Genomic DNA, 57142 nt, shown 5'->3' on the forward strand with positions numbered 1-57142 from the left:
CCAGGGCGAGCCATTCCGGCACGCCGTTGTCGACGTTCAGCACGGCGAAGACCGCCGCCGCGAGACCGCTGATCGTGCCGACCGACAGATCGAGTTCACCGAGCAGCAGTACGAAGACGATGCCGACCGCGATCAGCCCCGTACCCACGATGTCCACGCTGAGGTTGGACAGGTTCCGGGGGGAGAGGAAGTTCTGGTCGAGGCTCTGGAACGCGATCCACACCACGGCGAGGACGAGGACGACGGGGAACTGGGCGAGTTCACCGGCGCGCAGCCTGTGCCGGAAGGCGGTGGCCGCATCCCGTGCCGCGCGGGCCACGGCGCGCCCGGGGTGCGGCCGCCGCCCGCCGGTGACGGCCTCGGCGGATTCCTCCCGCGTGTTGTCCACCATGTCGTCGTCTCTTCCGCCTGGTCGGGAGCCGGCCGGTCAGATCACCCCGGCCTTTTCGCAGTCGGCGCGGAGCCTGGGGATGCAGATCTGCCGGACCGTGTACATGCCGTCCTTGACCAGGGTGTTCTTGATGTCGGCGGCGGTCACGGAGACCGGGGTGAGCATCACGGCCGGGACAAACTTCCCGTCGCTCGTCCGCACCTTGCCCTTGGTGACCTTGCCGAGGCCGTCACCGCGGGCCGCGGCCACGGCCATCGCGCCGCCGGCGGAGGCCTCGGGGCCGAAGGGCTTGTACACCGTCATGTACTGGTCGCCGGCGACGATGCGCCGTACGGCCGCGAGTTCGGCGTCCTGCCCGGTGACGGGGGGCAGCGGGCTGACCTTGTTCGCCTTCAGCGCGGAGATGCTGCCGGCGGCGAGGCCGTCGTTGGCGGCGTAGACCCCGTCGATGTTGCCGGCGCCGACGGCGGAGATGGCGCCGTTCATGTTCATGTGCGCCGTCTCCGGCCGCCACTCGTGGGTGTCGTAGGCCTTGGCGATCTTCACCTTCCCGTTGAGCACGGACAATGCGCCCTGCTGGAACGACACCGCGTTGGGGTCGCTGGGATCGCCGTTCATCATCACGATCCGGCCGCCGGGCACCCGGTCGCCCATCGCCCTGAGCAGTGCCCTGCCCTGGAGCCTGCCGATCTCGTGGCCGTCGAAGGAGACGTAGCCCGAGATCGGGCCCTCGGCGAGGCGGTCGTAGGCGATGACGGGGATGCCCGCCGCATGGGCCTTCGCGACGGTGGCGCCCATCGACCGGGCGTCCACGGCCACCAGGACGATGGCGTCGACCCCCCTGGTGATCAACGAGTCCATCTGTTCCTGCTGGAGGGCCACATCACCCTTGGCGTTGACGTGCTCGACCTTGCAGTCGGCACACAGCTCCTTGATCTTCTTCTCGAGCAGGGGGCTGTCCTGTGTCTCCCAACGGGCCGTGGTGGCGTCCGGCAGCAGGATGCCGATCGTCCGCGCGTTCCCCCTGCCGGGGTCGTTCCCGGCCCCCGGCCCGCAGGCCGCGAGAGTGACGGCCACGCAGGCCGCGGCCGTGATCCTGGCCGCGTTCCAGATGAAGGCCTTCATGCCGGGGACCTTCCCGAGGGAGACCGGGGCGCGCGCTTCGCGGCACGCAGATCGTCTGCGAGTCGGCCGGGCCGTGCGGGTCGCGTGTCACAGCCACGACGACCACACGGTCAGTGTGGCACCGGCCTCGGTGATCTGCGAACCCATGGCATATACCCGATCTGTCCGGTTAGCTCACATATGCGATTCTGGTACGGGGTGCCCGGATCTCAGCCTGCCGGTGCCCCGGCCCGCACGGGAGGTGGGTTGCGGACATGCCTCATGACGGCGGTGCGCGGGCCGCGGTCGCGCGCCTGCGGGCGTATGATGCCGGCCTCGCGGACACCGGCTCACCGCATCCGGTGCCGGAGGCCGCCGCGAGCGCGCGCGCTCTGACGTTCGCCGGAGCGGCGCTGGCCGCGGTCTACGCCCCCGACTCCGGGCAGGAGCTCCGGCTGGTCGAAGTCGCCGGATCCGCAGGTTCCGCTTACCGGCTCCCCGAGCGACTGACCTTGTCCGGTGGTTCACCCGCGGCACACGCCCTGCGCACCGGCCGCCCGCTGTGGCTGACTCCCGCGGCACTGGCCGGCTTCTCCGAGGGCGGCCCCGCGCCGCCGCCGGGAGAGGTCTCGCTCGGCGCGCTGCCCCTGGGGACGGGGGACAGGAGGCTGGGCTGCCTCGTCGTCGTGAGCGCCGGCGTGGCCGGCTTTGAACCCGAGCAGCAGCGCTTCCTGGAACGCTACGCCGACGCGGTCGCCGGCCAGCTGCATGCCCGGACCGGCGAACAGGCGCCGCCGCGGTTGCTGGACCCCGCCCTGCGCAGCCTGCGCGTCGGCTCCTTTGTCCTGGTGCCGGACACGGGTCTGATCGAGGCGGACGAGACCCTCCTCGACCTGGTCGGCATCACCCCGGAGGGCTTCGACGGCAAGGCGGACACCTTGCTCGCCCACGCCCTCCCCGAGGACATGCACGCGCTCATGTCGGTTCTGGAACCCTCGGCCCAGGCGGTCGGACGCCGGGAGCTGGAGTTCCGGGTCCGGCGTCCCACCGGCGAGATGCGCTGGCTGAGCCTGATCTGCCGGGTGGCGGCCAGCACCGACGTCCGGCCGGACCAGGTGCTGGGAGTGGTGACGGCGACCTCGGTCCTGCCCCGCAGCACCGACGACGTCTCCCGGATCCAGTGGCTGACCGCGGCACTCGACGACGCCGCGAGCGTCCCCGATGTCAGCCGGGTGGTGGTCACCGCACTGCGTGAGCCGCTGTGCGCCGACCGGGTGGCGCTCGCCGAGTTGCAGGACGACCGGCTCACGGTCACCGTGCTGGATCCCCCGCAGGCCGTGGCCTGGCCAGAGGCGTGGCGTCCCGACTGGCCCGACACTCCGGTCAGCGCCCTGCCCACCCTTCAGACGGTCCTGCGGGAGGGACGGATAGGTCTGTGTCCGGCCGGTACGGCTGTCGAACCCGGACTCGCCGGGATCGGCCCCGGCGGACTGGCCGTCCTGCCGCTGCCCGCCAGGGGCCGGGCCGCCGGTGTGTGCCTGATCGGCTGGGACGCGTCGCACGAGTTCGTCCCCGAGGAGCGGTCCCTGCTGACCGCCACAGCGGCGCTTGTCGGGCAGGCCCTCAAACGCGCGCACGCGCACGACGCCGAACAGGAGCTCGCGACGATGCTCCAGCGCAGCCTGCTGCCCCGGCGCCTGCCCGAACTGCCCGGCGGAACGGCCGTCGCCCGCTACCTGCCCGCCCGGCGGGGGTTGGAGGTGGGCGGCGACTGGTACGACGTCATCGCCCTCTCCGAGGACCGGGTGGCGCTGGTCATCGGCGACGTGCAGGGGCACAGCGCCGGAGCCGCCACGATCATGGGTCAGATGCGTACCGCGGTTAGGGCGTACGCGGTGGAGGGACACCCGCCCGACGTGGTCGTCTCGCACGCCAACCGGCTCCTCGTCGGCATGGAGACCGACCTCTTCGCCACCTGCTGCTACGCCGAACTGGACATGGAGGAGGGCAACACCCTGTTCGTCCGGGCCGGACACCTCGCACCGCTGATCCGCCATCCCGACGGCAGCACCGAGGAGGTGCAGGTCGAGGGCGCGCTCCCGCTGGGCATCTCGGCGGACGCGGAGTTCCCCATGACCTCGGTCGCGCTCGCCCCCGGCACGATGCTCGCCCTGGTCACCGACGGTCTGGTCGAGGCCACCGACCTGCCCCTGGACGAGGGCATGCACCGGACGCGCACCGCGCTCGCCGCGGCCGATCCGTCGGATCCGGGGCGGGTCGCCGACCAGCTGCTGGGCGACGCGGGCCGGCGTGAGGACGACGTGGCGCTGCTGCTGCTGCGCTACGACGGCATGAAGACCCGGCCGATACGCGCCGGATGGGCGGTGTGGCGGCTGCCCGACGCGGTCATGCACGCCCGGCGCTTCACCGCGCGCACCCTGCGCCGCTGGAAGGTCGAGGACGTCGCCGACGCGGTGCTGCTGGTCGTCTCCGAACTCGTCACCAACGCCCTGGTGCACACCCAGGGGCCGGTCCGCGTCGACCTGATCCTGCGCGGGGACCGGGTGCGGGTCTGCGTCAGCGACTCGTCCCCGCGCGCGCCCGCCAAACCGGTCATCGTGGACTGGGAGTCGACCGGCGGCCGGGGGCTGCTCCTGGTCGAGGCCATGTCGGAGGCCTTCGGCACGATGCCGGTGGCCCACGGCAAGCAGGTGTGGAGCGAACTCCACGTGCCGGGGCGCGAACCGGCCGGCGCGGGCCCGGCGCCCGGCACGGACCGAGGGGGCTGGTCATGAGGGCCCGGACGCGGCAGGTGGTCGCGGCGCTCGTCGCCGGGCTCGTGGCGATGCCCCTGGCCGCCTGCGGCCGCGACGACGAGGCGGGCGGCGACCGCCGCTTCACCGTCGGCCTGCTGCTCCCGAGCCGGGAACTGCCCCGCTGGGAGCGCTACGACAAGCCGCTGATCGAGAAGCGGGTGAAGAGCCTGTGCCCCGGCTGTTCCGTGACGTACGCCAACGCCGAGAACGACGCCACACGGCAGAGCCAGCAGATGATCTCCATGATCACCAAGGGGGCCAGGGTCCTGATCGTCGACGCCGCCGACACCAGGGCGGTCCGCTCCTCGGTCCAGGAGGCACGCAGGGCGGGTGTGCACGTCGTCGCCTACGACCGGCTCGCCGAGGGCCCGGTCTCGGGCTATGTCAGTTTCGACGGCGCGCAGGTCGGCAGGCTCCAGGGCGAGGCACTCCTGAGCGCCATGGGCGACCACGCGCGGCGCGGGAGCGTCGTCATGATGAACGGCGACCCGGTCAGCCCCAACGCCGCGTGGTACAGGCGGGGCGCGCTGTCCGTCCTCGAGGGCAAGGTGCGGATCGGCAGGTCGTACGACACCCCCGGCTGGAGCACGGAGAACGCCCACGCCAACATGGCCGCCGCCATCGCGGCCCTGGGCCCGGACCGGATCGGCGGCGTCCTGGCCGCCAACGACGCCATGGCCGCGGGCGTCATCTCCGCCCTCAAGGGCGCCCGGGTCCGCAGCCTTCCCCCCGTCACCGGCCAGGACGCCGAACTCGACGCCGTGCGGCGCATCGTCAAGGGCGAGCAGTACATGACGGTGTACAAACCCTTCAAGGCGGAGGCGGCCGCGGCCGCCGCCATGGCCGTCACCCTGGGACGCGGCGGGGATCCGCGGGACGTCGCCACGACGACCGCGGACAGCCCCACCACCCGGGGCATCCCGGCCGTCCTGCTCACCCCGAGGGCCGTGACGGCCCGCGACATCGACCGGATGCTCGTCAAGGACCGCGTCTACACCGTCGAGCAGATCTGCACCCGGCAGCTGCGGCCCGCCTGCGACAAGGCCGGACTGCTCCCCTGAGCCCGCCGCTCATCCCGCCGGCGAGCTCATCCCGCCGGCGCGCTGATCTCCCGCTTGAGGATCTTGCCGCTGGGTCCGGTCGGCAGCGCGTCCACGAGCCACACCGCGCGCGGGTACTTGTACGCCGCCACCCGGTCCTTGACGAACTGCTGGAGTTCCCCGGGGGTGGCCCGGGCGGTCGGCCGCAGCACGACCGCGGCGGCGATCTCCTCGCCGAGCCGCTCGTGCGGCACGCCCACCACGGCCGCCAGCGCGACCGCGGGGTGCTCGTGCAGCACCTCCTCGATCTCGCGGGGGTAGACGTTGTAGCCACCGCGGATGATCATGTCCTTCTTGCGGTCGACGATGTACAGGTAACCGTCCTCGTCCTGCCGGGCGAGGTCCCCGCTGCGCAGCCAGCCGTCGGGCATGGCGGCCGCGGTCTCCTCGGGCAGGTTCCAGTAGCCCTTCATGAGGTTCGGGCCGCGCACGGCCAGTTCACCGATCTCCCCCTGAGCCACCTCCTCGCCCCGGTCGTCCAGCAGCCGGACCTCCACGTCCCGGATCGGCGTGCCGACCGACCCCGGCTTGCGCGGCCGGTCGGAGTGGTTGAAGGAGACCACCGGGCTCGTCTCGGACATGCCGAAACCCTCCAGCACCATGCAGCCGAAGCGCCGCTCGAACCCGTGCAGCACCTCCACCGGCAGCGAGGCACCGCCGGAGACGCAGGTGCGCAGCGTCGACACGTCCGCCTCCCCCGGATGCTGCAACAACGCCGCGTACATCGTCGGCACCCCTTCGAACACCGTGGCCCGGTCCCGGGCGATGGCCTCCAGGACGGTCCCCGCATCGAAGCGGGGGACGAGGGTGAGCGAGGCGCCGCTGTGCACGGTCACGCTCATGGCGCAGACCTGACCGAAGATGTGGAACAGCGGAAGACAGCCGACCACCACGTCCTGCGGCGTCATGCGCTGCACATGGACGGTGTTGACCTCGGTGTTGTGCCGCAGCCCGGCATGGGTGAGCGCGGCGCCCTTGGGCCGCCCGGTGGTGCCGGAGGTGTAGAGCAGGACGGCCACGTCGTCACCGGCCGTGTCCGTCACCTCGGTCAGCGGCTCGTGCCCGGCCAGCAGCGCGGCGAAGGCGGCGGGCTCCACGGAGAGGTGCGGCACCCCGGCGGCGGCCGCCCCCTGGGCACCCTCGCCGGGGGCCTGATGCCATTCGAACAGCAGTACGGCCCCGGAGTCCCTCAGGTGGAACTCGGTCTCGCGCGTCTTCAGCAGCGGGTTCATCGGTACGACGATCGCCCCGGCCCGCAGCACGCCGTAGTACAGCACGACGAACTCGGGGACGTTCGGCAGCATCAGCGCCACCCGGTCGCCCGGCCGCACCCCCTCGGCCCGCAGCAGCGCGGCGGCGCGGGCGGTGCGCTCGTCCAGCTCGGCGTAGGTGGTGACCTGTGTCCCCAGCCGCAGCGCGGGGCGCTCCGGCTGCCGCGCCGCCGTCCGTACCAGGAACTCCGCCAGATTGGGCATGACCCGCCTCCACGCATGTCACCGTCGAAATCCGCCGTTCACGTTCACGACATGGTGCTGGCGCCGGCCGCGGCGACCTATGGGAGGACCGACAGCGTCACCCGCCCCCGGTTGTTCCGGGGAACAAACACACGCCGCTAGACTGCGGCGATGGACTTCTCGGGCGTGGTCGCGGCGATCCACGCCCGGCTTGACGAACTCGGCGAACGGCTCGCGGAGCGCATCCGCTCGGACGTCGAGGCCTACCAGGACGAGACGCTCATCCCCTTCGACTCCCTGCGCCGCTCGTGCACCGCCAACGCCGACCTCGTCCTCAGGCACTTCCATCCCGCCGAGGCCCCGGACCCCGGCCCGGCCCGGGAGACCGGACGCATCCGCGCCGAGTACGGCATGCCGCTCGCCGACACCCTGCACGCCTACCGGATCGGCTTCGAGTTCCTGTGGTCGCGGATCCTGGAGGAGGCCCGCGCCCATCCGGAGGTCTCCGACACCGAGCTGGTGGCCGGGTCCGCCCAGATCTGGGCGCTGTTCGGCCGCTACGCCGAGGCGGTGGCGGAGGCCCACCGGGAGACCACCGCCGAACTGTCCCTGCAACGCCAGGCCCGGCGCTCGGCGCTGGTGGAAGCGCTCCTCACGGGCGCCATCGCCGACCGGACGACCCTGTGGGAGGCCGCCCGCGAGCTGGGCCTGCCCGAGCGCGGACCGTACGCGGTCGTCGCCGCCGAATCCGCGGCGCCGGGCACGGAGCCCCTGGCCGGGACGGAGGCGGCCCTGCGGCAGGCCGGTCTGCCGTCCGCCTGGCGGTTGCTGCCCGACCAGCAGATCGGCCTGGTCGCCCTGGTCACGCCGGCCGCGGAGAACACCGCCGTGCGCCTCCTGCGCCGCGCGCACGCCCGCGTGGGCCTCAGCCCCGGCTTCGACTCCCTGCGCGACACCCCACAGGCGCTGCGCTTCGCCCGGCTGGCCCTGGCCGGCCTCCCGGGCAGCGGACCGGGTGTCGCACGGTTCGACGACGACCCGCTCGCCATGGTGATCGCCGCCGCCCCGGCGGAAGCGGCCCACCTGGTGACGGTCGCCCTGGGACCCGTCCTCGGCCTGCCCGCCCCGGAACGCGCCCGTCTCCTGGAAACCCTGGAGCACTGGTTCGCCGCGGCCGGCTCCGCGGCCGGCGCGGCCGACAGCCTCTTCGTGCACCCCAACACCGTCCGCTACCGGCTGCGCCGCGTCGAGGAGCTGACCGGGCGCGCCCTCGCCGACCCGCGGACGGCGGCGGACTTCCGTGCCGCACTCCTCGCGGTCACCCGTCCGGTCGGCCATGTGACGGCATGACGCTTCGTCCGCGCGGGTGAACGCGGGCGAATCACCGGCCGGTTCCGGCACCGCCCCCACCCGCGGCCCGGACCATTCGGCTGGGGTTCGGGTTTCCGTCAGCGGGGTTGCGTCACCGAGGAGAACAGGATGCCGATCGATACCGTCGAGCGATTCTTGGCCGCCCTGAGCCCGCACGACCGGGAGCAGGTCCAGCAGCAGTCACGCGAGGAGCAGGAGAGACTCGCCGCCGCCTGGGAGACGGAGCTCCAGGTGGACACCGACCTGGACACGCTGAGCGAGCTGTCGCCCGCCGCCGCCGAGAGCGAGGCGGCGGCGCGCGTCATGAGGGGCCGCTCCGAATAGCGTCAGAGCCCGGCGGCCATCGGCACGGCCTGCCCGCTGACCCGGGTGCGGGCGTCCTGCGGGGTCACGTCGATCAGCAGGTCGCTGGGGCGCCCCATGTCCTCTCCCTGGCGGACGGTGATCGTGGCGGGGCCGGTGACCAGGCCCAGCGCGCGCAGGTACCCGCCGAAGGCCGCCGCCGCCGCGCCCGTCGCCGGGTCCTCCACCACGCCGCCGACGGGGAAGGGGTCCCTGGCGTGGAAGCGCTCCGGTGACTCCCGCCAGACCAGATGGACGGTGGTCCATCCGTGACGGCGCATCAGTTCGGCGAGACCGTCGAAGTCGTACTCCAGGTCCGCCAGCCGCTCGCGGGTGGCGGCGGCCAGCACCAGATGGTCGTTCCCGCCGAACGCCACGTGCGGTGGCAGCGCCGGGTCGAGATCGCCCAGGACCCAGCCCAGAGCCTTGAGCGCCGGCTCCAGTTCGGCGTCGGTGGCGGGACGTGAACGGGTCGGAACGCTCGTGAGGGTGGCCCGTACGGTGCCGTCCTCGCCCACGCCGGTGGCCACCGGTATCTCACCCGCCGGGGTGTCCAGGACGATGTCGCCCGCGCCCAGCCGCCCGGCGAGGGCGACGGCCAGTGCGACGGTGGCGTGCCCGCAGAAGGCCACCTCGGCGAGGGGGCTGAAGTAGCGGACCTGGAACCGCCGTGCCGCTTCGTCGCGCCGGGTGACGAAGGCCGTCTCCGAGTAGCCCACGTCGGCAGCGATCGCCAGCATCCCGGCGTCGTCGAGCCCGGAGGCGTCGAGCACCACGCCGGCCGGGTTGCCGCCCGAGGGGTCGTGGGTGAAGGCCGCGTAGCGCAGGGTCTCGGTGAGCGGTCGCAACTGGTTCGCGGGGTTCGCCGCGTCGTTTTCGGTGGTCATGGCCCCACGTTGCCACACGGTGCGGCGGCACTTCCCCAACCGTTCGTGTGCGCCGACGAGTTGCGGGCATCCGGGACGGTACCGCACGCACCGTTCGCGCTGCGACAACTTCTTCCCGGCGAAGGGACACCTCTCATGCTGGCCATCATCTCGGCGGTTCTGTTCTTCATCTCCTTCCTGATCAACGCGGCCGACATCTCGACCAACGACACCTTCACCTCGACCAACGTCATGCTCCTCGGCCTCACCCTGCTCGCTCTGCACCTCGCGGGCATCGGCAGCGCGTGGACGGTGCGCGGCCCCAGACGATGACACCCCGCGGGCGCTTCCGGCGCTCACGTCCGCGACCCGGCAGCCGCACAACCAATCGGACGTGCCGGAGGTCAAAGGGGTGACGCATCGTGGGAAAGCGCCACAGCAAGGGGGAAATCATGCGCAAGGGACGACAGACGGCGGCCGCGGCGGCCGTGCTGGTGGCAGTGGGATCTCTGGGTTTGGCGGCCCCGACGGCATCCGCCGCCGGCCGGACCGCCGCTACGGCCGCGACCACGTGCCCGACGGGCTGGGGCAGCCTGCCCGAGCACGGCACGGCCGACTTGGCGCCGCATTCGCTCACCGACGTCCGTACCGGGCGGCACGACTGCTACGACCGCATCGTCTTCGACGTCGGTTCGGGCACCGGCCCGCTGTCCTACTCCGTCGCGTACGTCGACGTGTTCCGCCAGGATCCGTCCGGCACGGTGATACCGGTGTCCGGCGGGGCGATCCTCGAGATCAACGTCGGCGCCACCGCGTACGACCCGGAGACCGGACAGACCACCTATCCCGGCCGGCCCGGCAAGGCACTGCCCGGCGTCGACCTGACGGGCTACCACACCTTCCGTGACACGAAGTTCGGGTCCAGCTTCGAAGGCGTCACGCAGGTCGGGCTCGGGGTGCGGGCGCGGCTTCCGTTCCGGGTGCTGACGCTGCCCGACCGGCTGGTGGTGGACGTCGCCCACACCTGGTGAGCGGGACGGCTCCCGTCAGCCCTGACTCTCCGGCGCCGGGGCGGGCGGCCGGAAGCAGGCGTGGACGACCTTCCCGTCGGGGCAGGGGCGGGCCTGCCAGGTGTCGGCCAGCGCGTCGATGAGGAGCATGCCCCGCCCGCTCGTCCGCTCGGCGGAGGGCGGGCGGGGCGCGGGCAGGCGGGGGGAGGAATCGTGGACGGACACGTGCAGACACCGGCTGTCCCACGTCAGTACGAGGTGGGCGGCGCTGTGCGCGTGCACATGGGCGTTGGTGACCAGTTCCGAGATGGTCAGCAGCACGTCGTCCACGGTGTCGGGCGCCGTCTCCGTCCAGCCCAGTGAGCGCAGATGGCCGCGCGCCCAGTCACGGGCCGTCTTGACACTGCTGTCGAGCGGCAGGGAACGCGCCCAGCCCACCGCCCTCAGTGAGGATTCACCCACGCCTGTCGCCTCCCTGCCGTGGCCGTGTCAGCGCGTATACCCACCCGTCGCGCTTTGACGCGGAGGCGCCGCCCGGCCAGGATCCCGGCGGAACGCCCAGTCCAGCCGGGGCTCCACCGCGCAGCGGAAGACGCGGCGGACCGGAGCGGTGCACAGCGCGGTGGCCAGCAGGCCCGCGACGAGGGTGACGGTGAGCTCGCCGAGGGGTTCACCGGTCCAGGCGAGCCGGGAGCAGTGCCAGTGGTTCGCGGCCTGGACGACGAAGCCGTGCAGCAGACAGCCGTAGACAGTGCCCGCGCCCAGCGCGGTGAACCAGGTGCGACGGCCGGGTACCCACGAGAGGAAGCGAGCGACCAGGGTCAGTGTGCAGCCGAAGACGGCCAGGGTCATGACCGGCCCGTACCAGGCGGGCACGCCCAGTTACGCGGCGCTGTCGCGGTGGAAGAACCAGGCGTGGTCGAACCGGGGGGCCGCCCGGTAGGCCGCGACAGCGTCGCCAACGCCGCCAGGGCGAGCGCGAGCGGCAGCGGATGGCGCACCCGCTGCCACACGGCAGTGGTCAACCGCCAGATGAACAACGCCGCCAGGAACCAGGTCAGGTCCACCTGGTGAAGAGGGAGTACGCCGTCTCGAAGACGACGTAGGGCACGACGAGCCCGGTGACCAGGTGGCGTAGACGACCGTGTGGAGCGCGGTGACCGCACGACTGCCGGAACGCAGCGGGCCCGGTCCCGACCGCGGGGCTGCCATGGACGGATATGGTCTGTACGGTTTCGCTCACCAGGCCACCTGCGCAGGATGCATCCTGCCGTCTCACCGCTTCCGAACGACATGAACACCAGGTGGAGGGCACCGTGAACTGGCGAACCTGGGCCGCCTGTCGCTCCGAGGACCCCGAACTCTTCTTCCCGGTCAGTGAGGAAGGCGCCTCGCTGATGCAGACAGAGCAGGCCAGAAACATCTGCCGCCACTGCCCCGTACTGCACGAATGCCGGACCTGGGCGCTGCGCAACCGGGAGTACGAGGGCGTGTGGGGCGGACTGACCGCAGGGCAGCGGCGAGCGCTGTCACCGGCGAGAGGCACCGCCTTCGACCACTGATGTGCGGCACCCGGCCGCGTGCGCCCGGTCTGCGGCGGGTCGAGAATGGGAGCCATGGGGCGTCGGCCGGACCGTGCGGTGATCGTACGACGGTCGATCCAGGTCAGCTGCGCGGCGGGCACCGGCTTCCTCGTGCTCCTCTACGGCCTCGGACAGCCCGTCGCGGCGCTCTACGCACTCTTCGCGCCCATCGCGCTCGGCGTGCTGTCCGCCATCCCCGGCACCGGCCGCGAGCAGGCGTCGGTCACGCTGCGGACCCTGCCGTTCGGGGCGCTCCTGGTCGCCCTGGGCACGGCGCTCGCGGCGAGCACCGCGGCGGCCGTGGCCGGCATGCTCGTCACCGGCTTCCTGCTGAGCTTCGCCGCGGTGGCCGGCCCCCGCCCGGCTGGAGCCGCGCCCGCACTCCAGCTCTTCTACATCCTGGCGTGTTTCCCGCCCTACGCCCCCGAGACCCTGGGCGCCCGGCTGACCGGGCTGGCCGTGGGCGTCGTGCTCATCGCGCTCTGCCAGACCCTCCTCCTGCCCGGACCGCCCGCGGAGAGCTACCGGTGGCGTCTTTCCGGCGTACTGGAGACGGCGGCGCGGGCGGCGGCGGAACCGGCGCACGCCTCGCTCACCCACCTGCGTGACCGCGGCGAGGCGCTGCGGCCGTCGCACATCGCGCCCGGTGAACGCCCGGCGGGCGCGGGCCGCCGGGACCGGGCGCTGTCGCACGCCGGTGCCGCCACCCGCCGGATGCTGGACCACCTCGCGTCCCTGGCCGCGGTGTCCGCGCCGCCCGGGACGCCTCCCGTGCCGGACCCGTCGGCGGCGGCACTCCTCGACCGGGTCGCCTCCATGTGCGCCGCCACGAGCACGGCCCTGCGTACGGGCGGGCGGCCACCGCCGGCCGGGCCGCTGGAGGAGGCCATACGCCGGTTCCAGGCCGACCGGGACCGCCGTGCCGGCGATCCGGCGGACCCGGGCCCCGACACGGGTGTCCAGCGGCGGCAGGCGATCGTGCTGGCCCTGGCCGAGACCACCTGGATCGCGGTGACCGCGGTGGGCATCGCCGCCGAGCGCCGTCCGAGGGGGCATCCGCCGCACGAGTTCTTCTGGTACGCGGACCGGTCCACGGCCCGGCTGTGGGCGCACCGGTTCGCCGGCAACATGACGCCCCGCTCGGTGTGGTTCCAGAACGCCGTGCGGGTCGCCTGCGGTCTCGCGGCGGCCCGGCTCGTCGCCGGAAGCCTCGACCTCACCCACGGGTTCTGGGTCCTCCTGGCGGTCCTCACCCTGGGGCGCACCACGGCCGGTGCCACCTGGCAGGCCGTGCACCAGGCCGTGATCGGCACCCTGGCCGGGGCGGTCGTGGCCGGCGCGCTGCTCCTGGCGGTCGGTCGGCACCAGGACGCCTGTGCCGCCCTGCTCGTGCCCGGCATGCTCATCGCCTTCACGCTGGGACCCCTGCTCGGCACCGCCTACGCGCAGGGACTGTTCACGCTGGTGGTCTCCCTCGTCTTCGCCCAGATCGCCCCCACCACCTGGCGGCTGTCCGAAGCCCGCCTGGTCGATGTCGTCACCGGCAGCGCCATCGGCCTGCTGTGCGGACTGCTGGCCTGGCCGGCGGGCGCCCGCCGGGAGGTCCACCGGACCATGGCGAGCCTGCTGCGCTCGTGCGGCGCGCTGATCCCCGTCACGGTCGACACCCTGCTGCCCGCACCGGACCGGCGCCCCTCCCCGCCCCGGACCTGGCCGGTCCAGCAACACCTGCGCCTGGCGGAGTCCGCCTACGCGCAGTTCTGCGGCGAGCCGCCCGCGAACCGGGAGGGCGTGCGCGCCGACTGGCACGCGGTCCTCGTCGTGGCCTACACGACCGTACTGGGGGCACAACGGCTGCCGCGCTTCGAGGAGCCGCTGGGCGAGGTGCCGGGGACCGCGTGCGCCTGGACCCGCCGGACGGCCGCGGAGCTCGCGGCGGACGCCGACCGGATCGCCGCACTCCTCGGCCGGGCCCGGTGCACCGCTGCCGGCCGCGCACCGCTCGCCCCGCCACCGCCGCACCGTCCGGCCCTGCCCACGGTCGTCGATCTCGAAGTGTGGCTGACGGGCATCGACAGCCAGTTCACCGGTATCGAGCGCTCACTGTCGACGCCCCGGACGTCGTTTGGGTAGCGCCGAGCAGGTACCCGCCGAGCAGCACGCTCCACACCGGGAACGCCAGTTCCAGCCAGGCCACGGTTCCGGCACCCACGATCAGTACCAGCCCCACCAGCCAGCCCAGCCACACCAGGGCGCGCGGCAGCACGTGCAGCCGTCGGGCGATGGTGGAGGTGCAGAACGCGAACACCGCCGCCATGCGCATCGAGTACTCGGTCAGGAGGGAGTAGACGATGCTGTGGCCGAAGTCCCACAGCTTCCCGCCCGCCTCGCCGGCCGTGGCCAGCATCCCGCCGGCCGCCGCGGCCGCGCCCAGCAGCACCGCCGTGAACACCAGCCCGCTGCCGATGAAGACCGTGGCGAAGAACCTGTCCTCGCGCTCCCCGATCCGGTCCCGCACCGCGGCGAGGAACCACAGGAAGGCGATCCCCGCGAACGGCACCAGGTCCAGGGCGACCTGGACGGTGGCGCGCCGCGACGAGTCGGTCAGCCAGGAGCCGGCGGACGTGGGCTGCTCCGGCACCGCGACCCTGACCAGCACGATGGCGGTGCCCAGCAGCAGGCCGAAGAGGATCCCGGCGAGCCCCGCCGCCCGGGGTGTGCTGAGCGCGTCCTTGGAGGGCGGCGGCACCCCGGCCCCCGTCCCCGTCACCGCCGGGCGGAGGGTGTCGTCTCTCCCGGCGGTCCGGCCGCGGCGGGCGCGGTCACGACGTCCACGTCACTCGCCCGGACGTAGGCGAGCCGGTGGCCGAACTGGATCTCGTAGTACTGCTCCTCGCCGTTGATCACCGGGTTGGGTGTCTGCACGAAGGACGATCTGTCGACGTCGGTACCGGTGACGGTGGACTGTGTCACGTACCGCTGGCCCGCGAGGAGGCTGTACGGAAGCGGCGACTCGGTCTGCTCCGGGAACCCGTCCGGGTAGGCGTCCTCCTCAGGGAGGGCGCGCCCGAACACCGGGATCTCGCTCAGCCCCTCCTTCGGTGTCACCATCCGGCCGCTCGCTCCGACGGCCGTCGGGTGTTTCTTCGGGTTGTCGAACCACGCCTTGCGGCCCAGGTACCAGATCGCCGTCCAGTCGCCCCTGCGGTCGGCGACCGCGTAGGTCTGGCCGGTGGAGACCCGCGACCCCAGGTCGCTGACGTCCTCCGTGGAGTCCTCGCCGTCCGGGCGGCGGCCGGGGTCCTGGATCAGCGGGGCGTTCTCACTCGGCTCGGTGTGCAGGCGGACGGCGCTCGAACCGTGTGGTCCGCACGGCACACCGCTGCCCTTGCATCCCGTGTAGCGCGGATTGTTGGTGGCGTAGTCCGGCAGCACCATCACCATGGGGCTGTCCGGCCCGGCCGTGGCCCGCAGGGGGGCGCCGAGGAGGTCGAAGTAGTGCCGCCAGTCCCAGTAGGGGCCGGGGTCCTCGTGCATGTCGGGGATGGACGAAGCGGTCGGCGACGGTACGTTGTCGTGGCCGAAGATGTGCTGCCGGTCGAGCGGGATGCCGTACTTCTTCGCCAGGTAACGCACCAGGCGGGCCGAGGCCCGGTACATCTTCTCCGAGTACCAGGCGTCGGGCTGCGTGAGGAACCCCTCGTGCTCGATGCCGATCGAGTGGGCGTTCACGAACTGGCTGCCGGAGTGCCAGGCCGAGTCCTTGGTCCTGACGTGCTGGGTGACGTGGCCGTCGCTGGAGCGGATCGAGTAGTGCCACGACGCCTCGGTCGGATCCTGCACCGTCTGGAACATGGACTTCAGCGACGCCTCGGTGTCGTGGATGACGATGTACTCGATCTTCTCGTCCCAGGGCCGGTCGGCCAGGTCGTGGTTTCCGTAGGCGTCGTCGGTCTGCTCGTAGGGCGCGCTGAGCCAGGAGCAGGCCAGCTCCGGCGGGCACTCGACCTCCTTCGGCCGCTTGTCCGCCGGGCGGGAGGCGTGCGGCCGCACCTTGGGGTCGGCGGGGAGCGTGACGTTCTGCGCCGCGTCGGTGATGCGGTGGGCCCCCTTGCTGATCACCCCGAACACGTCGTTGGCGTAGGTCGCCGCCGCGTCGGTGTCGCTGCTGCCGGAGAAGCGTGCCACCGCGTCCCACCAGTCCGTCGGGTTGTCGCTGAGCGGCTTGCCGAGCTGTCGCTGGGTCGCCGCCAGGAGGGCGGCCCCGCCGCGCACATTGGCGGTCGTGTCCGTGCGCAGCCGCTTCGCCGGCACCCCGATCAGGTCGGCGGCCCGGCGCAGTTCGGCCGGCGGCTGGGCGCGGCCCGCGTCGGGCGGCTGCGCGGGCGGCCCCGCCTCGCCCTGCGGCCGCTGCCCCGCGGCCCGCCCCGCGTCGGCGTCCACCAGGTGCATCGGCCCGTAGCCGCCGCTCACGCTCGGGACACCCGGATGGGAGTCCCAGCGCGACTGGAGGTAGGACACGCCCATCAGCACGCTGCGTGGCACGTGGAACTCGTCCGCGGCGGCCGTGAAGTCGTTCTGAAGATGCTGGTCGGCCGCTTCCTCGGAATCGGTCGGTGGGAAGGCCAGGACCGGGATCAGGAGCGCTGCCGACGCTGCCACACAGGCCGTCAGACGGTGCTCGCGTACGGCGATGAGGACACGGGGGGCGACGCGTCTTCTCATGCAGGTGTCTCCAACGGGCTCGTCGCGACAGGACAAGCGCAAGCAGGACAAGGAAAGTTGCCCTTCACGCCACCCCTCGTACGTTTCCGTGCTCCGCGCACCGCGTCGCGCCGAGCGTCGACCACGTGGACCAGCCGCCCGGCACACGCCACTCGGTCGGCGGCAGTACGAGGACCGCGGCGGCCGGCGGCTCAGTCCTCGACCGGGTCGGTCCGCCAGTCGGGGTGCCCGGGCATCGGCGGGGTGTGTTTCCCGTACAGCCACGGCGTCAGAAACGGTTTCAGATCCCGCCCCGCGACCTCGGAGGCGAGCGCGACGAAGTCGGCCGTGCCCGCGGCCCGGCCCCGGTACCTGGTCACCCAGGACCGTTCGATCCGGCCGAAGGTCTCCTCACCGACCTCCTCCCGCAGGGCGTACAGCACCAGCGCCGAGCCGTCGTACCTGATCTGCCGGAACAGGGTCGGCCCGGTGGGTTCGGCGGGTGCCCCGTCGTCGTGCCGCCACTGGTCGTGCCGCTCGTACGCCGCCCGCATCGCGGCCTCCATGCTGTCGCCGCCGTGCGCGTCGGAGTACAGGCGTTCGTAGAACTGGGCGTGCCCCTCGCTCAGCCACAGGTCCGACCACCGCCGGATCGCGACGCTGTCCCCGGTCCAGTGGTGGGTCAGTTCGTGCACGAGGTTGCGTTCGGCGTGGACCCGGTCGCCCAGCAGATCGGCGCTCGGCAGGACGGACAGCGACTGCGTCTCCAGGGCCACCGGCAGGTCGGTGTCACCGACCAGCACCCCGTACCGGCCGAAGGGGTACGGGCCCAGCCGCTGTTCCAGCCAGGCCAGGTGCCCGGGGGTGAGCGAGCGGTAGTCCTCCGTGCCGGCGACCAGGCCGTCGGGGACCACGTCCCGGACGGGCAGCCCGTGCGGGCCGGTGGTGTCGACGACCGTGAACCTCCCGATCGCCATCTGGACCAGCTGGGCCGCGACGGGCTGCTCGGAGTCGTACGTCCACCGGGTGCGTCCGTCGGGCCGCCGGACGCGTTCGACGAGCCGGCCGTTCGCGACGGCGCTGATGCCCGGGGGAGTGGTGATGCGGAAGGTGACCGGTGCGCGCAGGCTCGGGTGATCGTCGGCCGGGAAGATCATTTTCGCGCCGTCGGGCTGCGGGCACAGCACGGTGCCGTCGGGCGTGGGCACCCAGCCGTAGTCCGCGATCGCGTCGCGGCGGTGGCGTTGCAGCGTCGGGTCGGCGGTGTAGGCGACCCGCACGGTGAAGCCGGCGCCCCGGGGGATCGGCTTCGCGGGGGTGACGACGAGTTCGTCGCCCTCGCGCACGGCGGCCGCCGGCACGCCGTCGACGGTGACCGTGCGCAGGGTGTTGCCGGCGAAGTCGAGGTCGAAGCGGGACAGGGCCTGCGTGGCGGTGGCGCTGATGGTGGTGGCGGCGTCGAAGGGGGTCCGCGGCGCCCGCCAGTCGAAGCCGAGCACATAGCGCCGGACCGTGTAGCCCCCGTTGCCGTCGAGCGGCAGCAGCGGGTCGCCGATGCCGGGGGCGCCGGGGGAGGGGGCCGAGCCGGAGGAGGCGGCGGAGGGGCCGGGGGCGGGGGAGTGGTGGCCCCCGTGCGGGAGGGTGCCGACGAGGACGCCGGCACCGGCGATGCCGACGGCGCCGGCGACGGCCAGGGTGAGAACCCGGCGCTTGGTGAGGGACGCGCCGGCGATGGCGATCTGCATAGCCGCACTATCGGCCGCGGTGTCGTCGGCGCCCGCGATTCATGAGACGCGCCGCGCCAGTTCTCACACATATGGTCATAAAACGTGTCTTATTCATTCATGCAGACACACACACGGCGCACAGTGCTCGGTGCCTCGATCGTGGCCGTCGGCTCGGGGATCCTGACCGCATGCTCCGGGTCCGCACCCCGCTCGGAGCCCGGCTCCCACCCGGCGGGCAGCTCGTACGCCCGCCCGGCTCCCCGCCCGGCGCCGGGCTCCCGTCCCGGGACCGGGACGGCCGGCAACCACGGCGAGGTTTTCGTCCCCAGGGGTCCCGCGGGGTACGTGAACCCGTCCGATCCCGAGGTCCTCGAGGCCGAACGGGAACGTGGCCAGGGACCGGTGCGCAGGTTCCGGCTCACCGCTGGTGAAACGTTCCTGGACCTGGGCGGGCTGATGGTGAGGTCGTGGGCGTACAACGACCGGCTGCCCGGCCGGGAGGTACGGATCCACGCGGGCGACATCCTCGACCTCACCCTCGCCAACCGGCTGCCCCGGTCGACCACGCTGCACTCGCACGGGGTGCGGATGCGCTGCGACATGGACGGCGTACCGGGCCTGACCCAGCGCTCCATCCGGTCCGGCGAGGACTTCAACTACCGCTTCGCCGTGACCCACCCCGGCACCTACTGGCTCCACTCCCACTCGGGGCTGCAACTGGACCGCGGCCTGTACGCGCCGCTCATCGTCGAGGACCCCAGGGAGCCCTTGTCGTACGACAAGGAGTGGGTGGTCGTCCTGGACGACTGGCTGGACGGCGTGCAGGGCTCCACCCCGGACCGCGTGCTCGCGGAGCTGCGCCACGGCAAGCGTGCGCCGATGGGCATGGACATGGGCGACGACGAGGAGCACGGCGGGGGACACGACGGTTCCGGCCACGAGACGTGGGACGAGGCGGGGGACTGGGACCCCGGCAGGCCCAAGAGCCCCTCCCGCCTGCTCCACGACTCCCACAGCCGTATGCTGCACAGCGACGGCGGCAGCGTCGACTATCCGTTCTACCTGGTCAACGGGCGCCTCGCGCACGATCCCTCGGTCTTCCGGGCCCGCCCCGGGGACCGTATCCGGCTGCGCATCATCAACGCCGGCGCGGAGACGGCCTTCCGGGTCGCCCTGGGCGGCCACGAGATGACGGTGACGCACACGGACGGCTACCCGTGCGAGCACAAGCGGACGGACGCGCTGCTGCTGGGGATGGCCGAACGCTACGACGTGCTGATCACCGCCAAGGACGGGGTGTTCCCGCTGGTCGCGCTGGCGGAGGGCAAGGACGGCAGGGCCATGGCCGTGCTGCGCACCAGCGGCGGGGGCCTGCCGCGGTCCTCCGTGCATCCGGATGAACTGGAGGGCAAGACCGTGCCGGCCAGACGGCTCGTGCCGGACGAGTCCGTCGCCCTGTGCCACCGCGAGCCGGACCGCGAGATGCGCATCAGGCTGACCGGCAACATGAAGGCCTTCAACTGGGGCTTCGACCACCGGCCCTACTCCGTCGAGGAGCGCCGCCCGGTCCGGCAGGGCGAACGGGTCCGGCTCACCCTCATCAACGCCACCGACATGTGGCACCCCGTGCATCTGCACGGCCACACGTTCGCGCTGCGCGGCCTCGACGGTCTCGGGGCCCGCAAGGACACCTCCATCCTGCTGCCGCACCGCAAGATGGTCGTCGACTTCAACGCCGACAACCCGGGCCTGTGGATGCTCCACTGCCACAACCAGTACCACTCCGAGTCCGGAATGATGACCATCCTCGGTTACCGGAAATGACCGGGCCGCCGGCCGCCCCGCGGGCGGCCGGGGCGGCCAGGCGGAGGGCACGTCAGACCGTGGCCGGGAAACGTTCCCAGACGCGGTGGGCGGCCAGGAGGCGGATGACCTCCTGGAGGGCGGAGGGGCCGGCGTCGGCGGTGATGACGCCATCGGCGTCGGTCGGTACGCCGGCCGCCGCCAGGACCGCTTCGCCGCCGCCCCAGACGCCGATGGCCTTCCCGTGCCGGAAGGCCTCGTTCAGCAGCAGGGCGACTCGTGGATCGACGGCCACCTGTTCCAGGACGGCGACGCCGGCCTTGGCGTCGCGGGCGCCGTGGCCGTCGGAGCCCACTCCGGGCGGCCCGGCCACCAGGACCGCGTCGAACTCGACGGAGCGCGCCGTGGCGTAACTGCGCTGCACGGTCAGCTCGTTCGAACCGCGGCCGAGGCTGCCGCCGGCCGGGGCGACGACCAGCGGGACCATGCCGCCCTGGAGGACCGCCTCACGCACGGCGCCCACGCCCTCCAGGTCGCCGTCCGGCCCGGCGACGATGCCGATGACGCGTCCGTCGGCGGGCCAGGTGCGGCCGACCTGGGACAGGGCCGGGCTGGGCTCGACGTCGGCCAGGGGGACGGTGGCCGCGGGCGCCGGCAGGCCGAGGCCCGCGGCGACGGCCGCGCACAGCTCCGGATCGATGTTGGCCAGGACCTGCAACGCCCGCTCCTTGATGGCCTGTTCGTAGCACTTGCCGAGTTCGAAGGTATAGGCGCCGATGATGTGCTCGCGTTCGACGGGGCTCATGCTGAGCCAGAACCGTCGGGGCTGGCTGAAGTGGTCCGCGAACGACTCGGGTGCCTCCCGGGTCTTCGTCGCCTCCGGCACGCGTACCGGACTCTCGACAAACGCGCTCAGGTCCGCTCCGGCGGTGAACGGGCAGCCGCCGTCCAGGGAGTTGGGCCGGTAGGGAGCGGCACCGCGGTGGACGGCGGTCTGGTGCATGCCGTCGCGCAGCATGTCGTTGACCTCGGCGTGCGGGCGGTTGATGGGCAGCTGGGAGAAGTTGGGACCGCCGAGCCGGGTGATCTGGGTGTCCAGGTAGGAGAAGAGCCGCCCGGCGAGCAGCGGGTCGTCGGTGATGTCGATGCCGGGGACGAGGTGACCGACGTGGAAGGCGACCTGTTCGGTCTCCGCGAAGAAGTTCGACGGGTTGCGGTTGAGGGTGAGCAGCCCGACGGGCTGCACGGGGGCGAGTTCCTCCGGCACGATGTTGGTCGGGTCCAGCAGGTCGATGCCCTCGAAGGTCTGCTCGGGGGTGTCGGGGAAGGTCTGGATGCCCAGTTCCCATTCGGGGAAGGCGCCGGCCTCGATGGCGTCGGCGAGGTCCCGGCGGTGGAAGTCCGGATCGACGCCGCCCACGATCTGCGCCTCCTCCCACACCAGGGAGTGCACACCCAGTCTGGGCTTCCAGTGGAACTTGACCAGTGTGGTGGCGCCCTCGGCGTCCACCAGGCGGAAGGTGTGGACGCCGAACCCCTCCATCGTGCGGAACGACCGCGGGATGCCCCGGTCGGACATGTTCCACAGCGTGTGGTGGGTGGCCTCGGTGTGCAGGGTGACGAAGTCCCAGAACGTGTCATGGGCACTCTGGGCCTGCGGGATCTCCCGGTCCGGGTGCGGCTTGCCCGCGTGGATGACATCGGGGAACTTGATGGCGTCCTGGATGAAGAACACCGGAATGTTGTTGCCGACCAGGTCGAACACGCCCTCGCTGGTGTAGAACTTCGTGGCGAAGCCACGGGTGTCGCGCACGGTGTCGGCCGACCCGCGTGAGCCCAGCACCGTGGAGAAGCGCACGAAGACCGGCGTCTCCACGTCCTTGGCCAGGAACGCGGCCCTGCTCACCGAGGCCGCCGTGCCGTAGCTGCGGAAGACGCCGTGCGCGCCCGCGCCGCGGGCGTGGACCACGCGCTCCGGGATGCGCTCGTGGTCGAAGTGCATGACCTTCTCGCGCAGGTGGTGGTCCTGAAGGAGCACGGGGCCGCGCGGACCGGCCTTGAGCGAGTGGTCGGTGTCGTACAGCCGCGTGCCCTGGGCCGTGGTGAGGTGACGTCCTCCCTGGGCGAGCCGCTCCTGGTCGGTGTCCGTCGGCTGTCCCGTCGGGGAGAACGTGTCCGGCCCGCTCTGGTCCGGCTTGGGCGGCAGCGGGTCCCGGGGTTCCGTCGGCTCCGCGACCGACGGCGACTCGGGACCCGGCTTCCCCGGAATGCCCCCCGCCGGGCCCGCGCCGTCGCTCCGCAGCGTCTCGGTGACCTTGTCCGCCGCCCGCTTGATGGGGTTGCTCTCGCTCATCAGTGCCGTTCCTTCTCGTGGTCGTGGGACTGGAGCCATGGAGCCCGCAGAGAGAACAAGTAACCCCAAAAGCCCATTGCTCACGCCAACCTGGCACGGTGAGGGACCGCGTGCACCACGGTGGGCACCGGCGGGGTGACCACGCCGGACTCGGGCCCGTGCGCCGCCATCGACGGGGAGGACCGCGCCGGTCACGAACGAGGCGCGGTCGCCGGGCAGCCAGGCGGTGGCCTGGGCGATCTCCTCGGGGCCGGCCGAGCGGCGCAGCGGGGTCGCGGCCTTGAGCCGCTCCACGAGACCGGCGCGTTCCCGCGCAGCAGGCGGGAGCGGATCACCCCCGCCGACGTGGGGCTGCCCGCCGGGCCGCGCCGCCGTACTCCGGGCTGCGCCGGGAGGAGCCGGCGCAGCCGCCCTTCATCTCTGGACGTGCGGCTCCCTGGGCCCGGTGTTGCAATGGCTGGAGGGACCGTCCGCCTCCGAGGAGTGGCCATGACCGATGACCTCGAGGAAATGGGACCCGTCGACTATCTGATCGTCGAGTTCCCTGGCAGCCGCTTGACGGGGGAGGGCCTCCCCCTGCTCGTCGATCTGGTCGAACGCAACATCATCCGCATCATCGACCTCGTCTTCGTCCGCAAGGACACCGACGGGTCGGTCACCGCGATGGAACTCCAGGAGATCGGGGACGAGATCGATCTCACGGTGTTCGAGGGAGCCTCCTCCGGGGTGCTGGACCAGAGCGACCTGGACGACGCGGGTGCCGCGCTGGAGCCCGGCAACTCCGCCGCGGTCCTCGTGTACGAGAACGTGTGGGCCGCGCCGCTGGCCCGTGCTCTCCGGCGCGAAGGAGCCCAGTTGGTGGCGAGCGGCCGCATCCCCGTGCAGGCGCTGCTGGCGTCGCTGGACGCGACCGAACCGACGACCCCCCCGAGCGGGCCTGTGGCCGCCTGATGGGAGATGAGTGAGCATGCCAGGACTTCTTCGCGGGGTCGCCCGCACGGCGGTGGTCGCGGGTACGGCCACCGCGGTGTCCAACCGCGTCTCCCGGCGGCAGGCGGGCCGGTGGGCCCAGCAGGACTACGAGTGGCAGGCCGCGGCCCAGCAGGCCGCGGCGCCGCCGCCCGCCGCCCCGCCGCCCGCCGTGTCGCAACCGGTCACCGACGACATGACCGACAAGATCGACCAGCTGAAGCAGCTGGCCGACCTGAAGGCCCAAGGGGTGCTCACCGAGGAGGAGTTCGAGGCCCAGAAGCGCCGGGTGCTCGGCTGACCCGCCGTGATGCACAGTGACCGGCGGACGATGTCCGAGGCTGACTTCCGGTCCCTGTACCGCCGGCTGCGCGATCAGGCACGGCACGAAGCGGATCCGCAGCGCGGCGCGCTGGGCCACCTCACCCCCGAGCGGGTGCTGGCCGCCGCCGGCGAGGTCCGCCGCGGCCGCACCGTGTCGCTCGCCGCCCCCATCGAGACCACGCCGGGCCCGGACAACCCCGAGCCCGCCCGGCATACGATGACCGCGTCGGCGCAGCGGGCGGACGACGACGAGCGAGGGCTGCGGTTCGCCCGCGACCGGTTCGCCATGAACGTGCACGGCGACGCCGACAGTCACCTCGACGCGCTGTGCCACGTGATGTTCGACGGCGAACTGTACGGCGGTGTCCCGGCGAGCAGCGTGACACCGGACGGCGCCGGCGCGCTCACGCTGGACCTGGTGCGGGACGGCATCGTCGGCCGCGGGGTCCTCCTGGACATCCCGCGTCTGCGGGGCGTGCCGTGGCTCGACCCCGGCGACCAGGTGACCGCCGGCGATCTCAGTGCGGCCGAAGCGGCCCAGGAGGTCACGGCAGGCCCGGGAGACCTGCTGTTCGTGCGGGTCGGGCACCGCCGTCGCCGCCGCAGCCTCGGTGCCTGGGACACGGCTCGGGCACGGGCGGGCCTGCACCCGACGGCGGTGACCGTGGTGGCCGAGCGGCGCGTGGCCGCGCTGGGCTCGGACGGAAACAACGACACCGCCCCCAGCACGGTGGCGGGAGTCCCGTTCCCGGTGCACGTACTGGCCGTGAACGCCCTGGGGGTGCACCTCATGGACTGGCTCGACCTCGAGGAGCTGGCAGCGGCGTGCGCACAGCTGGGCCGCTGGCACTTCCTGTGCGTGGTCGCCCCCCTGCGGTTGCCGGCGGCCACCGGCTGCCCGGTCAACCCGATCGCCGTCCTGTGACCGCGTCGGGGCACCGTCCGCTCCACGTGCCGCATCGCCTCCGGGCCGATACGTTCGAAATGGGTCAAATGACGACGCGAGGACGGTGGTCGCCATGGGCGACTCCCCCCATTACGACATCATCATCATCGGCACCGGAGCCGGCGGCGGGACGCTCGCCCACCGGCTCGCTCCCTCGGGCAAACGGGTGCTCGTCCTCGAACGCGGTGACTACCTGCGGCGCGAACGCGACAACTGGGAGTCCACGGCCGTGTTCGTCAAGGGCAAGTACCGGGCCGACGAGTTCTGGCTGGACAAGCACGGCAAGGAGTTCCCGCCCGAGGTCAACTACTACGTCGGCGGAAACACGAAGTTCTACGGGGCGGCGCTGTTCCGGCTGCGGCCGGAGGACTTCGGAGAACTGCGCCACCACGACGGCGTCTCTCCCGCCTGGCCGATCCGCTACGAGGACCTGGAGCCGTACTACACCCAGGCCGAGCACCTGTACCTGGTGCACGGCCGGCACGGCGAGGACCCCTGGGAAGGGCCGTGCAGCGCACAGTACGCCTACCCGCCGGTGGAACACGAGCCGCGCATCCAGCAGTTGAGCTACGACCTGGAGAAGCAGGGACTGCACCCCTTCCACCTGCCCATCGGGGTCAACCTCACCCAGGACGAGAACGGGCAGGCCACCCACTCCAGCGCCTGCATCCGCTGCAACCGGGTCGACGGCTTCCCCTGCCTGGTCCGCGCCAAGTCCGACGCCCAGGTGATCTGCGTGGAACCCGCACTGCGGCACGAGAACGTCGACATGGTGACGGGAGCCCATGTGACGAGGCTGGAGACCGACCCGGCGGGCCGCAGCGTCACCACGGTCGTCACCCGGCTCCCCGGCGAGGAGGAGGCCCGGTTCACCGCGGACATCGTGGTGGTGGCCTGCGGGGCGGTCAACTCCGCCGTACTGCTGCTGGCTTCGGCCAGCGACCGGCACCCGCACGGGCTGGCGAACAGCTCGGACGTGGTCGGCCGGCACTACATGCGGCACAACAACCTCGCCCTGATGGCCATTTCGAAGGAGCCCAACGACACGCAGTTCCAGAAGACCCTCGCCCTGCACGACTGGTACCTGGGCGCGGACGACTGGGAGTACCCCCTCGGAGGCATCCAGATGCTCGGCAAGTCGGACGCCGAGCAGATCCACGGCGAGGCCCCGCGCTGGGCCGGTGCGGCCGCACCGGACATGCCCTTCGAGGTTCTGGCCCATCACGCCGTCGACTTCTGGCTGTGCGGGGAGGACCTGCCGCAGCCGGACAACCGGGTGACCCTGGAAGACGACGGCCGTATCCGGCTGACGCTCGACGAGGAGAACAACATCGCCGGTCTGAAGCGCCTGCGGCACAAGCTCCAGCACATGCTCGGCCACCTCGGTATGCATGAGCACCGCCTGCTGTCCCACAGCATCTACCTGCACAAGGGCATGCCGATCGGCGCGACCGCGCACCAGGCGGGCACGGTCCGGTTCGGCACCGATCCGGCGTCCTCCGCCCTGGACGTCAACTGCAAGGCCCACGACGTGGACAACCTGTACGTCGTCGACACGAGCTTCTTCCCGAGCATCGGGGCGGTCAACCCGTCCCTGACGGCCATCGCGAACGCCCTGCGGGTGGGAGACCACATCCTGGAGCGGCTGGGCTGACCGGCGGCCGGCGAGCGGCCCGGCCGGGCGACATCGTCAGCCGGTCGGCGCATCCCGGGGCCTTCCGGGGTGCCGCCGCCCGGCCACGGTGATGGGGTGGCGCCCAGAACCCGGGCCACGCGACGGAGGAGTAGGTCATCGTGAGTTCCACCGAGGACGCACCCCAGGGCGTGATTCCCGCGCACCTGCTCAGGGGCCAGAAGGCGCTGGTCACCGGCGCGAACTCCGGAATCGGCAGGGCGACGGCCATCGCCCTCGGCCGGGCCGGGGCCGATGTGGTCGTCAACTATGTGGCCGGCGCCGAGGAGGCCGAGAAGGTGGTCGACGAGATCACCTCCTTCGGCGTGCGGGCCGCCGCCCACGAGGCCGACGTGTCCAAGGAGGACCAGGTCGTCGCCATGATGGACCGGATGGTCCAGGAGTTCGGAACGATCGACATCCTCGTCGCCAACGCCGGAATGCAGCGCGACTCCTCGTTCACCGAGATGAGCCTCGCCCAGTGGCAGAAGGTCCTGGACGTCAACCTCACCGGGCAGTTCCTCTGCGCCCGGGAGGCGACCAAGGAGTTCCTGCGGCGCGGAGTCGTCCCCGAGGTGTCCCGCGCCGCCGGGAAGATCATCTGCATGAGCTCGGTGCACCAGGTCATCCCATGGGCGGGGCACGTCAACTACGCCGCTTCCAAGGGCGGCGTACAGATGATGATGGAGACCCTCGCCCAGGAACTCGCCCCGAAGAAGATCCGCGTCAACGCCGTCGCCCCCGGAGCCATCAAGACGCCCATCAACCGCAGCGCCTGGGAGACGGCCGAGGCCCAGAAGGACCTCCTGCGGCTGATCCCCTACGACCGCGTCGGCGACCCCGACGACATCGCCAACGCCGTCGTGGGCCTCGCCTCCGACCTCATGGACTACGTCGTGGGCACCACCCTCTTCGTGGACGGCGGGATGACCCTCTTCCCCGGCTTCGCCACCGGCGGCTGACACACGGATGCACACGACGCTCACCTGGCTGGCGGACGTGCCGCCGCAGACGCTCCCGGCCAGATCGCTGATGGCCTTCACCCTCGCCTCGCACATCGTCCTGGTGCCGCTGGGCGTCGCGCTGCCGCTGATCACGCTCATCATGCACGGCTACGGTCTGCGCCGCGGTGATCCGACCGCCCTGCTGCTGGCGCGGCGGTGGTCGGCGGTCATGGCTGTCCAGTTCGCGATCGGCGTCGTCACCGGCACCGTGCTGTCCTTCGAGTTCGGGCTGCTGTGGCCGGGCATGATGGGCAGGTGGGGCGATGTGTTCGGCATCGGGTTCGGGGTCGAGGCGTGGGCCTTCTTCCTGGAGGCCGTGCTCATCGCCGTCTACCTCTACGGCTGGCGCAGGCTCCCCTCCCGCACCCACTTCCTGCTCGGACTGCCGCTGCCGTTCGCCGCCCTGCTCGGCGCCTTCGGGATCCTGGCCGCCAACTCGTGGATGAACACCCCGCGGGGCTTCAGCCTCGACTCCGCGGGCAACCCCGTGGACGTGAACATCCGCAAGGCGATCTTCACGCCGATGTTCGGCCCGGAGTACTGGCACTTCGTCTTCGCGATGTTCGTGACGGCCGGATACGTCACGGCGGGCGTCTACGCCATGGGATGGCTGCGCGGCCGACGCGACCGGTACCACCGGCTCGGTTTCACGATCCCCTTCACGCTCGCCGCCGTGTGCACACCGGTGCAGTTCGTGCTGGGCGACTCCATCGCCCGGCAGGTGTTCCACAAGCAGCCGGTGAAGTTCGCCGCCACGGAGATCGTCTGGAAGACCGACACGCACGTACCGGAGTACCTCTACGGCCGGCTGCACCCGGACGGGACCATCTCCGGCGGCATCAGGATCCCGCAGCTCGACTCCATCCTGGCCGGCTTCCGCCCGGACACCCAGGTCACCGGGCTGACCTCGGTCCCGGCCGGCGACCGGCCGACGCCCACCCAGGCCACCATCGTCCACTGGACCTTCGACACCATGGTCGGGATCGGCTCCCTGCTGGTCCTGCTCGCCCTGTGGTACGCCCTGGTCCGGCTGCGCCGCCGCGGGCTGCCCCGCTCACCGTGGTTCTACCGGTGCGCCGCCGTGGCCGGCGTCGCCTCCGTCGTCGCCGTCGAATGCGGCTGGATCACCACCGAAGTGGGCCGCCAGCCATGGATCGTCTACCAGAACATGCGGGTCGCCGAGGCGGTGACGTCGACGCGTTCCGCCGCCCTGTGGACCATGTTCGGCCTGGTCGTCGTCGTGTACGTCGTCGTCTTCGCGTCCTTCCTGCTGGTGCTGCTGAAGATGCGCGCCCGCTGGCGGCTCGCCGACGAGAAGGACGAGGGCGAACCGCCGGGCCGGACCCCGGAGGCGGACACCCCGTACGGGCCGCGCTCCACCGGGAGCCGGCTGTGATCGCCGGTGTCATCGCCGTCGTGCTGCTGCTCGCGGTCGTCGCCTACGCCTGCGCCGGCGGCACCGACTACGGAGCCGGCTTCTGGGACCTGACCGCGGGCGGGGCGGAACGCGGCAAGCGCCCCCGATGGCTGATCGACCACGCCATGGCTCCGGTGTGGGAGGTCAACAACGTCTGGCTGATCTTCGTACTCGTCATCATGTGGACGGGATTCCCCGTCTTCTTCCAGCGGGTGTTCACCGCGATGTGGCTGCCGCTGGCGCTGGCCGTCGTGGGCATCGTGCTGCGCGGCGCCGGCTTCGCCCTGCGCAAGCCCACCCGGCGGCTTGCCGGACGGCGCCTGTACGGCGCCATGTTCGCCGTCTCCTCGCTGCTGACGCCGTTCTTCCTCGGCGCCGCGGCCGGGGGAGTGGCCTCCGGCCGGGTGACGGCGGGCACCCAGGCGTCTGCGGACGCCTGGTCCAACCCCACATCGGTCCTGTTCGGCCTGCTCGCCGTGGCGACCACGGCCCTGCTCGGCGCGGTCTTCCTCGCCGCGGACGCCCGGCGCTTCGGCACGCCGGACCTGGACACCTACTTCCGGCGGCGGGCGCTGGGTGCGCTGGTCATGGTCACCGCTCTCGCCGTGATCACCCTGGCCGTCACCTCCGGGGACGCGCCGTACGTGTGGCACGGGCTCACGCACGGCGTGGGACTCGTCTTCGTCGTCCTGGCGGCCCTGTGCACGCTCGCCACCGTGTGGCTGCTGACCCGGCCCTCCGGCGCCTGGTCCCGGGTCACCGCCGTCGGCGTGGTCGCCTCGGCCGTCATCGCCTGGGGCATGGCACAGCGCCCGTACCTCATCCCCACCACGCTGACCGTCGCCGACGGAGCGGGCGCCCACACCACACTGCGCTGGCTGGGGCTCGTCATCCTGGTCGCCTTCGCGCTGGTCGTCCCCGCGGTCGCCCTGCTCTACCGGCTGGACACCCACGGCGAGCTGGAGGGCCTCACCGACAGCGACCTGCGCCGCGGCGGCACCGCCGACGAAGGCCGGCGGTGACCGAGGATCGTGACCTGCCGACAGGCGACGGCTACCGCCGGTCGAGGGCCTCGTTCAGGGTGAGGGCCGAGTCGATGAGGGCGAGATGGGTGAACGCCTGGGGGAAGTTGCCGAGCTGACGGCCCGTCGGGTCGATCTCCTCGGAGTACAGGCCCAGATGGTTGGCGTACCCCATCATCTTCTCGAACACCAGCCGCGCCCGGTCGGTGCGTCCGGCGCGCGCCAGGGCGTCGACGTACATGAACGTGCACAGCGAGAAGGTGCCCTCCGAGCCGCGCAGGCCGTCGGGGGAGGCCTCGGGGTTGTAGCGGTAGACCAGGCTGTCGCTGACCAGTTCCTGTTCCATGGCGTCCAGGGTCGACGCCCACATCGGATCCCCGGGGGTGACGAACCCGACCGTCGCCATGCGCAGCAGCGAGGAGTCCAGTACCTCACTGCCGTAGTGCTGGACGAAGGCCTCACGTTTCTCGCTCCACCCCTTGGCCATGACCTGCTCGTAGGCGGTGTCCCGCTCGGCCTGCCAGCGAGCGGCCGCGGACGGCCAGCCGTTCGACTCGGCGAGGCGCACGGCGCGGTCGAAGGCCACCCACGACATCACCCGGCCGTAGGTGAAGTCCTGGCGGCCGCCGCGGGTCTCCCACAGCCCCTCCTCCGCCTGGTCCCAGTGGTCGGCCAGCCACTCCAGGTCCGTCAGCAGCGAGGTCCATCCCTTGCGCCCGACGTGGAAGCCGTGCTGCTGCGCGAAGTAGATGCTGTCCAGCGCCTCGCCGTAGATGTCCAGTTGGAGCTGGGTGGCGGCGCCGTTGCCGATCCGTACCGGCGCGGAACGCTCGTAGCCCTCCCAGTGGTCGAGGATCTGCTCGTCCAGGTCGGAGGAGCCGTCGACCTTGTACATGATGTTGAGCGGGCCGGTGCTCCCGTCACTGCCGGCCCGCTCCTGGACCCGGTCGCCCAGCCAGACGATGAAGGCTCTGGCCTCCTCGGTGAACCCCAGCCCCAGCAGGGCGTACACCGAGAAGGAGGCGTCACGGATCCAGGTGAAGCGGTAGTCCCAGTTGCGTTCGCCGCCCAGTTGCTCCGGCAGAGCGGCCGTCGGGGCGGCCACCACGGCGCCGCTGGGGGCGAAGGTCATGAGCTTCAGCGTGATCGCGGACCGCTCCACCACCTCCCGCCAGCGCCCGGTGTAACGGGACTGGCTCAGCCAGGAGCGCCAGAACCCGGCGGTCTCGTCGAAGAGCCGCTGGTGTTCGGCCTCGCGGACCTCGGCGGGCGGCCCTTCGGCGCCCATCTCCAGGATCATGCCGCGCTGCCGGCCCGCCTCCAGGGTCAGCGAGAGATGCAGGTCGGACTCCCGGGCCGTGAGCATGTCCGTCAGCCGGTCGTCCTCCGGTTCACGGATCGGGTGCACGGTGAGCTTCGTGCCGTCGTCCGCGGCGAACTCCGCTCCGTGCTCGGTTATGTGCAGGCGGTGGGCCGTGCGCCCGTAGTCGAACCGCGGGGCGATCTCCACGTGGAACGTCATGCTGCCGCGCACACAGCGGACCAGGCGGACCAGCCGGTGGCGGCCCGTGACCGTCGTGCCGGTCACGGGCATGAAGTCGATCACCTCTCCGGCGCCGGCCTCGGTCATGAAGCGGGTCACCAGGATCGCCGTGTCGGGAAGGTACAGCTGCTTGGTCGCGTGGGTCGGGTGCGCCGGCCGGATCGTGCAGTGCCCGCCCTTCTCCTTGTCCAGCAGTGCGCCGAACACACTCGGCGAGTCGAACCGGGGGGAGCAGAACCAGTCGATCATCCCGTCGGTGGTGACCAGCGCCGAGGTCTGCAGATCGCCCAGCAGACCGTGGTTCTCGATCAGTGGGTAGTCGTCCATCGGGGCGCCCCTTCCGGTGTGCGGTTCACCCGAACGCACCCCCCAGATCAGCGTAGGCCGGGGGTCCGCGTCGCGCGTTGCCAGAGGCGTCGCTGCACACGGAGGGTGAGGACCCCGACGACCACGAGGACGACCACGTTGAGCAGCAGCTGCACCAGCGAGCCCCATGCCTGGTGCCAGTCGGCGAAGGCGAGCGAGACGGCGACGTCGGAGGCGGCGGGAATCGACGTCACCGAGATGGACACGCCGAGCAGGGCGCTGCCGCGTGCCTCGGCGAGTGAGGAGAAGTCCGGCGTGTCGATGAGGTGGGAGACCGGCCGGAGCCCCAGTTCGAGGGCTTTCGACTGGAGGCCGGTGGCTCGCGCCAGCGCCGCGAAACCCAGCGTGACCACGATGGCCGGCAGGAAACCGGCCGTCAGGGCACGCGTCCCCTCCCGGACCCGGCGCCGGTTGTGCCGGTCGAGACCGAGGGCGATGCTGGTGATCGCGCTGTACTCGGGGCCGACCACCATGGCCGCCACGATGAGGATCTGAGAGTTGGTCAGGATGCCGACCGCGCCGATGAGTCCGGCGATCGCCAGGAACAGGTAGAAGGACGGCACATAGGTTCCCTCCGCCCGGATGCGGGCCTCGACCGCGGCCCACAGCGGAGCGCGGGCGAGCACGCGCGGCTGCTCGGCCTCGATCCGCTCCGCGCTCCGCGAGAACATCATGTCGACGCCGTCCACGGCGATCGACCCCGTCCGGTCGACGCCCAGCTCGCGCAGGTCCTCCAGCACGCCGTTCGCGGCGCCCCTCGGCACATCGCACTCGACCGCGTCGCCTCGCCGTGCGGGCGCCGGGTGATGAGGCCCTGGATGGCCGTGAGCCACTTTTCGACTCAGCGTGATGTCACCCGATGGAGGCGCAACGGGCGTACTCACCGGGCGCGCGCGCCGCACGCGACGGATAGTGGTGTGTGGGGACGACACAGCCAGCTCTCACCCCGGCACAGGAGGCCCGATGCCCGTTCCACGGTCGCTGGCCGCGCTCACCGGCATCGCACTGCTCGGCCTCGCGCTGACGGCCTGCGACGAGCAGGCGCTCGGCACGATCGACGCGCGCAGCGGGGTCAGGCCCGTCGAGAAGATCTCCAATCCTTCGGTCGACGGCTGTCACCGGTTCCGCGAGGGCGTGACCGCTGTCCACAACTACACGGAGAACGACATCGTCCTGTACGCGACGGCCGACTGCACCGAACCGCCGGGCGGGAGAAGCGTCTACCTGCCCACGCAGACCTCGGACCAAGTGGTCCACCCCACCGGGATGTGGCGCAGCTTCACCATCGTCCACTGACCGCCGGAAGACATGGCACCGCGATGACTGTTCACCATGACGGTCCCGAGGACGGCCCTGACGCGGACCACCGGCGGCCCGCGGACCTGTCCGACGAGACGGTGGAGGCACTGGGGTCGTTGTCGAAGGCGCTGGAGACGACCGAGCGGGCCCGCGGCCACCTGTACTCCTTCCACCAGCTCACCGGCAGCGCCGACTTCGAGCTGGACCGCGCGGTGGAACTGCTGCGCGCGGCCGGCCATGACGACTGGGCGGACCGCGTGCAGCGGGAGATCCTGGGCCGCAACGTCATCCCGGGGCACTGGACGTTCCAGATCGTCGAGGAGTACAACGCCACCTACTACCGGCCGTTCGCCGAACTGGAAGCCGGGGCGCGCCGGGAACTCGCCGACGGCAAGGACCACCTGTACGAGGCGGAGCTGAAGGAATGCCGCCGCACGACGGGGCACCCCGACCACACCGCGTGCCCCCGCCACTGACGGCGCTCACTGCTGCCGTACCACTGCGCCGCGCATGCGCCGGTCATGGGTGTGAGGCGGTCTCCGCCGACGCGGTGGACGGGCGCAGCACCGGATCGCGGTCGATGGCGCCGGTGGGCGGCAGCAGGGCGACGGCGAGAACGAGGGCGGGCAGCACCAGGGCCGCCGCCCGCACCGTCCAGTGCCCCATGGCGAACACTCCGGGCGGAGCCGTGGCGTCCGGTACGACGGCGGCCCCGGCCCGGCCGCGCCACAGGCGCAGCCACACCGCCGCCAGTTCCGGCCACACCAGGACCACACAGACGACGGCCGCCCACAAGGGCACCGTGAGCAGGTTCCGGTGGGCCAGTTCCAGGCTGCTCGCGACCGCCGCCGGCAGCGGGTCGCCCGCCAGGACGAGGGCCACGCCGCCCAGCAGGGTCACGACGGTGGCGTGCGCCAGCAACGCCAGGGGACCGGCGACGGTCAGCAGCACCGGCACCACGGGCCGGTCGGCCCGCTCGACACACCACCGGCGCAGCCTCATGGGCGGATGGGTCACGTTCCAGAACCCGTGCCGCCGCCCCGGCGGCCGCAGCTCGTGCAGCGCCTGCGCCACGGTGGCGGGCCCGCTCACCGCCACCGCGTACCGGTCGGCCGCCAGTTCGGCACACCACAGGGCCGCCACCGGCACCATCACGACCGTCGCCTTCGACAGCACGACGACGACCTGGGCCCACATCAGTGACGAGGTCGGTTCGTGCCGCGCCGCCAGCCAGACCAGCGGCGCGACCCCGGAAGCCAGGAACACCACGGGCCAGACCTGTACCGTGCGGGTGAACGGGCTGCCCAGGCCGGCGACGAGGTGTTCGCCGCAGTCGAGGTGGCCCACCTCGTGCACCAGCAACGCCCGGGCCCGGTCGGGGCTGCGCCGCCACAGGGCGACGAACTCCAGGGAGACGGCGATCCGTCGCTCGCGCCAGCCGGTCGCGTAGACCCGGGCGGGCGGGCTCTCGCCCCACATCGACACCGCCAGCGTGGTACCCGGCGCCCAGGTCCGCGCCGCCCGCCGCAGACCGGCGAGCCCCTCCTGCCCCGTGGCGTCGGCGGTGCCGTCGTCGAACGCGGTCACGTCGGTGAGGCGGTAGCGCCATCGCGTGTACCGGCCCCGGACGTGCGGGACCGCCACCGTGAACAGCCCGGCGACGAGCACCAGCGTGGGCATCAGCTGGCTCACCGTGGACACCCTCAGCGCGGCGAAGCCCGGGCTCGCGACGACCTCCGCGCTGTAGCCGCCCCGGTCGGTCCACAGGTCCCGGATCTGCGCGCGCCACCAGCCGACTCCCGACGGCAGCTGCCACAGGTAGGCGGCCATCAGCAGCCACAGCCACGGGGGCGGTGCCGACGGCGTCCCGCCGCCCCCGGCGCGCGGCCTCATCCGGACCGTCCCGCCCGTCGGTCCGCCCGGCGATCCGGCCGTCGGCGCGGCCTCGGCAATCCGGCGGCCAGTCGGCGCAGGCCGACCCGGACGCCGGACGCGGCAGCGGGGTCCTCCGTGTCCGGCACCCGTACGCCCGCCAGCAGGGCGAGGAAGGCGACGGCCCCCGCGTCGCGGCCGGCGTGCAGGGCCGCCACGGCCCGGGCGGCGGCCAGGTCGGCCGACGGGCGCCGCATACCCCGGTCCTGGAGACAGCGCGACACCTCCGCCACCGCACCCGCCAGCACAGCCAGCTCGGCCGCCTCGTCCGCGTCCGGCTCCGGGCCCTCTGGCCCGGGGCCGGGCTCTGATCCGGGCTGCGGTCCGGGCACGGCGTCCGGGGCCGGACTCCGGTCGCGGGGCTCACGCAGGGCGAGCAGCAGGGCGGACGCGGAGATGGCGTTCGCGAGGACGGACGATCCCAGAGCCGCCTTCAGCAGCGTGTACGAAGCCGCCAGCGCGTCCCACAGCATCGGCAGCACGGCTGCGGCGAGGGTGCCTCCGGTGCCCCCCGGGACCGAGGGGGCCGAGCGCAGCAGCACCCGGCGTCCTCGGCCGCCGCGCGTGTACACCCGGGCGGTGTGACCGGCGAAGTCGATCTCGTCCGGGGCGGCCGCCGACGCGATGCGCCCGGCCCAGTCGTCCAGGAGCGCCGTACCGCTAGGACCATTCGACACGGAAGCTCCTGGTGCCGTCGGCCGAGGTGCCGCTGAGGGTCAGGGAGGCGGAGGCGCCGGTGACGGTCCCCTCCAGGCTCGTACCCACCGCCATGCCGTAGGGGTAGTTCGTGTAACTGCCGCACTGGAACAGCGGCTTGGGCACGAAGACGAGGTTGAGCGCGGCGCCCTGGGCGGCGGCGGAGTCGGTGAGCCGGCCGGAGAGGTCCCCTCCGCCGTCGTCCGAAAGCGACCAGTACTCGATCTCCACACCGCGGCCGTCGGTGGTGTCGGTTCCGCTGAGCGCGGAGGTCACTCCGAAGGCCCCTTCCGCCGTCTGGCTGTCGCTGGCCCAGGAGAGGTGGAAGGAGTTGCTCTCGGATCCGACCGGATCGTCGATGATCAGCGTCGCGGGAAGGTCGTAGGACCGCGAGGCGGCGGCGCACCCCGGGTCGGCGAAGTCCACGCTGACGTGCGCGGTGCCGGTCCACGTGCCGCGCGGTACCCCCGACGACGTCTCCGTGTCCGCCGAGTCCGTCTCGGTCGCCGTGGAGTCGTCCGGGGTGGTCACCGGCTCCGGAGCCTCCGTCTCCTCCTCGGTCGGCGTCCCGGCCGGCGTCGCGGTCGCCGTCTCCGTGCCGGTCGTGCCCGTCGACACGGTCGTCCCCGGTGCGCCGGCGCCCGTCGACGCCCGCGACCCTGCGCCACCGTCACCGCCGCACGCGGTGAGGCCCGTGAGGCAGCCCAGCAGTACGCAAGCCAACACGGCGGCTCTTCGCCGCTCTTGACGAGCCATCATGTCTCCCCCTCCGGGTGCCCAGGCACCCGCCGACCGGACTATACGGAACAGGGAGGCCGCTACCGCCCTAAAGAGCGGAAAATCCCATGAATGACATCTTCGAAGCGAAGACAGATAAAAATCTCTCAGGCGCGGACACCGCCTGCCGGCCAGGGCCGCTCTCCGGCGGGCGAGGGCCGAAGGTCCCTTACCCGGTGCCCGCCGCGGACAGACGATGGAGCGATACCGCTGAACCAGGTGGAACAGGTGAGAGACGAGAGACGGACCGGCCATGTATGCCAATGACGGATTCCGCGAGCTCGACCGCCAGGAGTGCCTCCGTCTGCTGACGAACGTGCCGGTCGGCCGCATCGTGCACACGCGCCGCGCCCTGCCCGCGGTGCTGCCGGTCAACTTCTGCCTGGACGACGACGGCGCGGTGCTGCTGCGCACCTCGGCGGCCTCGGAGCTGGCCGACGCGGTCGACGGCACGGTGGTCGCCTTCGAGGCGGACGAGGTCGACGCGGCCAGGCGCGCGGGATGGAGTGTCGTCGTCACCGGCCGGGCCACGGTCGTGACCGACCCCGCCGAGCAGCGGCGGCTCACCCGGACCGGCCCGCGCTCCTGGGCACCGTCCCCCCGGGAGGTGTTCATACGCATCCACCCGGAGCTGGTCACCGGGCGCGAGCTCACCGGCGGGCGGACCCTGTACGGGGTGGACCTCGAGCCCTGAGCCGCGACCCGTACGGGCGGCTCGGCCCACGAACGTGGACCGAACGGCCCTGTCGGGTACCCGGAGGCCCACCGGAGGGTGGTGCTGTGCCCTTCCGGCACGCGTCACGCCCCCGATCGCCGCCCGACCCGGAAGGAACCCCCGATGTCCGTCGACACGCAGCAGGTGTCCCCCGGGCTCACGGACGAGGAGCTCGCCACCCTGGACGCCCACTGGCGCGCCGCGAACTACCTCTCCGTGGGCCAGATCTACCTCATGGCCAACCCCCTGCTGACCGAACCGCTGCGCCCCGAGCACGTCAAGCCGCGCCTGCTCGGCCACTGGGGCACCTCACCCGGCCTCAACCTGGTGCACACCCACCTCAACCGCGTCATCAAGGCGCGTGACCTCGACGCCCTGTGCATCTGGGGCCCCGGCCACGGCGGACCCGCCGTCCTGGCCAACTCCTGGCTGGAGGGGTCGTACACCGAGACCTACCCGGACGTCACCCGGGACGCGGCCGGCATGGCCCGCCTGTTCAAGCAGTTCTCCTTCCCCGGCGGAGTGCCCAGCCACGTGGCCCCGGAGACCCCGGGCTCGATCCACGAGGGCGGCGAGCTGGGCTACTCCCTCTCGCACGCCTACGGCGCCGCCCTCGACAATCCGGACCTGCTGGTCGCCTGTGTGATCGGCGACGGCGAGGCGGAGACCGGACCGCTGGCCGCCTCCTGGCATTCGAACAAGTTCCTGGACCCGGTGTGCGACGGGGCCGTCCTGCCCGTCCTCCACCTGAACGGCTACAAGATCGCCAACCCGACGGTGCTGTCCCGGCTGCCCGAGAGCGAACTCGACGACCTCCTCAGGGGCTACGGCCACGACCCGATCCACGTCACCGGCGACGACCCGGCGGCCGTGCACCGCGCGATGGCCGTCGCCCTGGACACCGCCGTCGACAAGATCACCGCTCTCCAGCGCGCCGCCCGCGAGGACGGGGCCACGGACCGGCCCCGCTGGCCGGTGATCGTGCTGCGCACCCCGAAGGGCTGGACCGGCCCGGCCGAGGTCGACGGACTGCCCGTGGAGGGCACCTGGCGCGCCCACCAGGTACCGCTGGCCGCCGTACGGGACAACCCGGAGCACCTGCGGCAACTGGAGCGGTGGCTGCGCTCGTACCGCCCCGAGGAACTGTTCGACGAGCACGGCGCCCCGCGCCCCGACGTCCTGGCCTGCGTCCCGGCGGGCACCCGCCGGCTCGGCGCCACCCCGCACACCAACGGCGGGCTGCTGCTGCGCGAACTGCCCCTGCCGCCGTTGGAGCGTTACGCCGTCGCGGTCGACAAGCACGGCGCGACCCTGCACGAACCGACCCGCGTCCTCGGCGACATGCTCCAGGACGTCATGGCCGCCACCGCCGACCGCCGCGACTTCCGCCTCGTCGGCCCCGACGAGACCGCCTCCAACCGCCTCCAGGCCGTCTACGCGGCCAGCGGCAAGGCCTGGCAGGCCGGCACCCTGCCGGTGGACGAACACCTCGACCGGCACGGCCGCGTGATGGAGATCCTCTCCGAACACACCTGCCAGGGCTGGCTGGAGGGCTACCTCCTCACCGGCCGGCACGGGCTGTTCTCCTGCTACGAGGCCTTCGTGCACATCGTCGACTCCATGGTCAACCAGCACATCAAGTGGCTGCGCACCACCCGCCGCCTGCCCTGGCGCGCCCCCATCGCCTCGCTCAACTACCTGCTCACGTCGCACGTGTGGCGCCAGGACCACAACGGTTTCTCCCACCAGGACCCGGGCTTCGTCGACCACATCCTGAACAAGAGCCCGGAAGCGGTGCGGGTCTACCTGCCGCCGGACGCCAACACCCTGCTGTCGGTGGCCGACCACGTGCTGCGCAGCCGCGACTACGTCAACGTCGTCGTGGCGGGCAAGCAGCCCTGCTTCGACTGGCTGTCGATGGAGGAGGCCAAGGTCCACTGCGCACGCGGCGCCGGCATCTGGGAGTGGGCCGGCACCGAGGACGGCACCCGGGAACCGGACGTGGTGCTGGCCTGCGCGGGTGACGTCCCGACCCAGGAGGTGCTGGCCGCCGCCCAGTTGCTGCGCCGGCACCTGCCCGGGCTGGCCGTGCGGGTGGTGAACGTCGTCGACATCGCCCGGCTGCTGCCCGGCGAGGAACACCCGCACGGGATGAGCGACTTCGAGTACGACGGGCTGTTCACCGCCGACAAGCCGGTGATCTTCGCGTACCACGGCTACCCGTGGCTGATCCACCGCCTGACCTACCGGCGCGAGGGCCATCACCACCTGCACGTGCGCGGCTACAAGGAGATCGGCACCACGACCACGCCGTTCGACATGGTGGTCCGCAACGACCTGGACCGCTACCGCCTCGTGATGGACGTCATCGACCGCGTCCCCGGCCTGGCGGTGCGGGCCGCGCCCGTGCGCCAGCGCATGGAGGACGCCCGGCAGCGCCATCACCTGTGGATCCGGGAGCACGGCACGGACCTGCCCGAGGTGGCCGACTGGGTGTGGAGCGGCTGAACGGCGGCAACGGGAACCAGGGCCGGCCGGCCCTGGTCCCCGGTACCGGCGACGGGCAAGGATGCGGGTGAAGGCCGAACACCTACGCCGAACACTCATGCGAAACCTCCATGCCGGACACTTCCCAAGGAGCGACCGATGGCGGACCGCGACCAGGCCGGCCCGGGCACCCCGATCCGCGTCTTCCTCCTCGACGACCACGAGGTGGTACGGCGCGGGGTGCACGACCTGCTGAACGACGAACCGGACATCACGGTGGTCGGTGAGGCCGCCACCGCCGAGCAGGCCCTGGTGCGCGTCCCCGCCCTGCGCCCGGACGTGGCGGTCCTCGACGTCCGCCTGCCGGACGGCGACGGCGTGACCGTGTGCCGGGAACTGCGCTCGCGGCTGCCGGAGCTGGCCTGCCTGATGCTGACCTCGTTCGACGACGAGGAGGCACTGCTCGACTCGATCATGGCGGGCGCGTCCGGGTACGTCCTGAAGCAGATCCGGGGCTCGGACCTGGTCTCGGCGGTGCGCACGGTGGCCGGCGGCCAGTCGCTGCTGGACCCGAGCGCCACCACCAGGCTCATGGCCAGGCTGCGGGGCGGACCGCGGCAGGAGGAGAAGCCGGACGCCCTGCCCGGACTGACCGAGCGGGAGCGGGAGATCCTGGCGCTGATCGGTGAGGGCCTCACCAACCGCCAGATCGGCGAGCGGCTGTACCTCGCCGAGAAGACGGTGAAGAACCACATCTCCCGCCTGCTCGCCAAGCTCGGCGTCGAGCGCCGCGTCCAGGCCGCCGTCATCGCCACCCAGGCCCAGGACCGACAGCGCGCCGAGGGGGACTGAGACGGGGTGGCCGCGGCGCGCGGCCACGGCGCCGGGCTACCCCTGCGTCCGCCCGTGCCGTCCCCTCACCGGGCCCGCTAGTGTGGCAGTTGAGCGGGCGGCTGTTGGTTTGCGACGCGGGCTGGGAGGCCGGTGTGGGGAGCGGCGAGGAACCTCGCGAGGCGCGTGTGCGGCTTCCGCAGCTGCGGCTGGACGAACTGCTGGAGGAGTTGCAGGCCCGGCTGGACGCGGCCCGCGGCACCCGGGACCGGGTGCACAGCCTGCTGGCGGCGGTGCTCTCCGTCGGCCGCGAGCTGGAGCTGGAGCAGGCGCTGCGCGCCATCGTGGAGGCCGCCGCGGCCCTGGTCGACGCCGAGTACGCGGCACTCGGCGTGATCGGCTCGGACGGCAAGCGGCTGTCGGCGTTCATCACGGTCGGGGTGAGCGACGAGGAGGTCGCCCGGATCGGCCCCTTCCCGGAGGGCCACGGCATCCTCGGGGAGCTGATCCGCCACCCCGAGCCGCTGCGGCTGCCGAAGCTCTCCGAGCACGCCTCGTCGTACGGCTTCCCGCCTCACCACCCGCCCATGAACACCTTCCTCGGCGTTCCCATCCGGGTGCACGACCAGGTCTTCGGCAACCTGTACCTGACGGAGAAGCGCGGCGGCCTGAAGTTCGACGAGGACGACGAGTCGGTGCTGTCGACGCTGGCCGTGGCGGCGGGTGTGGCGATCGACAACGCCCGCCTGTACGAGGAGTCCCGGCTCCGCGAGCGCTGGCTGGAGGCCAACGCGGAGATCACCAGCAGTCTGATGTCCGGCACCGGACAACACGAGGTCCTGGGGCTGATCGCCGAGCGGGCACGGGAGATCACCGGAGCGGCCCTCGCCGCGGTGGCGATTCCCATGAAGGACACCGACACCCTCGCGGTGGAACTGGCCATCGGACGGGAGGCCGAGGCGCACCAGGGGCTGGTGCTGCCCCTGGAGGGCACCCTCACCGGGCAGGCCTTCGCTCTCGGCGCTCCGGTGAGCAGCCCGGACGTCGCGCACGACGCGCGGGTCTCGGCGGGGCCGCCCCGGTTCGCCGGTCTGGGCCCGGCGGTGGCCGTCCCCATCGGTCTGGGGGACCGGGTCCGGGGCGTGGTCCTGCTGGCCCGGCAGACGGACGCGAGCGACTTCTCCGATCAGGAGACGGAGCAGTTGCAGGTCTTCGCCGCACAGGCCGCCGTCGCCATGGAGCTCGCGGAGCGCCGCCGGGACGCCGAGCAGATAGCGCTGCTGGAGGACCGCGACCGGATCGCCCGGGACCTGCACGACCTGGCCATCCAACGGCTGTTCGCCACCGGCATGACCTTGCAGAGCGCGGGCCGGTTCATCCAGCACACGGAGGCCTCCGAGCGGGTGCTGCGGGCCGTGGACGACCTGGACGAGACCATCAAGATCATCAGGTCGACGATCTTCGGCCTGCGCACCCGCGAGGACGACGAGGCACCCGGGCTGCGGGCCCGCGCGGTGCGGGTGGCCGGCGGCGCCGCGCCGGTGCTGGGCTTCGCGCCCAGCGTCCGGATGGAGGGCCTGCTCGACACCCATGTGCCGCAGGGGACCGCCGACCACATCGTGGCCGTGCTCTCCGAGGCCCTCACCAACATCGCCCGGCACGCCCGCGCCGACCGGGCCGAGGTGGTGCTGGAGACCGACGGCACCGAGGTCCGGCTCACGGTCACCGACAACGGCGTCGGCATACCGCCCGGTGGCCGCCGCAGCGGCCTCGCCAACATGACGGAACGGGCCCGGAAGCTGGGCGGCGACATGGAGATCACCACCCCGGAGGGCGGCGGGGCCAGGCTGGTGTGGCACGCGCCTCTGCGCTAGGGCGGGGCACGGTTCTCCCCGCTCACAGCCTCAGGGTGAACCAGGTCGTCTTGCCCTCGTCCGTCGGCCGCACCCCCCAGCTGTCGGCGAGGGTGCGGACCAGGAACAGGCCCCGGCCGGACTCCTCGTCCTCGGACGCGAGGCGGGGCTGGGGAAGGTGCGGGCTGCGGTCGCTGACCTCGACGGTGAGATCGGTGGCGGTGCGGCACAGGCGCAGCCCCAGAGGCCCTTCGGCGTGCTGCACCGCGTTGGTCAGGGTCTCGGACAGCAGCAGGAGGGCGTCGTCGGCCGCCGCGGCGCACTCCCACGAGGTCAGGGTCCGGTTGAGGAACGCCCGCCCCTCGGGAACGGAGGCCGGGGTCGCGGCCAGGTCGGTGGTGACGGCGGCCAGGGGCGCCGCCGGGAGCTGGGCCAGCAGGAGCGTCACGTCGTCGTTGTGACCGTCGGCGTCGGGGAGCAGTTCGGCGAGCACCCGGTCGGCGGCCGCCTCCAGCCCGGAGGCCTGCGGGAAGAAGGTGTCGAGGACGGTGGTGAGTTCACCGATCCGCGCCTCGATGTCGCTGCCGGGCGTCTCGATCAGACCGTCGGTGTACAGCACGAGCGTGGCGCCGGGCGCCATGGCCGTGCAGGACTGTTCGTAGAGGACGCCGCCGACGCCGAGCGGGGCGTTGACCGGTGTGGAAAGGGCGCGGACGCCCTCCCAGGGGCCGACGACGAGGGTCGGCAGATGCCCGGCCGAACAGACCGTCACGGTGCCCGCGTCCGGCGCGATGATCAGGTAGCAGCAGGTGACCAGCTGGTCGGGGACGTCCAGATCGGTGACGACGGTGTCGAGGGCCTGCATCAGCTGGCGCGGCTGCATTCCCGTCTTGGCGAGTGCGTGCGCGGCCGAGCGCAGCTGGCCCATCACGGCGGCCGCCTCCAGCCCGCGGCCCATCACATCGCCGATGAGGACCCCGACCCGTCCGGCGCCCAGCGGTATCAGGTCGAACCAGTCACCGCCGACACCGGCGCCCTGGGTGGCGGGCCGGTAGCGGCTGGCGGTGTCCAGACCGGGCAGGGCGGGAGGCGTTCCCATGAGGCTGCGCTGAAGGGTGAGGGCGATGTGCCGCTGCTGCTCCAGCAGGACGGTGAGCTCGGCCTCCGCGCGCTTGCGGTCACTGATGTCGCGGACGATCGCGCACGCGCCGACGACCTTGCCCCCGGTGTCCCGGGTCGGCCACAGCGTGACGTCGACGTCCAGCAGGGCGCCGTTCTTGGTGACCCGCAGGGTCTCGAAGTGCTCGACCTTCTCCCCGTGCCGCAGCCGCTTCAGCAGCGCGCGGATGTCGTCCTGGCGTTCGGCCGGGGCGAGCAGGGACACGTGCTGGCCGATGGCCTCCTCGGCCGTGTAGCCGTACAGCCGTCCGGCCGCGGCGTTCCAGTAGGTGATGTACCCGTCGAGGGTCTTGGCGAGGATGGCGTCCTGGGAGGACTCCACGAGCGCGGCGAGTTCGTTGATCCGCGCCTCGGCCGCCTTGCGGTCGCTGACGTCGCGCACGGCCGCCGACACCAGCAGCCCGTCCGCCGTCTCCATGGGGCTCAGGCTGATCTCCACGGGGAACTCGCTGCCGTTCTTGCGCAGCCCGTGCAGTTCAAGACCCGCTCCCATCGGACGCACCTGCCGGTTGGCGGCGTACCCGTCGCGGTGCCGGGTGTGGTGAGCCCGGAAGCGGTGCGGTACCAGCAACTCGACCGGACGGCCGAGGAGTTCCTCGCGCCGGTAGCCGAACAGGGCCTCCGTCTGGGCGTTGACCAGCCGGATGATGCCGGTGTCGTCGACGATGACCATGGCGTCCGGCGCCGCCTCCAGCAGCCCCCGGAACCGGTCCTCGGCCGCGGACGGCCCGCCCTGGGGCAACCGGGCACCGCACCGGCACTGCTCCAGCACCGCCGGGTCGGCCGTCCGGGCCGGCCCCTCCACGAATGCGTTCATACCCACACCGCCAGGTCGCTCGTGTTGCTGGCGCCATCCCAACGCATCCGGGAACCCGCCGCCCCGACTTGTCGCGTCATGTCAGGGCAGTGGCCGGAAAGCGTCGGGCCGGTGACCGAACCGTTCCCCTGTGCGTCCCCGGCTGTTCAGATCGGGTCGCCTTTGTCCCCTCGGCCCGATTCCGTGGCCCACTGCCGGTAGGCGGCCACCGCGGTCGGCAGGGTCGGGAAGACACGGTCCGCCCCGACCGACTCCGTCAGCCCGTACGCGTCGAGGTCCTCGCGCAGGTCCTGCTTGACCCGGGCCAGGGCGAAGACCACGCCGCGCCGGACCAGCTCGCGGCGGAGCTCGTCCACGGCGTCCAGGGCGGTGATGTCGACGTCGACATTGGCCTCGGTGTTGAGCACGAACCAGTGCACCGGGCCGTCCTGGGCGTCCACCGCGGCCAGCGCCCGGTGCCGGAAGTCCTCGGCGTTGGCGAAGAACAGGGGCGAGTCGTAGCGGTAGACCACGAGCCCGGGAACCGTGCGCGCCTGCGGATAGTCACGGACGTCGTGCATGCCCGCCAGGCCGGGCACCAGGCCCTCCACCGCGTCGTGCGGCCGGGCCACCCGCACCAGCAGCACCGCCACCGACAGGCCGACGGCGACCAGCACACCGTAGAGGATGCCCAGCACGAGGACCCCGGCCAGGCAGCCGAGCGCCAGCAGCAGTTCGCGGCGGTGGAACGCGGCCAGGCGGCGGAACCCGGCGAGGTCGGTCATCCGTACGGCGGCGTAGACGACGAGCGCGCCGAGCACCGCCGACGGGGTACGGGACAGCAGCGGGCCGAGGAAGAGCAGCACGGCGAGCACGACCGCACCGGCCACCAGGGAGTACAGCTGGCTGCGGGCCGCGGCCGAGGAGGCGAGCGCGGTGCGGCTGGCGCTGCTGCTCACCGGGAAGCCGTGCAGGACGCCCGCGCCGAGGTTGGCGGCGCCCAGCGCCAGGAACTCCTGGTCGGGGTCGTGCTCGGGGTCGTCGGGGGCGCGGAAGGCCCGCGCCGTGAGCACGAAGTCCGTGTAGGCGACCAGCAGCACGCCGAGCGCCGGCAGCGCCAGCCGCGGCAGCGCGGCCAGGTGCGGCCAGGCGACCTGGGGCAGGCCCGAGGGGATGGCGCCGATCACCGCGATACCGAACCGCTCGTCCAGGTCGAACGCGGCCACGACCGCCGTGCCGAGCACCAGCACGGCCAGTGGCGGCGGCACGCCCGGGACCACGCGCGGCAGGGTGAACAGCAGGACCAGTGCCGCGGCGGAGAACAGGAGTGTCGCCGGGTGGACGTCCGGCAGCCCGCGGAGGAAGGACCACAGCTGCGGGAAGAACTCCGTTCCCGTCGTCGGCACCCCGGTCAGCTTGGGCAGCTGGTCCACGCTCATGATGAGCGCCACACCGGCCAGATAGCCCGTCAGGACCGGCCGGGACAGCAGATCCGCGAGGAAGCCGAGCCGCGTCGCCCAGGCCACCAGGCACAGCAGCCCGACGGTCACCGCGAGCGCGGCCGCCAGCGTGGCGTACCGGCCCGCGTTCCCGGCCGCGAGCGGGCCCACGACGGTCGCCGTCATCAGCGCGGTCGTCGACTCGGGGCCCACGGACAGCAGCCGGGACGAACCCAGCGGCGCGTACAGGGCGAGCGCGGGCAGGATCGCCCACAGGCCGGTCACCGGCGGCAGTCCGGCCACGGACGCGTACGCCATCACCTGCGGCACCAGGTACGCGGCCACCGTCACACCGGCCAGCAGGTCACCGTGCAGCCAGGCGCGGCGGTAGTGGACCAGGATCGCGACCCCCGGCGCCAGGCCGCGCAGCCGGGCCGCGCGCCCGCCCGTGCTCGTGGCCATGGGCCTCCTCCCGACGTGTCCGCTTCAGCGTCCGCCCGCGGCTGCGCCCCCGGGACGGGCCGACCGGCTCACAGGCCGGCCGAGTGGTCGGGTACATAGGTCTGGAGATCGCGCGGCGGACGCTGGTAGCCGGTGGACGCCGGCCGCTCGGGCAGTTCGAGCACCGGCGGCGGCACCTCGTGGTAGGGGACCGACGCCAGCAGGTGGGCCATCATGTTCAGCCGCGCCCGGCGCTTGTCGTCGCTCTCGACCACGTACCAGGGCGCTTCGGCGATGTCGGTGTGCACCATCATCTCGTCCTTGGCCCGCGAGTACGCCTCCCAGTGGGTGATCGACTCCAGGTCCATCGGCGACAGCTTCCAGCGCCGCAGCGGATCCTCCAGGCGGCGCCGGAAGCGCTCCTGCTGCACCGCGTCGCTCACCGAGAACCAGTACTTGCGCAGCAGGATCCCGTCCTCCACCAGCATCCGCTCGAAGATCGGGCACTGGCGCAGGAAGAGCTGGTGCTCCTCCTTGGTGCAGAAGCCCATGACGTGTTCGACACCGGCGCGGTTGTACCAGGACCGGTCGAACAGCACGATCTCACCGGCGGCCGGCAGATGCTCGACGTACCGCTGGAAGTACCACTGGGTACGCTGCCGCTCGGTCGGCGTGGGCAGCGCCGCGATCCGGGCGACACGCGGGTTGAGGTGCTCGGTGACCCGCTTGATCGTGCCGCCCTTGCCGGCCGCGTCCCGTCCCTCGAAGACGACGACCAGCCGGGCGCCCTGCGCCCGCACCCACTCCTGGAGCCGGACCAGTTCCGTCTGGAGACGCAGCAGTTCACTCTCGTACGTCTTGCGGGGCAGCGCCGCCGCGTTCTTCTCGGCCATGCGGCCCATTCTCTCCTCGGCGCCGCGTCCCGGCAGGTCACCGCCGATCGCTCCACACCGATCCGGTGCTCAGGTCGCACTCGACGTCGACCACGCCCTCGACGGCGCGCACCATGCGGGCGGCGACGGGCACCAGCGAGCTGTCACGGATCCGGCCGGTGAGGGTGACGACACCGTCGTGGACCCGCACCTGGATCGGTTCGAGGGGGGCCGGGAAGAGAAGGCCGACCACCTCGCTGCGCACCTCGTCGGCGATGTCCTCCTCGCCGCGCAGGAAGACCTTCAGCAGATCGGCACGGCTGACGACACCTTCGAGGAGACCCTCGTCGTTGACGACGGGCAGCCGCTTGACCCTGCGCTGCGCCATGATGCGCGCGGCCTCGGCGAGCGGGGCGCGCGCGTGCACGGTGACGGCGGGCGCGGACATCAGCTCGCCCGCGCTGAGCGCTCCGGCCTTGGCGAGGTCGTCGAGGCGCCGGCGCTGGGTGAACCGGTCGGGGTCGCTGTCGCGGAACTCCTCCTTGGGCAGCAGGTCTGCCTCGGAGACGACGCCGACCACGCGGCCCTCGCCCTCCAGCACGGGCAGGGCGCTGACCTTCCACTCGTCCATGAGCTGGACGATGTCCTTGAACGGGGCGTCGCGGCCCACCGCCACGACGGTGTGCGTCATCACGTCGCTGACGGTGTACGGGCTGCTGGGCATGGTCTCCTCCCGAGGATGAGAAGGGGCACGGCGCAGACCGGTCAGAACCGGCTGCCGCTGCCGTAGGGGGCGTAGAGGTCGAGGAGCCGCATGCGGGTGGAGTGGAGGCGGTGGGCGGTGACCTGGCCGATCCAGACGGCGATGGCGCGCCCGAACTCGGGGTCGTCGGCGCACATCGCGCGTACGGCTTCGGCATCGAACTCCCAGGCGCGCACGGGGCTGGTGGCCTCGGCGCCCAGCTGCCAGACGTGCGGCGGGAAGTGCCAGGACCAGCCGACGAGTTCGCCGTGGCCGAGGGTCTCGATGACGGCGGGGCGGCGGCCGGGGACGTGCAGGTCGAGGGCGACGGAACCGGTGCGGATGATCCAGAACCGGTCGGCGCGCCGGCCTTCTTCGAACAGCCGGGTGCCGACGGGGAAGGAGACTTCGCGGGCGACGTGCATCAGGCGTTCCCGGTGGCCGGCCGGGAGAGCCGCGGTCACAGTGGTGGTGGAGGTCATCGTTCCGGCTCCTTTCGTTCCCGCCGCGACGGCCTGGCGGCGGAGCGTCGTGGGGCTGCTGACTCCAGCCTCCGCCGCGGCGACGCCGGGCACCACGGGCCGCCCGGTCCTGTCGCGGGGCCGATCGGCCCAGGCCGCGGCCGCCGACCGCGGCGCGTACGGGCCGGCCGGTGGCCTGCCGGGCGGAAGCGGACCCGTGCAGGGGGACCGCGCGGGCTCCGGCGGGGCCGAACGGCCCTCACCACCGCGCGCCGTCGCGTGCGACGGTGGCAGTGGAGTCCTCTGCTGCACGCGGTGGCAGCCCGGCGAAAGGCGGTGAGCCCGATGACGGAACTGCCCGTGGTCGTGGGTGTGGACGGATCGGAGTCCAGCCTGACGGCGGTCGACTGGGCGGTGGACGCGGCCGCCCGCCGCGGGCTCCAGCTGCGGCTGGTGTACGCCTCCCTCTGGGAGCGCTACGAGGGCACCGTGCAGGCGGGCAGCCCGGAGCGCCCCTCCGAGCAGATGATGGCCGAGGACATCGTCGCCTCGGCGGCGGAGCGGGCCCGGGCGCGCAACCCGGACGTGAAGACGACCACCGACATCCTTCCCCAGGAGGCGGTGGACGCCCTGCTGCGCGAAGGCGACAACGCCTTCGCCCTGGTCACGGGAACACGTGGCCGGGGCGGGATCAAGGGGCTGCTGCTCGGCTCGGTCGGTCTGACCGTGGCCGCCCGCGCCCACTGCCCGGTGATCGTCGTCCGCGGGGACCGGGCCGGCCTGGCGGCCACCCATGAGCGCGTCCTGCTCGGCGTGGGCGACCCGGCGACCGGCGGCGACGCCGTGCGCTTCGCCGTCCAGGAGGCCGAGGCACGCGGCTGTGTCCTCGACGCCGTACGCGTCTGGCGCCGCCCCGCACACCGCAGCGCCGACCACCTCCTGCTCGCCGGGGAGTCCACGCACCGGCACGAGCAGCAGGCCTCCGACCTGCTCGACACACTGCTCGACGACGCGACCGCCGGCCATCGGGACCTCCGGGTGCGCCGCACCACGGTGGAGGGCCCGGCCCGGAAGGTGCTCGTGGACCGCTCGGCCGCCGCCGACCTCGTCGTCATCGGCGCCCGCCGTCGGCACCACTACTTCGGGCTCCAGCTCGGCCGGGTCGCGCACACACTGCTGCACCACGCCCACTGCCCGGTGGCGGTCGTACCGTCGCGGCCGTCCACCACGGACGGCACGGACGGCACGGACGGCGCAGACGTCACGGACGGCACGTACGGCATATCGGAATGAAACCGGCGACGAAGGTGCGGATACTCGGAAGACGGATCCGCAGCACGGCCCCGAGGAGTGAGTGACCATGGCCGAACGGCAGGGCGACCTCGGACGCCGCATCGAACAGCGGCGCACGGAACTGGGGCTCACCCGGGAGGAGGTGGCCTTCCGGGCCGGCATGGCCCCCGGGTACCTCGCGCACCTGGAGGAGCACAGCACCGCGGCACCGGATTCAGGCACCCTGCTCAGGCTGGCCGGGGCGCTGCGCACCAGCCTCACGGAGCTCGGCGGCGGCCTCGTCGACCTGCCGCCCGGCATCGGGCACGCCGCCCGCGCCCCGCGCCTGAGCGAACTGGCCGAGCAGGAGTGCCGCAGGCTGCTGTCGACGCACGGTGTGGGCAGGCTCGCGGTGTCCACCGAACAGGCGCCCGTCGTCGTCCCCGTCAACTACAGCGTCGTCGACGACGCCATCGTCTTCCGGACCCAGCCGGGTTCCGTACCCGCCGAGGGGATCGGCCACGAGGTGGCCTTCGAGGTCGACCGCGTGGACGACGCGCTGAGCCAGGGCTGGAGCGTCCTGGTGCGCGGCCCCGCCGACACGGTGACCGACCCCGACGACGTACGCCGCCTCGCCGAAGGCGCCTACAGCACGCCGTGGGCCGGAGGCGAGCGCGACGTCTGGGTGCGCATCGAGATCGCCACCCTCACGGGCCGCCGCATCGACGTCTGGTGACCGTGCCGGACGGGCGGACCCCCCGGGAGGCCCACTCGGCCCTCGTGCCGACGGCCGCGCGGTGGTTCCATGGGAAGGGCGGAAAGGGCCTCCTCCAGACGCGGGGAAGCGGCCACGGGCCGCGCACCGCGCAATCCGGATCCGCGAGAAGCGGATGTGGTCCTTTCCGCCTCGTCCGTCTCCCCGGCCGGGGCCGTCGACGGCACCGGCGTACGGATCACCGCGGGGCGTCCCGGCCCTGGGGGACCACGATGACCGGGCAGGCCGCGTGCTGGGCACAGCGATGGGTGACCGAGCCCAGCATCGTCCGGGCGAAACCGCCCCGCCCACGGCGGCCCACGACGAGGACCGCCGCATCCTCCGAGGCCCGGATCAGCACCTCGGCGGGGTTGCCCTCCACCAGGTGTTCCTCCAGGCCGGCGGGGCGCCCGTCCGGGAAGACGGTGCGCAGCTCGTGCGCGAACCGCTCCCGGGCCTGTTGCAGGTCGAAGTCGGGATCGATCGCGGGCCCGCTCCAGCCGACGTCCGACGGCGTGTCCCAGGCGAGGACCGCCTCCACGACGCCGCCGACGGTCTGCGCGTACCGCACCGCCCAGCGCAGCGCCGCGTACGACGACGGGGAACCGTCCACGCCCACCACCACCCGTGGTACCGCCTCAGGGCGTTCCATGGCCACCTCGCTCAGCAGTCGTTGTCACTACGTCCACGCTGCCCGGCCCCGCGTGACCTCGCCAGCCGGAGGGAGACCGCCGCCATGACGGAACGGGTGTGGGAGTACGTCGGTTACGACCCCGCCGACGAGCCGCTCAGGGAGTCGCTGTGCACCCTGGGCAACGGGTACTTCGCCACCCGCGGGGCGCTCCCGGAATCCACGGCCGACGGCGTGCACTACCCGGGCACCTACGCGGCGGGGTGCTACAACCGGCTCACCTCCCTGGTCGCGGGCCGCCGGGTCGAGAACGAGGACATCGTCAACCTCCCCAACTGGCTTCCCCTCCGCTTCCGGCGAGCCGGCGGGCCATGGCTCACACCCGACACGGCGCCCGTGCCGGAGCACCGCCTCGTGCTGCACCCGGTGTCCGGGATCCTGGAGCGGCGGACCAGGTACGCCCTGGGCGAGGGACGCGTGCTCGCGGTGCGGCAGCAGCGGCTCGTGCACATGGCGGATCCCCACCTGGCCGCCCTGCGCACCGAGTTCGCCGTCGAGGGCCACCCGGTCGACCTGGACGTGGAGGCGGCCCTGGACGGCGCCGTCACGAACGCCGGTGTGCCGCGCTACCGGGACCTGGACGGCCGCCACCTCACCCACGTGCACACCGGCGACGCCGGGCCCGGCACCGTGTGGCTGCGCTGCCGCACCCGTACCTCGGACATCCGGATCGGCATGGCGGCCCGGCTGACCGCCGACGCGCCGGCCACCCCGGAGCACGAGCCCCGGCGGGCCGTCCAGCGCATGCGCCTGGCCCTGGCCCCCGGCCGGACCGTCACCGTCGACAAGACCGTCGCCCTGCACACCTCCCGCGACCCCGCCATCAGCGACCCGCTGTGGGCCGCGACCGACCGGGTACGGCGCGCACCCGGCTTCGACGAGCTGCTCCAGACGCACCGCACGGCTTGGGACCAGCTGTGGCGCCGGGCGGACATCGACGTCCCGGGGGAGCCGTGCGGCATTCTCCGGCTGCACCTGTTCCACGTGCTCCAGACCCTCTCCCCGCACACCGCCGACCTGGACGTGGGAGTACCGGCGCGGGGCCTGCACGGGGAGGCCTACCGCGGCCATGTCTTCTGGGACGAGCTGTTCGTCCTGCCGTATCTGAACCTGCACTTCCCGGAGGTCTCCCGCGCCCTGCTCCGCTACCGCCACCGCCGCCTGGAGCAGGCCTGCTCGGCCGCGCGGTCGATCGGCCGGCGCGGGGCGTCGTACCCGTGGCAGAGCGGCAGCGACGGACGTGAGGAGACCCAGCGGCTGCACCTCAACCCGCGCTCGGGACGCTGGCTGCCCGACCACTCCTGGCTCCAGCACCATGTGGGCTCGGCGATCGCGTACAACGTGTGGCAGTACTGCGAGGCGAGCGGTGACGCGGAGTTCCTGCACACCAAGGGCGCCGAGATGCTGCTTCAGATCGCCCGGTTCTGGGCCGACTCGGCCGTCTACGACGAATGCCTGCGGCGGCACCGCATCCGGGGCGTGATGGGCCCCGACGAATACCACGACGCCTACCCGGGAGCGCCGCGGGCCGGCCTCGACGACAACGCCTACACCAATGTCACGGCCGCCTGGGTGCTGGCCCGCACGCTGGAGGTGCTGGACGGCCTGCCCGAACCACGCCGGCGTGAACTGGCCGAGCGCACCGGTCTGGACGACGCCGAGCTCCAGCGGTGGCAGGACGTCTCCCGCACGCTGTACGTGCCCTTCCACGACGGCGTCATCAGCCAGTTCGAGGGCTACCGCGACCTCGCCGAACTCGACTGGGAGGACTACCGGAAGCGCTACGGCGACATCCGCCGCCTGGACCGGATCCTGGAGGCGGAGGGCGACACCGTCAACCGCTACAAGGCCTCCAAGCAGGCCGACGCGCTGATGCTCGGCTACCTCTTCTCGCCCGCCGAACTCCAGGCCGTCTTCCGCCGCCTGGGTTACCGCCTGGGGGAGGACACCTGGGCGCGCACGGTGGACTACTACCTGGCCCGCACCAGCCACGGCTCCACCCTCAGCGGCCTGGTCCATGGCTGGGTCCTCGCCCGGGCCCGGCGCGCCGACGCGTGGACGTACTGCCAGGAGGCCCTCCGCGGGGACATCGCGGACCTCCAGGGCGGCACCACCGGCGAGGGGGTGCACCTGGGCGCCATGGCCGGCACCCTCGACCTGGTGCAGCGCGGGCTGACCGGACTGGAGACCCGTGAGGGCACGCTCCGGCTCGACCCGGTGCCGCTGCCGGAGCTCTCCTCGTACGGCTTCGTCATCCGCTACCGGGGGCACTGGGGCGTACGGCTGCGGCTGGGGCACGGCCTGCTGGAGATCACCGTTCCGCCGTCGGACCGTTCCCCGATCGACGTCCGGCAGGGCGGCCGGGCCGTCCGGGTCCGGCCGGGCGAGACATGCCGCCTGGTCACGCCCGTGTGCACCTGACGTCCACCACCCGAGGGCGTGCACCGGCGCGGCGGGGCCCGACCCTCGGTGCGACAATGGGCACGTGGGGGCCCGGCCCTGGGATGGGACGTGCATATGGGCGTCAGCGGCGCTCTCGGCAGTGCAGATCCGGCCGATCCGTTCGACATCGAGTCCGCGGCCGTGGTGGTCACCGATGCCGATCAGCTGATCGTCTCCTGGAGCCCGGGAGCGGAGCGCCTGATCGGCTACCCGGCCCGTGACGTGGTCGGACACCCCGTGGCATCCGTGATGGCGGACGGGAACCTCGCCACCGCCGTCTCCGGGCTCAGGCGCACGGACCGCGGCTGGGCCGGCGTCCTCGCCGCCCGGCACCGCGCCGGTCACGCCGTCGACCTCTCGATCCGCATGTGCCCCCTCGTCGGCGCCGACGGCCACCACGGCTGGCTCGTCGTCGCCTGCGACGTCAAGGACCGGCTGGAGTACGAGTTCTTCGACGCGGTCGCGCGCGGGCTGCTCGTGCGGTCCCCCCTCGGTATCGCCGTACTGGACACCGAGCTGCGCTGGAAATGGGCCAACCGCGCGCTGGCCGAGATGGAGGGGGGCCGGCCGGACGACGCCGAGGCACCCGGAACCATCACCGGCGGCGGTGAGCCGGCGTTCCTCGGCAACCGTCACGCCAGGCGCGCGCTCATCACCGGGGAGCCCCAGGTGACCCTGGACCACGCGCCGCCCCGCCACGGCCTGGCCCGCCGGACCAGGGAACGGAGCTTCAGGTTGCGCTCCTTCTTTCCCGTGCGGGACGCCGAGGGCGAGACGCTGGGCATCTGCCTCGTCGCACTCCACGCCACCGGCCAGGACACGGCACGCGACCGGCTGACCCTGCTGAACGAGGCCAGCGAACACATCGGGACCACCCTGGACCTCGACCGGACGGTGCAGGAGCTGGCGGAGGTCGTGGTGCCGCGCATCGCCGACTTCGTGGCGATCGACCTCCTGGACGAGGTACGACGGGAAGGGCGGAAGGAGGGGCAGCGGCCCAGGGGGCCCGGGCAGGGCGAGGCGACGCTGCACCGTGCCGCCCACCTGTCGATCCAGGAGGACCACCCCGAAGTGGTCGTGCAGATCGGCGCCGCCACCCGCTACCCGGCCCGGTCCCCGCAGGAACGCTGCCTGGCCACCGGGAAGCCCATCCGCGAGGTCGTCAGCGCCGCGACGCCGTGGCTGGTCGACGACTCCCAGCGGTGGACGAGACTCCTCCGGCTCGGCGTGCACACGCACCTGGTCGTCCCGCTGCGGGCCCGCGGCATCACCATGGGAGTGGTGACCCTGCTGCGCTGGAAGAACCCCGACCCGTTCGACGAGGACGATCTGCTCCTCGTCGAGGAACTGGTGGCGCGGGCCGCCGTGTGCGTCGACAACGCCCGGCGCTTCGCCAGGCAGCACCAGGCCGCGCTCACCCTCCAGACCAGCCTGCTGCCGCCCGATCTGCCCCGGCACAACGCGGTCGAGGTCGCCTACCGCTACCTGCCCGCCGACACCGAGGCCGGGGTGGGCGGCGACTGGTTCGACGTCATCCCGCTCTCCGGCGCCAGGGTGGCGCTCGTCGTGGGAGACGTCGTCGGTCACGGGCTGCACGCCGCGGCCAGCATGGGGCGGCTGCGGGCCGCCGTCCAGACGCTGGCCGATCTGGACCTGCCCCCGGACGAACTGCTGACCCACGTGGACGACCTGGTGATGCGGCTGTCGGACGAGGCCGAAGCCGCCGCGCAGGGCTCGGTCGTCGTCGGCGCGACCTGTGTGTACGCCGTGTACGACCCGGTCACCCGCACCATCGTGGTGGCTCGCGCCGGGCACCCCAGCCCTGCCATCGCCCACCTGAGCGAGCCGGTCGAGTTCCCCGACATCCCCGCCGGGCCGCCGCTGGGACTCGGCGGCCTCCCGTTCGAGTCGGCCGAGATCACGGTGGAGGAGGGGAGCGTCATCGCGCTCTACACCGACGGACTGATCGAGGCCTCGGACCGGGACGTCGACGTGGGGATGGAGCGGCTGTGCTTCACCCTGGCCCACCCCGACCGGCCGCTCGAGGAACTGTGCGACATCATGGTCCGCACCCTGCTGCCGGAACGCCCGCGCGACGACGTCGCCTTCCTCATCGCGCGGACCCACGCGCTCAGCCCCGACCGCGTCGTGTCCTGGGACGTCCCCGCGGACCCCTCGGCGGTGCACGTGGCCCGGAACAACGCCGCCCGCCAGCTCGCCCAGTGGGGTCTCGAAGAGGTGGCGTTCACCACCGAGCTGATCGTGAGCGAACTGGTGACCAACGCCATCAAGCACGCGTACGGGCCGATCAGGCTGCGGCTCATCCACGAAAGCGCCCTGATCTGCGAGGTCTCGGACGCCAGCCACACCTCCCCGCACCTGCGGGGGGCGCGCATCACCGACGAGGGAGGCCGGGGCCTGTTCCTGGTCGCCCAGGTCGCCCAGCGCTGGGGCACCCGCCACACATCCGACGGCAAGACGATCTGGACCGAGCAACAACTGCCCGACGGTACGTGACCCGGCCGGATGCCGACCCGGCGGAAGGGAGGGCTTGGGATGACGGCCGAATCCCCCGAGACCGACCGTGACGTCTCCGTTCCCGAGACGCCGCGGCCGACCGGGCTGCTGGACGTGCTGAGCGTCGCCGCGGTGGTCCTGGACACCGGCGGGCGCATCGTGTTCTGGACCCCGCAGGCGGAGGAGCTGTTCGGCTACACCGCGGACGAGGCGCTGGGCAACTACGCCGCGCGGCTGCTGATCGGCCCGGAACACCTGAAGTCCGTCCTGAGTCTGTTCACGGACGTGCTGGAGACCGGCCGGAGCTGGGCGGGCGCCTTCCCCGTGCGGCACAAGGACGGCAGCAGCCGCCTGATGGAGTTCCGCACCATGCGGCTGCTCGACGACGTGGGCGAGATGTTCGCCCTCGGCATCGCCGCCGACCACACCCTGCTCCAGCGGGTCGAGACCGACCTGGCGCTGTGCGACCGGCTGATCAGGCAGTCCCCGATCGGACTGGCCCTCCTGGATCCCGAGCTGCGCTACGTCCTGGTCAATCCCGCGCTGGCCCGCATCGACGGCATACCCGCCGAGGACCACATCGGCCGCCGGCTGCGCGAGACCCTGCCCTTCTCCGACGTGGGGACGATCGAGTCCGCGCTGCGCCAGGTGCTCACCACCGGCACCCCGCTGCTCGACCAGTACCACGTGGGCCGTCCCCCGACCGACCCCGACGAGGACCACGCCTGGTCCCTGTCCTTCTACCGCCTGGAGGACCCCGGCGGGCGGACCCTGGGCGCGGCCGCCTCGGTCGTCGACGTCACCGAGCGGCACCGGGCGGCCATCGAGGCCGACCGGGCCCGGCGCCGTCTGGCGCTCATCGCCGACGCCTCCACCCGCGTCGGGACCACGCTGGAGGTCGAGGAGACCGCCCACGAACTGGCCGACATAGCCATCCCCGATCTGGCCGACGTGGCCGCCGTGGACGTCCTGGACGAGGCACTGGCCTACCGCCGCACCAGCAAACCGGCAGGCGGCCCGGAACTCTTCCGCGCGCTCGCCCTGCGGGCGTCCCACCCC

Annotated in this window: 47 protein-coding genes and 2 pseudogenes (2 of these 49 only partly in view); 28 read left to right on the plus strand and 21 right to left on the minus strand. The window is 72.5% G+C overall.

Features of this window, described 5'->3' with window-relative positions; translation table 11 throughout:
- Together ACFY01_RS28660 and ACFY01_RS28665 are read right to left on the minus strand one after the other, a co-directional pair.
- Positions 1-391, minus strand: the 5' end (the start) of a protein-coding gene (locus ACFY01_RS28660; protein WP_390738632.1) for a sugar ABC transporter permease. It extends 872 nt beyond the left edge of the window; 391 of the gene's 1263 nt are visible here — the first part of the coding sequence; it begins with the start codon at positions 389-391; its stop codon lies beyond the left edge, outside the window.
- A gap of 36 nt (positions 392-427) precedes the next feature.
- Positions 428-1516, minus strand: coding sequence for a substrate-binding domain-containing protein (locus ACFY01_RS28665; RefSeq protein ID WP_390738633.1), 1089 nt, complete (start codon positions 1514-1516; stop codon positions 428-430).
- A 254-nt stretch (positions 1517-1770) separates the two neighbouring features.
- Here ACFY01_RS28665 and ACFY01_RS28670 point away from each other — a divergent pair, with 254 nt between their 5' ends.
- Both ACFY01_RS28670 and ACFY01_RS28675 read left to right on the plus strand, forming a co-directional pair.
- Complete coding sequence (locus ACFY01_RS28670) at positions 1771-4290, plus strand: SpoIIE family protein phosphatase (protein WP_390738634.1); 2520 nt, start codon at positions 1771-1773, stop codon at positions 4288-4290.
- Entirely contained in the window at positions 4287-5372 is a 1086-nt protein-coding gene (locus tag ACFY01_RS28675; protein WP_390738635.1) for a substrate-binding domain-containing protein, read from the plus strand. The genes ACFY01_RS28670 and ACFY01_RS28675 overlap by 4 nt, the downstream gene beginning before the upstream one ends.
- Positions 5373-5398: 26 nt before the next feature.
- Here the strand turns inward: ACFY01_RS28675 and ACFY01_RS28680 are convergent, their stop codons facing one another.
- Complete coding sequence (locus ACFY01_RS28680) at positions 5399-6886, minus strand: long-chain fatty acid--CoA ligase (RefSeq protein ID WP_390738636.1); 1488 nt, start codon at positions 6884-6886, stop codon at positions 5399-5401.
- A gap of 150 nt (positions 6887-7036) precedes the next feature.
- Here ACFY01_RS28680 and ACFY01_RS28685 point away from each other — a divergent pair, with 150 nt between their 5' ends.
- On the plus strand, positions 7037-8215 hold the full coding sequence (locus ACFY01_RS28685) for a PucR family transcriptional regulator (protein ID WP_390738637.1): 1179 nt from the start codon (positions 7037-7039) through the stop codon (positions 8213-8215).
- Positions 8216-8344: 129 nt separating this feature from the next.
- A complete protein-coding gene (locus tag ACFY01_RS28690; RefSeq protein ID WP_390738638.1) occupies positions 8345-8560 on the plus strand; it encodes a hypothetical protein in 216 nt (71 codons plus the stop codon).
- A 2-nt stretch (positions 8561-8562) separates the two neighbouring features.
- Here ACFY01_RS28690 and ACFY01_RS28695 read toward each other — a convergent pair whose 3' ends face one another.
- The gene (locus tag ACFY01_RS28695; protein WP_390738639.1) at positions 8563-9465 is read right to left on the minus strand and encodes a PhzF family phenazine biosynthesis isomerase; all 903 of its coding nucleotides are present in this window, start codon (positions 9463-9465) and stop codon (positions 8563-8565) included.
- 135 nt (positions 9466-9600) lie between these two features.
- Here ACFY01_RS28695 and ACFY01_RS28700 point away from each other — a divergent pair, with 135 nt between their 5' ends.
- Both ACFY01_RS28700 and ACFY01_RS28705 read left to right on the plus strand, forming a co-directional pair.
- Positions 9601-9777 carry a hypothetical protein gene (locus ACFY01_RS28700; RefSeq protein ID WP_390738640.1) on the plus strand — a complete coding sequence of 59 codons (177 nt, stop codon included), beginning with the start codon at positions 9601-9603 and terminating at the stop codon, positions 9775-9777.
- Between the two features lie 119 nt (positions 9778-9896).
- The gene (locus ACFY01_RS28705) at positions 9897-10475 is read left to right on the plus strand and encodes a hypothetical protein (RefSeq protein WP_390738641.1); all 579 of its coding nucleotides are present in this window, start codon (positions 9897-9899) and stop codon (positions 10473-10475) included.
- 15 nt (positions 10476-10490) lie between these two features.
- On the opposite strand, the gene ACFY01_RS28710 is transcribed toward ACFY01_RS28705, so the two are convergent.
- A complete protein-coding gene (locus ACFY01_RS28710) occupies positions 10491-10916 on the minus strand; it encodes an ATP-binding protein (RefSeq protein ID WP_390738642.1) in 426 nt (141 codons plus the stop codon).
- Between the two features lie 27 nt (positions 10917-10943).
- Positions 10944-11607, minus strand: a pseudogene (locus tag ACFY01_RS28715) (hypothetical protein); the annotation flags it as partial.
- A gap of 163 nt (positions 11608-11770) precedes the next feature.
- On the opposite strand from ACFY01_RS28715, the gene ACFY01_RS28720 reads away from it, so the two are divergent.
- Together ACFY01_RS28720 and ACFY01_RS28725 are read left to right on the plus strand one after the other, a co-directional pair.
- The gene (locus ACFY01_RS28720) at positions 11771-12016 is read left to right on the plus strand and encodes a WhiB family transcriptional regulator (protein WP_390738643.1); all 246 of its coding nucleotides are present in this window, start codon (positions 11771-11773) and stop codon (positions 12014-12016) included.
- A gap of 54 nt (positions 12017-12070) precedes the next feature.
- A complete protein-coding gene (locus ACFY01_RS28725) occupies positions 12071-14170 on the plus strand; it encodes an FUSC family protein (RefSeq protein ID WP_390738644.1) in 2100 nt (699 codons plus the stop codon).
- Here the strand turns inward: ACFY01_RS28725 and ACFY01_RS28730 are convergent.
- The 3 genes from ACFY01_RS28730 to ACFY01_RS28740 form a co-directional block, all read right to left on the minus strand.
- Positions 14121-14807, minus strand: a complete 687-nt coding sequence (locus tag ACFY01_RS28730) for a hypothetical protein (RefSeq protein ID WP_390738645.1) — start codon at positions 14805-14807, stop codon at positions 14121-14123. The two genes, ACFY01_RS28725 and ACFY01_RS28730, sit on opposite strands and share 50 nt — an antisense overlap.
- Positions 14804-16762: an N-acetylmuramoyl-L-alanine amidase gene (locus tag ACFY01_RS28735; RefSeq protein ID WP_390738646.1), complete on the minus strand. Its 1959-nt coding sequence runs from the start codon at positions 16760-16762 to the stop codon at positions 14804-14806. Before ACFY01_RS28735 ends, ACFY01_RS28730 begins: the two co-directional genes overlap by 4 nt.
- Before the next feature lie 191 nt (positions 16763-16953).
- Positions 16954-18486 (minus strand): M1 family metallopeptidase, encoded by a 1533-nt coding sequence (locus ACFY01_RS28740; protein ID WP_390738647.1) that lies wholly within the window; start codon positions 18484-18486, stop codon positions 16954-16956.
- A 99-nt stretch (positions 18487-18585) separates the two neighbouring features.
- On the opposite strand from ACFY01_RS28740, the gene ACFY01_RS28745 reads away from it, so the two are divergent.
- The gene (locus ACFY01_RS28745; protein WP_390738648.1) at positions 18586-20292 is read left to right on the plus strand and encodes a multicopper oxidase family protein; all 1707 of its coding nucleotides are present in this window, start codon (positions 18586-18588) and stop codon (positions 20290-20292) included.
- A gap of 52 nt (positions 20293-20344) precedes the next feature.
- Here ACFY01_RS28745 and ACFY01_RS28750 read toward each other — a convergent pair whose 3' ends face one another.
- Positions 20345-22624 (minus strand): catalase, encoded by a 2280-nt coding sequence (locus ACFY01_RS28750; RefSeq protein ID WP_390738903.1) that lies wholly within the window; start codon positions 22622-22624, stop codon positions 20345-20347.
- Between the two features lie 231 nt (positions 22625-22855).
- Between ACFY01_RS28750 and ACFY01_RS28755 the strand changes: the two are divergent.
- The 8 genes and pseudogenes from ACFY01_RS28755 to ACFY01_RS28790 all read left to right on the plus strand — a co-directional run.
- Positions 22856-23046 (plus strand): annotated as a pseudogene (locus tag ACFY01_RS28755) (hypothetical protein); the annotation flags it as partial.
- 67 nt (positions 23047-23113) lie between these two features.
- Positions 23114-23575 (plus strand): DUF6325 family protein, encoded by a 462-nt coding sequence (locus ACFY01_RS28760; RefSeq protein WP_390738649.1) that lies wholly within the window; start codon positions 23114-23116, stop codon positions 23573-23575.
- Between the two features lie 16 nt (positions 23576-23591).
- Positions 23592-23894, plus strand: coding sequence for an SHOCT domain-containing protein (locus ACFY01_RS28765; RefSeq protein ID WP_390738650.1), 303 nt, complete (start codon positions 23592-23594; stop codon positions 23892-23894).
- 30 nt (positions 23895-23924) lie between these two features.
- Positions 23925-24842: a cyclase family protein gene (locus ACFY01_RS28770; RefSeq protein ID WP_390738651.1), complete on the plus strand. Its 918-nt coding sequence runs from the start codon at positions 23925-23927 to the stop codon at positions 24840-24842.
- Positions 24843-24936: 94 nt separating this feature from the next.
- Complete coding sequence (locus tag ACFY01_RS28775; RefSeq protein WP_390738652.1) at positions 24937-26517, plus strand: GMC oxidoreductase; 1581 nt, start codon at positions 24937-24939, stop codon at positions 26515-26517.
- Positions 26518-26702: 185 nt separating this feature from the next.
- Positions 26703-27497: an SDR family oxidoreductase gene (locus ACFY01_RS28780; RefSeq protein ID WP_390738904.1), complete on the plus strand. Its 795-nt coding sequence runs from the start codon at positions 26703-26705 to the stop codon at positions 27495-27497.
- Between the two features lie 7 nt (positions 27498-27504).
- Positions 27505-28935, plus strand: coding sequence for a cytochrome ubiquinol oxidase subunit I (locus ACFY01_RS28785; protein ID WP_390738653.1), 1431 nt, complete (start codon positions 27505-27507; stop codon positions 28933-28935).
- The gene (locus tag ACFY01_RS28790; protein WP_390738654.1) at positions 28932-29978 is read left to right on the plus strand and encodes a cytochrome d ubiquinol oxidase subunit II; all 1047 of its coding nucleotides are present in this window, start codon (positions 28932-28934) and stop codon (positions 29976-29978) included. The genes ACFY01_RS28785 and ACFY01_RS28790 overlap by 4 nt, the downstream gene beginning before the upstream one ends.
- A 31-nt stretch (positions 29979-30009) precedes the next feature.
- Here the strand turns inward: ACFY01_RS28790 and ACFY01_RS28795 are convergent, their stop codons facing one another.
- Positions 30010-31848: a glycoside hydrolase family 15 protein gene (locus ACFY01_RS28795; protein WP_390738655.1), complete on the minus strand. Its 1839-nt coding sequence runs from the start codon at positions 31846-31848 to the stop codon at positions 30010-30012.
- A gap of 47 nt (positions 31849-31895) precedes the next feature.
- Complete coding sequence (locus tag ACFY01_RS28800; protein ID WP_390738656.1) at positions 31896-32651, minus strand: DUF389 domain-containing protein; 756 nt, start codon at positions 32649-32651, stop codon at positions 31896-31898.
- 199 nt (positions 32652-32850) lie between these two features.
- On the opposite strand from ACFY01_RS28800, the gene ACFY01_RS28805 reads away from it, so the two are divergent.
- A complete protein-coding gene (locus tag ACFY01_RS28805) occupies positions 32851-33183 on the plus strand; it encodes a hypothetical protein (protein WP_390738657.1) in 333 nt (110 codons plus the stop codon).
- Between the two features lie 23 nt (positions 33184-33206).
- Positions 33207-33662, plus strand: coding sequence for a hypothetical protein (locus ACFY01_RS28810; protein WP_390738658.1), 456 nt, complete (start codon positions 33207-33209; stop codon positions 33660-33662).
- 43 nt (positions 33663-33705) lie between these two features.
- On the opposite strand, the gene ACFY01_RS28815 is transcribed toward ACFY01_RS28810, so the two are convergent.
- From ACFY01_RS28815 to ACFY01_RS28825, 3 genes are read right to left on the minus strand one after another with little or no spacing between them, the layout of a single operon-like run.
- Positions 33706-35079 (minus strand): M48 family metalloprotease, encoded by a 1374-nt coding sequence (locus ACFY01_RS28815; protein ID WP_390738659.1) that lies wholly within the window; start codon positions 35077-35079, stop codon positions 33706-33708.
- Positions 35076-35795: a hypothetical protein gene (locus tag ACFY01_RS28820; RefSeq protein WP_390738660.1), complete on the minus strand. Its 720-nt coding sequence runs from the start codon at positions 35793-35795 to the stop codon at positions 35076-35078. Before ACFY01_RS28820 ends, ACFY01_RS28815 begins: the two co-directional genes overlap by 4 nt.
- Positions 35779-36432, minus strand: coding sequence for a hypothetical protein (locus tag ACFY01_RS28825; RefSeq protein ID WP_390738661.1), 654 nt, complete (start codon positions 36430-36432; stop codon positions 35779-35781). The genes ACFY01_RS28820 and ACFY01_RS28825 overlap by 17 nt, the downstream gene beginning before the upstream one ends.
- A gap of 412 nt (positions 36433-36844) precedes the next feature.
- Between ACFY01_RS28825 and ACFY01_RS28830 the strand changes: the two genes are divergently transcribed.
- The 4 genes from ACFY01_RS28830 to ACFY01_RS28845 all read left to right on the plus strand — a co-directional run bounded on the left by ACFY01_RS28830 (position 36845) and on the right by ACFY01_RS28845 (position 42498).
- Positions 36845-37285: a pyridoxamine 5'-phosphate oxidase family protein gene (locus ACFY01_RS28830; protein WP_390738662.1), complete on the plus strand. Its 441-nt coding sequence runs from the start codon at positions 36845-36847 to the stop codon at positions 37283-37285.
- 144 nt (positions 37286-37429) lie between these two features.
- Positions 37430-39814, plus strand: a complete 2385-nt coding sequence (locus tag ACFY01_RS28835; protein ID WP_390738663.1) for a phosphoketolase — start codon at positions 37430-37432, stop codon at positions 39812-39814.
- Between the two features lie 138 nt (positions 39815-39952).
- Positions 39953-40645, plus strand: coding sequence for a response regulator (locus ACFY01_RS28840; RefSeq protein WP_390738664.1), 693 nt, complete (start codon positions 39953-39955; stop codon positions 40643-40645).
- A gap of 134 nt (positions 40646-40779) precedes the next feature.
- A complete protein-coding gene (locus ACFY01_RS28845; RefSeq protein ID WP_390738665.1) occupies positions 40780-42498 on the plus strand; it encodes a GAF domain-containing protein in 1719 nt (572 codons plus the stop codon).
- 22 nt (positions 42499-42520) lie between these two features.
- Here the strand turns inward: ACFY01_RS28845 and ACFY01_RS28850 are convergent, their stop codons facing one another.
- The 5 genes from ACFY01_RS28850 to ACFY01_RS28870 form a co-directional block, all read right to left on the minus strand.
- Positions 42521-44473 carry a PAS domain S-box protein gene (locus ACFY01_RS28850; protein WP_390738666.1) on the minus strand — a complete coding sequence of 651 codons (1953 nt, stop codon included), beginning with the start codon at positions 44471-44473 and terminating at the stop codon, positions 42521-42523.
- Between the two features lie 146 nt (positions 44474-44619).
- On the minus strand, positions 44620-46353 hold the full coding sequence (locus ACFY01_RS28855) for a SulP family inorganic anion transporter (RefSeq protein WP_390738667.1): 1734 nt from the start codon (positions 46351-46353) through the stop codon (positions 44620-44622).
- A gap of 68 nt (positions 46354-46421) precedes the next feature.
- Entirely contained in the window at positions 46422-47225 is an 804-nt protein-coding gene (ppk2, locus tag ACFY01_RS28860) for a polyphosphate kinase 2 (RefSeq protein WP_390738668.1), read from the minus strand.
- A gap of 37 nt (positions 47226-47262) precedes the next feature.
- Positions 47263-47928, minus strand: a complete 666-nt coding sequence (locus ACFY01_RS28865; RefSeq protein ID WP_390738669.1) for a CBS domain-containing protein — start codon at positions 47926-47928, stop codon at positions 47263-47265.
- A 41-nt stretch (positions 47929-47969) separates the two neighbouring features.
- Positions 47970-48428: a Crp/Fnr family transcriptional regulator gene (locus tag ACFY01_RS28870; protein ID WP_390738670.1), complete on the minus strand. Its 459-nt coding sequence runs from the start codon at positions 48426-48428 to the stop codon at positions 47970-47972.
- Positions 48429-48752: 324 nt separating this feature from the next.
- Between ACFY01_RS28870 and ACFY01_RS28875 the strand changes: the two genes are divergently transcribed.
- Together ACFY01_RS28875 and ACFY01_RS28880 are read left to right on the plus strand one after the other, a co-directional pair.
- On the plus strand, positions 48753-49700 hold the full coding sequence (locus tag ACFY01_RS28875) for a universal stress protein (protein WP_390738671.1): 948 nt from the start codon (positions 48753-48755) through the stop codon (positions 49698-49700).
- Positions 49701-49767: 67 nt separating this feature from the next.
- Complete coding sequence (locus ACFY01_RS28880) at positions 49768-50415, plus strand: helix-turn-helix domain-containing protein (protein ID WP_390738672.1); 648 nt, start codon at positions 49768-49770, stop codon at positions 50413-50415.
- 217 nt (positions 50416-50632) lie between these two features.
- On the opposite strand, the gene ACFY01_RS28885 is transcribed toward ACFY01_RS28880, so the two are convergent.
- Positions 50633-51085, minus strand: coding sequence for a universal stress protein (locus ACFY01_RS28885; RefSeq protein ID WP_390738673.1), 453 nt, complete (start codon positions 51083-51085; stop codon positions 50633-50635).
- A gap of 84 nt (positions 51086-51169) precedes the next feature.
- On the opposite strand from ACFY01_RS28885, the gene ACFY01_RS28890 reads away from it, so the two are divergent.
- The 3 genes from ACFY01_RS28890 to ACFY01_RS28900 all read left to right on the plus strand — a co-directional run.
- Complete coding sequence (locus ACFY01_RS28890; RefSeq protein WP_390738674.1) at positions 51170-53545, plus strand: glycoside hydrolase family 65 protein; 2376 nt, start codon at positions 51170-51172, stop codon at positions 53543-53545.
- A gap of 96 nt (positions 53546-53641) precedes the next feature.
- A complete protein-coding gene (locus ACFY01_RS28895; RefSeq protein WP_390738675.1) occupies positions 53642-56083 on the plus strand; it encodes a SpoIIE family protein phosphatase in 2442 nt (813 codons plus the stop codon).
- A gap of 39 nt (positions 56084-56122) precedes the next feature.
- On the plus strand, positions 56123-57142 hold the beginning of the coding sequence (locus tag ACFY01_RS28900; protein WP_390738676.1) for a SpoIIE family protein phosphatase. It continues 1047 nt past the right edge of the window; 1020 of the gene's 2067 nt are visible here — the first part of the coding sequence; the start codon lies at positions 56123-56125; its stop codon lies beyond the right edge, outside the window.

Origin of the sequence: Streptomyces sp. NPDC001480 (genome assembly GCF_042894725.1) — a bacterium.
In the GTDB taxonomy this organism is placed as follows: Bacteria; Actinomycetota; Actinomycetes; order Streptomycetales; family Streptomycetaceae; genus Streptomyces.

What these genes read in the sequence shown, in the direction of transcription:
- ACFY01_RS28665 (WP_390738633.1), bottom strand. Translation starts at nt 1,516, where the DNA reads ATGAAGGCCTTCATCTGGAACGCGGCCAGGATCACGGCCGCGGCCTGC.
- ACFY01_RS28670 (WP_390738634.1), top strand. Translation starts at nt 1,771, where the DNA reads ATGCCTCATGACGGCGGTGCGCGGGCCGCGGTCGCGCGCCTGCGGGCG.
- ACFY01_RS28675 (WP_390738635.1), top strand. Translation starts at nt 4,287, where the DNA reads ATGAGGGCCCGGACGCGGCAGGTGGTCGCGGCGCTCGTCGCCGGGCTC.
- ACFY01_RS28680 (WP_390738636.1), bottom strand. Translation starts at nt 6,886, where the DNA reads ATGCCCAATCTGGCGGAGTTCCTGGTACGGACGGCGGCGCGGCAGCCG.
- ACFY01_RS28685 (WP_390738637.1), top strand. Translation starts at nt 7,037, where the DNA reads ATGGACTTCTCGGGCGTGGTCGCGGCGATCCACGCCCGGCTTGACGAA.
- ACFY01_RS28690 (WP_390738638.1), top strand. Translation starts at nt 8,345, where the DNA reads ATGCCGATCGATACCGTCGAGCGATTCTTGGCCGCCCTGAGCCCGCAC.
- ACFY01_RS28695 (WP_390738639.1), bottom strand. Translation starts at nt 9,465, where the DNA reads ATGACCACCGAAAACGACGCGGCGAACCCCGCGAACCAGTTGCGACCG.
- ACFY01_RS28700 (WP_390738640.1), top strand. Translation starts at nt 9,601, where the DNA reads ATGCTGGCCATCATCTCGGCGGTTCTGTTCTTCATCTCCTTCCTGATC.
- ACFY01_RS28705 (WP_390738641.1), top strand. Translation starts at nt 9,897, where the DNA reads ATGCGCAAGGGACGACAGACGGCGGCCGCGGCGGCCGTGCTGGTGGCA.
- ACFY01_RS28725 (WP_390738644.1), top strand. Translation starts at nt 12,071, where the DNA reads ATGGGGCGTCGGCCGGACCGTGCGGTGATCGTACGACGGTCGATCCAG.
- ACFY01_RS28735 (WP_390738646.1), bottom strand. Translation starts at nt 16,762, where the DNA reads ATGAGAAGACGCGTCGCCCCCCGTGTCCTCATCGCCGTACGCGAGCAC.
- ACFY01_RS28740 (WP_390738647.1), bottom strand. Translation starts at nt 18,486, where the DNA reads ATGCAGATCGCCATCGCCGGCGCGTCCCTCACCAAGCGCCGGGTTCTC.
- ACFY01_RS28745 (WP_390738648.1), top strand. Translation starts at nt 18,586, where the DNA reads ATGCAGACACACACACGGCGCACAGTGCTCGGTGCCTCGATCGTGGCC.
- ACFY01_RS28750 (WP_390738903.1), bottom strand. Translation starts at nt 22,624, where the DNA reads ATGAGCGAGAGCAACCCCATCAAGCGGGCGGCGGACAAGGTCACCGAG.
- ACFY01_RS28760 (WP_390738649.1), top strand. Translation starts at nt 23,114, where the DNA reads ATGACCGATGACCTCGAGGAAATGGGACCCGTCGACTATCTGATCGTC.
- ACFY01_RS28765 (WP_390738650.1), top strand. Translation starts at nt 23,592, where the DNA reads ATGCCAGGACTTCTTCGCGGGGTCGCCCGCACGGCGGTGGTCGCGGGT.
- ACFY01_RS28770 (WP_390738651.1), top strand. Translation starts at nt 23,925, where the DNA reads ATGTCCGAGGCTGACTTCCGGTCCCTGTACCGCCGGCTGCGCGATCAG.
- ACFY01_RS28775 (WP_390738652.1), top strand. Translation starts at nt 24,937, where the DNA reads ATGGGCGACTCCCCCCATTACGACATCATCATCATCGGCACCGGAGCC.
- ACFY01_RS28785 (WP_390738653.1), top strand. Translation starts at nt 27,505, where the DNA reads ATGCACACGACGCTCACCTGGCTGGCGGACGTGCCGCCGCAGACGCTC.
- ACFY01_RS28795 (WP_390738655.1), bottom strand. Translation starts at nt 31,848, where the DNA reads ATGGACGACTACCCACTGATCGAGAACCACGGTCTGCTGGGCGATCTG.
- ACFY01_RS28805 (WP_390738657.1), top strand. Translation starts at nt 32,851, where the DNA reads ATGCCCGTTCCACGGTCGCTGGCCGCGCTCACCGGCATCGCACTGCTC.
- ACFY01_RS28810 (WP_390738658.1), top strand. Translation starts at nt 33,207, where the DNA reads ATGACTGTTCACCATGACGGTCCCGAGGACGGCCCTGACGCGGACCAC.
- ACFY01_RS28815 (WP_390738659.1), bottom strand. Translation starts at nt 35,079, where the DNA reads ATGAGGCCGCGCGCCGGGGGCGGCGGGACGCCGTCGGCACCGCCCCCG.
- ACFY01_RS28830 (WP_390738662.1), top strand. Translation starts at nt 36,845, where the DNA reads ATGTATGCCAATGACGGATTCCGCGAGCTCGACCGCCAGGAGTGCCTC.
- ACFY01_RS28835 (WP_390738663.1), top strand. Translation starts at nt 37,430, where the DNA reads ATGTCCGTCGACACGCAGCAGGTGTCCCCCGGGCTCACGGACGAGGAG.
- ACFY01_RS28840 (WP_390738664.1), top strand. Translation starts at nt 39,953, where the DNA reads ATGGCGGACCGCGACCAGGCCGGCCCGGGCACCCCGATCCGCGTCTTC.
- ACFY01_RS28850 (WP_390738666.1), bottom strand. Translation starts at nt 44,473, where the DNA reads ATGAACGCATTCGTGGAGGGGCCGGCCCGGACGGCCGACCCGGCGGTG.
- ACFY01_RS28855 (WP_390738667.1), bottom strand. Translation starts at nt 46,353, where the DNA reads ATGGCCACGAGCACGGGCGGGCGCGCGGCCCGGCTGCGCGGCCTGGCG.
- ppk2 (WP_390738668.1), bottom strand. Translation starts at nt 47,225, where the DNA reads ATGGCCGAGAAGAACGCGGCGGCGCTGCCCCGCAAGACGTACGAGAGT.
- ACFY01_RS28865 (WP_390738669.1), bottom strand. Translation starts at nt 47,928, where the DNA reads ATGCCCAGCAGCCCGTACACCGTCAGCGACGTGATGACGCACACCGTC.
- ACFY01_RS28870 (WP_390738670.1), bottom strand. Translation starts at nt 48,428, where the DNA reads ATGACCTCCACCACCACTGTGACCGCGGCTCTCCCGGCCGGCCACCGG.
- ACFY01_RS28875 (WP_390738671.1), top strand. Translation starts at nt 48,753, where the DNA reads ATGACGGAACTGCCCGTGGTCGTGGGTGTGGACGGATCGGAGTCCAGC.
- ACFY01_RS28880 (WP_390738672.1), top strand. Translation starts at nt 49,768, where the DNA reads ATGGCCGAACGGCAGGGCGACCTCGGACGCCGCATCGAACAGCGGCGC.
- ACFY01_RS28885 (WP_390738673.1), bottom strand. Translation starts at nt 51,085, where the DNA reads ATGGAACGCCCTGAGGCGGTACCACGGGTGGTGGTGGGCGTGGACGGT.
- ACFY01_RS28890 (WP_390738674.1), top strand. Translation starts at nt 51,170, where the DNA reads ATGACGGAACGGGTGTGGGAGTACGTCGGTTACGACCCCGCCGACGAG.
- ACFY01_RS28895 (WP_390738675.1), top strand. Translation starts at nt 53,642, where the DNA reads ATGGGCGTCAGCGGCGCTCTCGGCAGTGCAGATCCGGCCGATCCGTTC.